General features: G+C 72.7%; 54 protein-coding genes and 2 pseudogenes (1 of these 56 cut by a window edge). 19 read left to right on the top strand and 37 right to left on the bottom strand.

All coding sequences use genetic code 11. The annotated features are described in order from the left end of the window. Positions 1-101 precede the first annotated feature (101 nt). The 12 genes from serS to BS80_RS05160 all read right to left on the bottom strand — a co-directional run bounded on the left by serS (position 102) and on the right by BS80_RS05160 (position 12,534). Complete coding sequence (serS, locus tag BS80_RS05215) at positions 102-1,394, bottom strand: serine--tRNA ligase (protein WP_035793704.1); 1,293 nt, start codon at positions 1,392-1,394, stop codon at positions 102-104. Positions 1,395-1,520: 126 nt separating this feature from the next. Then, entirely contained in the window at positions 1,521-3,020 is a 1,500-nt protein-coding gene (locus BS80_RS05210; protein ID WP_051966066.1) for an APC family permease, read from the bottom strand. Between the two features lie 78 nt (positions 3,021-3,098). Then, positions 3,099-4,319, bottom strand: a complete 1,221-nt coding sequence (locus tag BS80_RS05205) for a beta-ketoacyl-[acyl-carrier-protein] synthase family protein (RefSeq protein ID WP_035793701.1) — start codon at positions 4,317-4,319, stop codon at positions 3,099-3,101. Then, complete coding sequence (locus BS80_RS05200; protein ID WP_035793699.1) at positions 4,319-4,549, bottom strand: acyl carrier protein; 231 nt, start codon at positions 4,547-4,549, stop codon at positions 4,319-4,321. Before BS80_RS05200 ends, BS80_RS05205 begins: the two co-directional genes overlap by 1 nt. Positions 4,550-4,596: 47 nt before the next feature. Further along, complete coding sequence (locus BS80_RS05195) at positions 4,597-5,640, bottom strand: beta-ketoacyl-ACP synthase III (protein WP_051966062.1); 1,044 nt, start codon at positions 5,638-5,640, stop codon at positions 4,597-4,599. Continuing rightward, positions 5,637-6,623, bottom strand: a complete 987-nt coding sequence (locus BS80_RS05190; RefSeq protein WP_035793697.1) for a ferritin family protein — start codon at positions 6,621-6,623, stop codon at positions 5,637-5,639. Before BS80_RS05190 ends, BS80_RS05195 begins: the two co-directional genes overlap by 4 nt. Then, on the bottom strand, positions 6,620-7,210 hold the full coding sequence (locus BS80_RS05185) for a flavin reductase family protein (RefSeq protein ID WP_051966114.1): 591 nt from the start codon (positions 7,208-7,210) through the stop codon (positions 6,620-6,622). Before BS80_RS05185 ends, BS80_RS05190 begins: the two co-directional genes overlap by 4 nt. Beyond that, positions 7,207-7,773: a hypothetical protein gene (locus tag BS80_RS41630; protein WP_232246367.1), complete on the bottom strand. Its 567-nt coding sequence runs from the start codon at positions 7,771-7,773 to the stop codon at positions 7,207-7,209. Before BS80_RS41630 ends, BS80_RS05185 begins: the two co-directional genes overlap by 4 nt. Before the next feature lie 77 nt (positions 7,774-7,850). Further along, positions 7,851-8,342, bottom strand: a complete 492-nt coding sequence (locus tag BS80_RS05175) for a type II toxin-antitoxin system RatA family toxin (RefSeq protein ID WP_035793695.1) — start codon at positions 8,340-8,342, stop codon at positions 7,851-7,853. Between the two features lie 2 nt (positions 8,343-8,344). Then, complete coding sequence (locus BS80_RS05170) at positions 8,345-9,655, bottom strand: aspartate aminotransferase family protein (protein WP_198045443.1); 1,311 nt, start codon at positions 9,653-9,655, stop codon at positions 8,345-8,347. 29 nt (positions 9,656-9,684) lie between these two features. Next, positions 9,685-10,824, bottom strand: a complete 1,140-nt coding sequence (locus BS80_RS05165) for an acyl-CoA dehydrogenase family protein (RefSeq protein WP_035793691.1) — start codon at positions 10,822-10,824, stop codon at positions 9,685-9,687. A gap of 27 nt (positions 10,825-10,851) precedes the next feature. Then, positions 10,852-12,534, bottom strand: a complete 1,683-nt coding sequence (locus BS80_RS05160; protein ID WP_408607342.1) for an aldehyde dehydrogenase family protein — start codon at positions 12,532-12,534, stop codon at positions 10,852-10,854. Positions 12,535-12,869: 335 nt separating this feature from the next. Between BS80_RS05160 and BS80_RS05155 the strand changes: the two genes are divergently transcribed. The 3 genes and pseudogenes from BS80_RS05155 to BS80_RS42470 form a co-directional block, all read left to right on the top strand. Next, complete coding sequence (locus BS80_RS05155; protein ID WP_035793688.1) at positions 12,870-13,874, top strand: DUF2156 domain-containing protein; 1,005 nt, start codon at positions 12,870-12,872, stop codon at positions 13,872-13,874. A 33-nt stretch (positions 13,875-13,907) separates the two neighbouring features. Further along, positions 13,908-14,081, top strand: coding sequence for a hypothetical protein (locus BS80_RS41625; protein ID WP_198045442.1), 174 nt, complete (start codon positions 13,908-13,910; stop codon positions 14,079-14,081). Between the two features lie 74 nt (positions 14,082-14,155). After that, positions 14,156-14,284: pseudogene (locus tag BS80_RS42470) on the top strand (glycosyltransferase family 2 protein); the annotation flags it as partial. Between the two features lie 81 nt (positions 14,285-14,365). On the opposite strand, the gene BS80_RS05150 reads toward BS80_RS42470, so the two are convergent. From BS80_RS05150 to BS80_RS05135, 4 genes are all read right to left on the bottom strand, one after another. After that, positions 14,366-14,650 (bottom strand): acyl carrier protein, encoded by a 285-nt coding sequence (locus tag BS80_RS05150; protein WP_035793685.1) that lies wholly within the window; start codon positions 14,648-14,650, stop codon positions 14,366-14,368. A gap of 123 nt (positions 14,651-14,773) precedes the next feature. After that, a complete protein-coding gene (locus tag BS80_RS05145) occupies positions 14,774-14,962 on the bottom strand; it encodes an acyl-CoA carboxylase subunit epsilon (protein ID WP_035793682.1) in 189 nt (62 codons plus the stop codon). Between the two features lie 33 nt (positions 14,963-14,995). After that, the gene (locus BS80_RS05140; protein WP_035793680.1) at positions 14,996-16,588 is read right to left on the bottom strand and encodes an acyl-CoA carboxylase subunit beta; all 1,593 of its coding nucleotides are present in this window, start codon (positions 16,586-16,588) and stop codon (positions 14,996-14,998) included. Positions 16,589-16,746: 158 nt separating this feature from the next. Continuing rightward, positions 16,747-17,565 carry an AfsR/SARP family transcriptional regulator gene (locus BS80_RS05135; RefSeq protein WP_035793677.1) on the bottom strand — a complete coding sequence of 273 codons (819 nt, stop codon included), beginning with the start codon at positions 17,563-17,565 and terminating at the stop codon, positions 16,747-16,749. A gap of 270 nt (positions 17,566-17,835) precedes the next feature. Here BS80_RS05135 and BS80_RS05130 point away from each other — a divergent pair, with 270 nt between their 5' ends. The 4 genes from BS80_RS05130 (at position 17,836) to BS80_RS05115 (ending at position 23,292) form a co-directional block, all read left to right on the top strand. Further along, positions 17,836-18,117, top strand: coding sequence for a hypothetical protein (locus BS80_RS05130; protein ID WP_035793675.1), 282 nt, complete (start codon positions 17,836-17,838; stop codon positions 18,115-18,117). 11 nt (positions 18,118-18,128) lie between these two features. Next, positions 18,129-20,387 carry a TOMM precursor leader peptide-binding protein gene (locus BS80_RS05125; protein WP_051966058.1) on the top strand — a complete coding sequence of 753 codons (2,259 nt, stop codon included), beginning with the start codon at positions 18,129-18,131 and terminating at the stop codon, positions 20,385-20,387. Between the two features lie 101 nt (positions 20,388-20,488). Continuing rightward, positions 20,489-21,958: a SagB family peptide dehydrogenase gene (locus tag BS80_RS05120; protein ID WP_051966056.1), complete on the top strand. Its 1,470-nt coding sequence runs from the start codon at positions 20,489-20,491 to the stop codon at positions 21,956-21,958. Positions 21,959-22,008: 50 nt separating this feature from the next. Next, entirely contained in the window at positions 22,009-23,292 is a 1,284-nt protein-coding gene (locus BS80_RS05115; RefSeq protein WP_051966054.1) for a sensor histidine kinase, read from the top strand. 47 nt (positions 23,293-23,339) lie between these two features. Here BS80_RS05115 and BS80_RS05110 read toward each other — a convergent pair whose 3' ends face one another. The 5 genes and pseudogenes from BS80_RS05110 to BS80_RS05090 form a co-directional block, all read right to left on the bottom strand. After that, a complete protein-coding gene (locus BS80_RS05110) occupies positions 23,340-23,948 on the bottom strand; it encodes a response regulator transcription factor (protein WP_035793667.1) in 609 nt (202 codons plus the stop codon). Between the two features lie 130 nt (positions 23,949-24,078). Beyond that, a complete protein-coding gene (locus tag BS80_RS05105; RefSeq protein ID WP_232246366.1) occupies positions 24,079-25,122 on the bottom strand; it encodes a 4'-phosphopantetheinyl transferase family protein in 1,044 nt (347 codons plus the stop codon). After that, the gene (locus tag BS80_RS40370; protein ID WP_035793665.1) at positions 25,119-25,433 is read right to left on the bottom strand and encodes an acyl carrier protein; all 315 of its coding nucleotides are present in this window, start codon (positions 25,431-25,433) and stop codon (positions 25,119-25,121) included. Before BS80_RS40370 ends, BS80_RS05105 begins: the two co-directional genes overlap by 4 nt. Before the next feature lie 719 nt (positions 25,434-26,152). Continuing rightward, positions 26,153-26,482, bottom strand: a pseudogene (locus BS80_RS44020) (acyl-CoA dehydrogenase); the annotation flags it as partial. Between the two features lie 836 nt (positions 26,483-27,318). After that, positions 27,319-29,169, bottom strand: a complete 1,851-nt coding sequence (locus BS80_RS05090) for a fatty acyl-AMP ligase (protein ID WP_232246365.1) — start codon at positions 29,167-29,169, stop codon at positions 27,319-27,321. 279 nt (positions 29,170-29,448) lie between these two features. Here BS80_RS05090 and BS80_RS05085 point away from each other — a divergent pair, with 279 nt between their 5' ends. Next, positions 29,449-29,889 carry a hypothetical protein gene (locus tag BS80_RS05085; RefSeq protein ID WP_051966053.1) on the top strand — a complete coding sequence of 147 codons (441 nt, stop codon included), beginning with the start codon at positions 29,449-29,451 and terminating at the stop codon, positions 29,887-29,889. A gap of 42 nt (positions 29,890-29,931) precedes the next feature. Here the strand turns inward: BS80_RS05085 and aspS are convergent, their stop codons facing one another. Next, positions 29,932-31,239 carry an aspartate--tRNA(Asn) ligase gene (aspS, locus tag BS80_RS05080; protein WP_035793918.1) on the bottom strand — a complete coding sequence of 436 codons (1,308 nt, stop codon included), beginning with the start codon at positions 31,237-31,239 and terminating at the stop codon, positions 29,932-29,934. A 157-nt stretch (positions 31,240-31,396) separates the two neighbouring features. Here aspS and BS80_RS05075 point away from each other — a divergent pair, with 157 nt between their 5' ends. Continuing rightward, positions 31,397-34,636, top strand: coding sequence for a S41 family peptidase (locus BS80_RS05075; protein WP_035793661.1), 3,240 nt, complete (start codon positions 31,397-31,399; stop codon positions 34,634-34,636). A gap of 123 nt (positions 34,637-34,759) precedes the next feature. Next, positions 34,760-35,632 carry a serine/threonine-protein kinase gene (locus BS80_RS05070; protein WP_083974258.1) on the top strand — a complete coding sequence of 291 codons (873 nt, stop codon included), beginning with the start codon at positions 34,760-34,762 and terminating at the stop codon, positions 35,630-35,632. A 67-nt stretch (positions 35,633-35,699) separates the two neighbouring features. On the opposite strand, the gene BS80_RS05065 is transcribed toward BS80_RS05070, so the two are convergent. From BS80_RS05065 to BS80_RS05055, 4 genes are all read right to left on the bottom strand, one after another. Beyond that, entirely contained in the window at positions 35,700-35,897 is a 198-nt protein-coding gene (locus tag BS80_RS05065; RefSeq protein ID WP_035793658.1) for a hypothetical protein, read from the bottom strand. 86 nt (positions 35,898-35,983) lie between these two features. After that, complete coding sequence (locus BS80_RS05060) at positions 35,984-38,035, bottom strand: phosphocholine-specific phospholipase C (protein WP_035793913.1); 2,052 nt, start codon at positions 38,033-38,035, stop codon at positions 35,984-35,986. A 208-nt stretch (positions 38,036-38,243) separates the two neighbouring features. Next, on the bottom strand, positions 38,244-38,375 hold the full coding sequence (locus BS80_RS42465) for a DUF397 domain-containing protein (protein WP_232246364.1): 132 nt from the start codon (positions 38,373-38,375) through the stop codon (positions 38,244-38,246). Further along, positions 38,338-39,249 carry a helix-turn-helix domain-containing protein gene (locus tag BS80_RS05055; protein WP_035793911.1) on the bottom strand — a complete coding sequence of 304 codons (912 nt, stop codon included), beginning with the start codon at positions 39,247-39,249 and terminating at the stop codon, positions 38,338-38,340. The genes BS80_RS42465 and BS80_RS05055 overlap by 38 nt, the downstream gene beginning before the upstream one ends. A gap of 153 nt (positions 39,250-39,402) precedes the next feature. Between BS80_RS05055 and BS80_RS05050 the strand changes: the two genes are divergently transcribed. After that, positions 39,403-39,636 (top strand): hypothetical protein, encoded by a 234-nt coding sequence (locus tag BS80_RS05050; RefSeq protein WP_035793656.1) that lies wholly within the window; start codon positions 39,403-39,405, stop codon positions 39,634-39,636. Between the two features lie 345 nt (positions 39,637-39,981). Further along, complete coding sequence (locus tag BS80_RS05045) at positions 39,982-40,794, top strand: hypothetical protein (RefSeq protein WP_232246363.1); 813 nt, start codon at positions 39,982-39,984, stop codon at positions 40,792-40,794. 16 nt (positions 40,795-40,810) lie between these two features. Here the strand turns inward: BS80_RS05045 and BS80_RS05040 are convergent, their stop codons facing one another. Both BS80_RS05040 and BS80_RS05035 read right to left on the bottom strand, forming a co-directional pair. Continuing rightward, positions 40,811-41,455: a response regulator gene (locus BS80_RS05040; RefSeq protein ID WP_035793905.1), complete on the bottom strand. Its 645-nt coding sequence runs from the start codon at positions 41,453-41,455 to the stop codon at positions 40,811-40,813. Positions 41,456-41,484: 29 nt separating this feature from the next. Beyond that, positions 41,485-42,648 carry a sensor histidine kinase gene (locus tag BS80_RS05035; RefSeq protein ID WP_051966049.1) on the bottom strand — a complete coding sequence of 388 codons (1,164 nt, stop codon included), beginning with the start codon at positions 42,646-42,648 and terminating at the stop codon, positions 41,485-41,487. 100 nt (positions 42,649-42,748) lie between these two features. On the opposite strand from BS80_RS05035, the gene BS80_RS05030 reads away from it, so the two are divergent. After that, positions 42,749-43,573 (top strand): MerR family transcriptional regulator, encoded by an 825-nt coding sequence (locus BS80_RS05030; RefSeq protein ID WP_035793653.1) that lies wholly within the window; start codon positions 42,749-42,751, stop codon positions 43,571-43,573. Between the two features lie 58 nt (positions 43,574-43,631). On the opposite strand, the gene BS80_RS05025 is transcribed toward BS80_RS05030, so the two are convergent. From BS80_RS05025 to BS80_RS05010, 4 genes are all read right to left on the bottom strand, one after another. Beyond that, a complete protein-coding gene (locus tag BS80_RS05025; protein WP_035793652.1) occupies positions 43,632-44,096 on the bottom strand; it encodes a GNAT family N-acetyltransferase in 465 nt (154 codons plus the stop codon). A 173-nt stretch (positions 44,097-44,269) separates the two neighbouring features. Then, positions 44,270-45,073, bottom strand: a complete 804-nt coding sequence (locus BS80_RS05020; RefSeq protein WP_035793651.1) for an aminoglycoside 3'-phosphotransferase — start codon at positions 45,071-45,073, stop codon at positions 44,270-44,272. An 83-nt stretch (positions 45,074-45,156) separates the two neighbouring features. Beyond that, positions 45,157-46,206, bottom strand: coding sequence for an aldo/keto reductase (locus BS80_RS05015; RefSeq protein WP_035793649.1), 1,050 nt, complete (start codon positions 46,204-46,206; stop codon positions 45,157-45,159). Between the two features lie 118 nt (positions 46,207-46,324). Continuing rightward, positions 46,325-47,335, bottom strand: coding sequence for a Mu transposase domain-containing protein (locus BS80_RS05010; RefSeq protein WP_051966047.1), 1,011 nt, complete (start codon positions 47,333-47,335; stop codon positions 46,325-46,327). Positions 47,336-47,383: 48 nt separating this feature from the next. On the opposite strand from BS80_RS05010, the gene BS80_RS40365 reads away from it, so the two are divergent. The 3 genes from BS80_RS40365 (at position 47,384) to BS80_RS41620 (ending at position 48,956) form a co-directional block, all read left to right on the top strand. Continuing rightward, complete coding sequence (locus BS80_RS40365) at positions 47,384-47,755, top strand: hypothetical protein (protein ID WP_157535919.1); 372 nt, start codon at positions 47,384-47,386, stop codon at positions 47,753-47,755. A 254-nt stretch (positions 47,756-48,009) separates the two neighbouring features. After that, a complete protein-coding gene (locus tag BS80_RS05005; protein ID WP_035793647.1) occupies positions 48,010-48,267 on the top strand; it encodes a hypothetical protein in 258 nt (85 codons plus the stop codon). Between the two features lie 266 nt (positions 48,268-48,533). Continuing rightward, positions 48,534-48,956 (top strand): DUF2637 domain-containing protein, encoded by a 423-nt coding sequence (locus tag BS80_RS41620; RefSeq protein WP_198045439.1) that lies wholly within the window; start codon positions 48,534-48,536, stop codon positions 48,954-48,956. Positions 48,957-49,355: 399 nt separating this feature from the next. Here BS80_RS41620 and BS80_RS04995 read toward each other — a convergent pair whose 3' ends face one another. Both BS80_RS04995 and BS80_RS04990 read right to left on the bottom strand, forming a co-directional pair. Beyond that, the gene (locus tag BS80_RS04995) at positions 49,356-50,285 is read right to left on the bottom strand and encodes an aminoglycoside phosphotransferase family protein (RefSeq protein ID WP_035793646.1); all 930 of its coding nucleotides are present in this window, start codon (positions 50,283-50,285) and stop codon (positions 49,356-49,358) included. A 58-nt stretch (positions 50,286-50,343) separates the two neighbouring features. Then, the gene (locus tag BS80_RS04990) at positions 50,344-51,246 is read right to left on the bottom strand and encodes a DMT family transporter (protein WP_035793644.1); all 903 of its coding nucleotides are present in this window, start codon (positions 51,244-51,246) and stop codon (positions 50,344-50,346) included. Between the two features lie 131 nt (positions 51,247-51,377). Here BS80_RS04990 and BS80_RS04985 point away from each other — a divergent pair, with 131 nt between their 5' ends. Beyond that, positions 51,378-52,292, top strand: a complete 915-nt coding sequence (locus tag BS80_RS04985; RefSeq protein WP_035793642.1) for a LysR family transcriptional regulator — start codon at positions 51,378-51,380, stop codon at positions 52,290-52,292. Positions 52,293-52,328: 36 nt separating this feature from the next. Here the strand turns inward: BS80_RS04985 and BS80_RS04980 are convergent, their stop codons facing one another. After that, the gene (locus tag BS80_RS04980) at positions 52,329-53,855 is read right to left on the bottom strand and encodes an AMP-binding protein (protein ID WP_198045438.1); all 1,527 of its coding nucleotides are present in this window, start codon (positions 53,853-53,855) and stop codon (positions 52,329-52,331) included. Positions 53,856-53,911: 56 nt separating this feature from the next. Here BS80_RS04980 and BS80_RS04975 point away from each other — a divergent pair, with 56 nt between their 5' ends. After that, the gene (locus BS80_RS04975; RefSeq protein WP_035793640.1) at positions 53,912-54,886 is read left to right on the top strand and encodes an NAD-dependent epimerase/dehydratase family protein; all 975 of its coding nucleotides are present in this window, start codon (positions 53,912-53,914) and stop codon (positions 54,884-54,886) included. Here BS80_RS04975 and BS80_RS04970 read toward each other — a convergent pair. Beyond that, positions 54,878-55,528 (bottom strand): TetR/AcrR family transcriptional regulator, encoded by a 651-nt coding sequence (locus BS80_RS04970; RefSeq protein ID WP_051966043.1) that lies wholly within the window; start codon positions 55,526-55,528, stop codon positions 54,878-54,880. The genes BS80_RS04975 and BS80_RS04970 overlap by 9 nt on opposite strands. 82 nt (positions 55,529-55,610) lie before the next feature. Here BS80_RS04970 and BS80_RS04965 point away from each other — a divergent pair, with 82 nt between their 5' ends. Next, positions 55,611-56,300 carry an NAD(P)-dependent oxidoreductase gene (locus tag BS80_RS04965; RefSeq protein WP_035793639.1) on the top strand — a complete coding sequence of 230 codons (690 nt, stop codon included), beginning with the start codon at positions 55,611-55,613 and terminating at the stop codon, positions 56,298-56,300. A gap of 35 nt (positions 56,301-56,335) precedes the next feature. Here BS80_RS04965 and BS80_RS04960 read toward each other — a convergent pair whose 3' ends face one another. Further along, a protein-coding gene (locus BS80_RS04960) for an acyltransferase (protein WP_035793630.1) crosses the window boundary here: on the bottom strand, positions 56,336-56,366 show its end. It continues 1,322 nt past the right edge of the window; only the last 31 of its 1,353 coding nucleotides appear in the window; its start codon lies beyond the right edge, outside the window — the gene reads right to left on this strand; it ends in the stop codon at positions 56,336-56,338.

The following is a 56,366-nucleotide window of genomic DNA, read 5'->3' as shown; positions in this document are numbered from 1 at the left end:
GCCCACCGGCTTCCCGGGCCGCGCTGTGTCCGGGCCGAACGCCCGGTCCGAAGGCCGAACGCCCGGTCCGGCCTGCCTGGCCGGACCGGGCCCGCGCGACCTCAGCGCGCCGTGCCGCCACCGGGCAGGATCCGGCGGAAGCCCGCGTACGGGACCAGCGCGTCGGGCAGCAGCACCGATCCGTCCGGCTGATGCCCCTGCTCCAGCAGCGCCGCGACGGTACGGCCGACCGGCAGCGCGGAGCCGTTGAGGGTGGCGGCCGGCTGCTTGCGCCCGTCCGGGCCGCGGTAGCGGATGCCGGCCCGACGGCCCTGGAAGGTGCCGCAGTCCGAGACCGAGGAGATCTCCCGGTAGGAGTCGCTGCCCGGCAGCCAGACCTCGATGTCGTACGTCATCCGGGCCGAGAAGCCCATGTCGCCGGCGGGCAACAGCACGACCCGGTAGGACAGTTCGAGCCGACGCAGGCACTCCTCCACCTGGCCGACCATCAGCATCAGCTGCTGCTGTGCCTCTTCGAGCGCGCAGATCCGGACCAGCTCGACCTTCTCGAACTGGTGCAGCCGCAGGATCCCCCGGGTGTCCCGGCCGTACGAACCGGCCTCGGCCCGGTAGCAGGGGGTGCGCGCGGTCATCGCGAGCGGCAGCGAACCGCCGTCCAGCAGCTCGCGGGCCACCAGGTTGGTGAGCGGGACCTCGGCCGTCGGGATCAGGAAGAGCTCCCGGCCGCCCACCGAGGTGGCGAACAAGTCCTCTTCGAACTTGGGGAGTTGGCCGGTGCCGGTCATGGTCTCGCGGTTCACCAGGTGCGGCACCGCGTACTCGGTGTAGCCGTGCTCCGAGGTGTGCAGGTCCAGCAGGAAGGAGGTCAGCGCCCGCTCCAGCCGGGCGCCGGCGCCGCGGCTGACGGCGAACCGGGCGCCGGAGAGCTTGGCCGCCCGGCCGCTGTCCAGGATGCCGAGCGTCTCGCCGATGTCGGCGTGGTGGCGGGCCTGCCCGGCGGCCGGGCGCAGCGCGGGGCCGCCGCGGCGGATCTCGACCGCCTGCTTCTCGCTGTCGCCGTCCGGCACCGCGTCCAGCGGGAGGTTCGGGACGGCGAGCAGGATCTCGTCCAACTCCTGCTCGGCCGAGCGCAGTTCCGCTTCGGCCTGCTGGGCCTCCTCGCGCAGCACGCGGGCCTCCTCGCGGCCCTGCCCGGCCGGCCCGGTGCCCTCGGCGGGGCGCGGTCCGCGCGAGGCCCGCTTGATCTCGGAGCGCAGCTGCGCCACCGCGTCCAGCGCCGTGGCCCGCCGCCGGTGCGCGGCCCACAGAACCGGGAGGTCCAGCTGGTACCTGCGCCGGGCCAGCCGACGAACGGCCTCCGGGCCCAGCTCGATCAGCTCACGTACGTCGTGCACGGCGTTCTCCTTCGAACGAGGTCGGGCGGTCGGGGTGGCCGTGGGCCCGGCTCGGGGGGAACGAGCCGGGCCCACGGGGAGGCGTGTGCGGCGGTTCCGGTCGGGAGCCGCCGGCCACGCCCCGGGTCAGGCGACCGGGGCCGGGGTCGTCTGACGGGGAGACGCCGGGCCGGGGACGGCGGCCGGCTGTTCGGTCTTGTGGCTCTGCGCGAGGTTCCGGTAGCGCTCGGGTGCGGCGCTGCGCAGCCACCAGGCGTAGAGCATCCCCAGCAGCGCGACCGCCGGGATCGCCCACGGCATCGCCGCCACCAGGCCGTTCTTGGTGCCGGTCAGCAGGTCGAAGTTGCCGACCACCAGGCAGACGGTGGCCACCAGGCCGGCGAAGCCGAGCAGCGGCGCCACCGTGCCCTGCCACCAGCCCAGCCGCAGCCCCTTGCGGCGCAGGCCGAGCACCGACAGCGCGGCGAGCGCCTGGAGCACCACGATGCCCAGCGTGCCCAGGCCCAGCATGCTGGTGGTGAGGTCCGCGTACGGGTCCAGGCCCGCGACGGCGAAGGCGCCGACCACCACGGCGCTGAGCACGCTCTGCACCACGCTGGCCCGGTGCGGGGAGGCGTGCCGCGGGTGCAGGGCGGCCAGCGACCTGGGCAGCAGGCTGTCGTCGGCGAGCACCTGGGCGTACCGGTTGGCGGCGCTGTGCAGCGCCAGCGTGGCGGCGAACAGGCTGGTGCAGAGCATCACCTGGAGCAGCGTGCCGCCGGCCGAGCCGAGGTAGTCGTCGCCCAGCTGGAAGAAGAGGTTGCCCATCTGGTCGGTGGCGGTCTGCCGGACGTGGCCGGCGCCGATCGCCCCGACGGCCGTCCAGCTGCTCAGCGCGTAGAAGCCGGCGATCAGCAGCACCGCGATGTAGGTGGCGCGCGGCACGCTGCGCTGCGGGTCCTTGGCCTCCTTGCCGTACAGCGCCGCGGACTCGAAACCGATGAAGGAGACGAAGGCGAACATCAGCGACACCCCGGTCCCCGACCCGGCGGCGATGTGCGGCGTGAAGGAGGCGGCGGGCAGCGCGTGGACGCCGTGCCGGCCGATCTCGGCCAGGTCCAGCGCGGCCAGCACGCCGATCTCGCCGGTCATCAGGACGGCCAGCACCCGGGCGCTCACCGCGATGTCGCGGTAGCCGAGTACGGCGACCGCCGCGAGACCGACCGCGGCGCACAGCTCCCAGGACAGGTGCACGCCGTGGTCGGCCAGCACCAGCTGGGTGAAGTAGCCGAGCGCGCCGACCAGTCCGATGGTGGCGGTGTTGTAGGCGACCAGCGCGATGAAGCCGCCGCCGACCGCCGGGGGCCGGCCCAGACCGTCGGCGATCGAGGCGTAGAAGCCGCCGGAGCCGCCGGTGCGCCGGGCGCTGACCGCGTACCCGACCGAGAAGCAGAGCAGCGTGACCCCGGCGAAGGCGAACGCGGCGGGGACCCCGGCGCCGTTGCCGATCGCGAAGGCCAGCGGGACGGTGCCGACCATCGCGGAGAGGGGGGCCGCGGCGGCCACGATCAGAAAGACGATGTGTCTGGTGGTCAGATGTCTGGAGGACGGGGCGCCGGCCTCGGCCGACGTGCTGCTGACGGACATCGATGGCTCCAAGTCAGGTGCGGGTAAAGGGAGTCGATGCAAGAGCGACGGGCCCGCAGGCGGACTGCGGGCCCGTCCTCAGACCGCGGCGATCGCGAGGACCGCGTTCTGCCCGCCGAAGCCCAGCGAGTTGCTCAGGGCCAGGTCGATCCGGGCTTCCGTCGCCGAGCCGGCGACCTTGATCTCCAGCTCGGGGTCGAGGGTGTGCAGGTTGGCGGTGGGCGGGACCAGTCCCTGTTCCACCGCCAGCACGCTGAACACCGCCTCCACCGCACCGGCGGCGCCCAGCAGGTGGCCGGTGACGCCCTTGGTCGAGGTGACCAGCGGGTCACCGGTGAGCACCCGGCGGAGCATCCGCGCCTCGGCGAGGTCGTTCAGCGGGGTGGCCGTGCCGTGCGCGTTGACGTGCTGGACGTCCCCGGGGCCGGCGCCCGCGTCGGCGAGCGCGGTGCGCACGGCGGTCTCGATGCCGCGGCCCTCGGGGTGCGGGGTGGTCATGTGGTGGGCGTCGGCGGAGGCGCCGTATCCGGCGATCCTGGCCCGGATCCGGACGCCGCGGGCCCGCGCGTCGGCGGCCCGTTCCAGCACCACCACGCCGGCCCCCTCACCCGCGACGAAGCCGTCCCGGTCGAGGTCGAACGGCCGGGAGGCGCCCAGCGGGTCGTCCTCGCGCCGGGAGAGCGCGCCCATCTTGGCGAAGCCGGCCATCACCAGCGGGGTGATCATCGCCTCGCTGCCGCCGGCCAGCACCAGGTCGCAGCGGTCCAGCAGCAGCAGGTCGCGGGCGGTGCCGATGGCGGTGGCACCGGAGGCGCAGGCGGTGGCCACCACAAGGTTGGGGCCGGTGGCCGCGAACTCGATCGCGGTCTGCCCGGCGAGCATGTTGGGCAGCTGCATCGGCAGCAGCAGCGGGGAGACCCGGGCGGGCGACTGCTCGACCAGGATCCGGTGCTGCTCCTCGACCGTGCCCGGCCCGCCGTCGGCGCAGCCGAGCACCACCCCGACCCGCGCGCCGTCCCAGGTCGTCGGGTCGAGGCCGGCATCGGCGATCGCCTCCCGGGCCGCGACCAGGGCGAACTGGGTGAAACGGTCCAGCCGGTGGGCCCGGCGCTCCCCCAGCAGCGCGCCGGGATCCCAGTGCGGCACCCGGCAGGAGATCCGCACCGGGTTCCGGTCCAGGACCGGGTCCAGGGCGGCGGTCGGCCGGCCTGCGCAGACCCCCGCCCAGCTCGGACCGACCCCGATCCCGGCCGGGGTGACCAGGCCGAGCCCGGTCACGACGACGTCGATGCCGCTCATCAGACCCGTGCGCTCCGTTCCTCGATCAGGCGCGCCATGTCGCCGATGGTCTCGGCGTCCAGCAGCTCGTCGTCGGTGATGCTGACGCCGAGCTCGGTCTCCAGGACCAGCGAGAGCTCGACGACGGCCAGCGAGTCCAGCTCGACGTCCTCCTTGGTGGACTCGGGGGTGACCTGGTCCGGGTTCACCTTGAGCTTGCTGACCAGGATTTCCTTGAGGGTCTCGAACATCGGGCAGTCCTTCCGAAAGGTTGAGTGCGGGGCAGGGAGGGAGGGCGTCAGCCGACCAGGTCGGGCCAGGTCAGGGTGGCGGCGCCCCAGGCGAGTCCGCCGCCGAAGGCGGTCAGCAGCACCCGCTGACCGGCGGTGAGTTCGCCGCGCTGGGAGGCCTGCGAGAGCAGCAGCGGGATGGAGGCGGCGCCGGTGTTGCCGACCCGCTCGATGTTGGAGAGCCGGCGTTCGGGCTCGATGCCGATCCGCTCGGCGACCGCCTCCAGGATCCGTCCGTTGGCCTGATGCGCGGCGAACCGGTCGATCTGGCCCGGGAACCAGCCGGCCGCGCCGACCGCCTGGAGCGAGGCCTCGGTCATCCGCTCCACCGCGTGCCGGTAGGTGGCCCGGCCGGCCATCTGGAAGTACTGGTCGCCGGGCTTCGGCGCCTCCGGGGAGGAGCGCTGGCGCGAGCCGCCGGCCGGGACGGCGATCAGCTCGCTGAGGTCGCCGTCGCTGCCGAGCACGATCGGGCCCACCGCGCCGGGCTCGTGCGCGTGGCCGGCCCGCAGCACGACGGCTCCGGCGCCGTCCGCGAAGATCACGGCGGTGCCGCGGTCCTCCGGGTCGATGATGGTGGTGAAGGCGTCGGCCGCGATCAGCAGGACCCGCTGGGCGACGCCGGAGGCGATCAGGCCGGACGCGGTGGCCAGGCCGTAGAGGAAGCCGGTGCAGACCGCCGAGACGTCGAAGGCGGCGACCCCGCCCAGGCCCAGGCGCGCCGCCACGGCGGGCGCGGTGGCCGGGCAGGGGTGGTCGGGCGTGGTGGTGGCCAGCACCACCGCGTCCACCTGCGAGTCGTCGGCGGACTTCAGGGCCCGTCTGCCGGCCTCCACCGCCAGGTCGGAGGTGGCTGTGCCGGGGGCCACCACGTGGCGGGTGGAGATCCCGGTGCGGCTGCGGATCCACTCGTCCGAGGTGTCCAGGCGGGCCACCAGGTCGGCGTTGGTGACCATGTCCGGCGGCACGTACGCGCCGAGGCCGGCGAGGACGGCGGAGCGTCCGGGCGGTGGGCCGGGGCGGCCCAGCGGGTCCGGCAGGCCGACGGTCATACCGTGTCACCCCCCGTACTGCTGAGGACCTCGGTCGGCAGGCCCATGTAGGCCATCCGGCTCTCGGCCATCTCGTCGGTCCACTGCTCGGCCATGTCGTAGCGCTGGTCCGGGGTGGTGTCCAGGAGCCGGACGCCGGGCCAGACCTCGTAGTCACCGATCTTGTCGGCGTGCTCGGCCATGCCCTGCTGGAAGAGCTCCTCGCGGTGGATGACGAACTCCCGGTCGGGGATCTCGTCCCAGAGCTTCACGCCGGCCCGCAGGATCTCCAGCAGGTGCGGCCGGTAGTCGGGGTGCGCCACCAGGTGGTCGCGCAGGATGGTGCTGGCCACCGTGAGGTGGCGGATCTCGTCGATCGCGGTGCCCCGGGAGATCTCGCCGGTGGCCGGCGAGAGCGGCGTCCACTTGCGCTCGCTGAGCTCGGCGGCCGGGGCGAGGACGCCCTCGATGACGATGGCGAACACCGCCACGCCGCCCATGAAGTCGCCCTGGTCGCGGACGATCTCCAGGGTGAAGTCCTCCACCGGCTGGAGCACCTTGCGCCGGTACTCGGCGGCCATCTCGTCGATGTCTGCCAGCAACGTGGCGGCGGGCAGGCCGAGTTCGACCAGGTGGTTGCGGAAGACCCGGGCGTGCCGGGCCTCGTCGACCAGCTGGGTGGTGTAGAACTCCAGCTCGGGGATCCCGGGCGCGATGGCGACGTAGTGCGCCAGCAGCCGGGTGGCGATCTCCTCGGAGAGCCCGCGGAAGCCGAACTCCAGGACCAGTGCGTCGCGCAGCGGGCCGGGCCGTTTGAGGAAGTCGGGCACCGCGGCGTCGACGTGATGGCCGGTGACACCGCGCTCGCGCAGGGTGCCCTGGGCGACCTCGGTGATCCAGTAGGCGAGGTCGCACTGCTCCGGACCGAGGGTGAGCTGCTTGGCGCCGTCCAGCAGGCCCGGAGCGGTGTCCCAGCCTGCCTCGTGTGCAACGGATTCGGTCATAGCGCCGCGTTCTCCTTCCTGGTACGCGTGCTGTCGGTCCCCGCCGCGGCGGCCGGGGGGAGCGGGCCCGCGAAGAGCCCGCCGGCGAAGCTGAGCAGCGGGGCGCCGTCGACGGCGGTGGCGTGCACCACGGCGCCGAGCAGCACCTCGTGGTCGCCGACCCGGTAGCAGGCGACGACCCGGCAGTCGTAGTGCGCGAGCGCGCCGTCCAGCAGCGGGGCCGCGGCGTAGTCGGCGGCCCGCCAGCCGATCCCGTCGAACTGCTCGATACCGTCCGGGCGCGAGCTGTCGGCGAACCAGCGGGCCGTCTGGCCCTGCTCCCCGCCCAGCACGTTGACGGCGAACCGGCCCTCGGCGACCGCGAGTTCGGCCAGGATCGAGCCGCCCTTCAGGCAGGCGCCGAGGATCAGCGGGCTCTGCGAGACGGTGGTGACCGTGCTCACCGTGGTGCCGTGCAGGCGGTCGCCGTGGCGGACCGTCAGAATCGAGACCGGGGAGGCGAGTTGCTTCAGCGCCCGGCGGTGCTCGGAGCGGTCGCTGACGAAGCGGCCGGCCGGTCCGGTGCGCGGTTCGGCGGCGGTGCTCACCGGACCGCTCCCTGCGCCGCGGGCTCCCGGTCGGGGTGGTCGGCGACCGCCGTCAGGTGCCGGGCCGCGGGGATGTGCCCGACCGGGGTCGGGTCGCCGCCGTGGCCGACCGGCTTGGGGTGGTCGAGGCCGAGGTCGTCCAGCAACCGCAGGTAGCCGGTCTGCCGCACCGGCTCGAAGGGCAGCGCGAAGGACTTCATGAAGTTGCCGAACAGGCCGCGGTCGCCGAAGAGATGGAACGGCAGCACGAGCAGCGCCCACTCCGGCTTGACCAGCCAGCACCAGAGGGCGGCCACCGCGCCCTGGGTGATCAGGCTGTGCATCACGTTGTAGAGCACGTAGTACGTCTTGGGGATCGGCCGGCCGCCCGCCTTCTTGAAGGCGATCGCTCCCGGGATGTAGCCGATCAGGTCGATGTAGAGGAACAGTCCGATCGCCGGCAGCCAGCGGATGTCGCCGGCGTGCGCGACGATGAACCCGGTGGTCACCGCGAGGCCGACCAGGTACTCGGCGCGGTGCAGGGAGTAGGTTCTCGGGGTCTCGAAGGGATTGGCCTGGTCCACGGTTCAACTCCTGAAACGGCAGGGCAGGTTGCTGGAACTGGACGGTCGGGGGCCCGGGCCGGCCGGGCCCCCCGGGGTCAGTGCGCGGCGGGCGCGGCGGCGGCCTTGTCGCCGAGCTCGATGTCGCCGACGATCATCGTGTCGGCGAACAGGCCGGTGACGGCCCAGGCGACGGTCTCCCGGATCACCCGCTCGGCGATCGGGTCGAGGATGCCCTCCAGGCTCGGGATGCCGAAGTCGAAGTCGGCCTCGAAGTGCACCTGGACGTCGTCGCCCTCCTGGCGGACCTCCCAGCGGCCGACGAAGCTGTCGAAGTCGCCGTCGGTCTGCTCGAAGCGGATCTCCAGCCGCTCGGTGAAGAAGTGGTCCGCCTCCGTCCAGCGCAGCAGGCCACTGCGGAAGTGCAGCTCCCAGCTCGAACTGCCCACCGGCTCGGGCAGCGTGGCGTGCACGGTGGTGGCCCGCACGTGCGGGGCCAGCTCCGGGTAGCGCTCCCAGCGCAGGACCGCCGCGAAGACGTCCTCCGCCCGGTCGGAGCGGACCACGGCGTCCAGTTCAACGTGTCGCACGGTCAGTTACCGCCTTTCGGCATGGTGGCCGAGCCGCGGACCAGGTCCAGGGTGGCCTTGTCGAAGGAGTCGAGGAGGAACTCCACGTCGCTGTCGGTCAGGATCGCCGGCGGGGTGAACCGCACCACCGAGCTGCCGTTCATCGAGTGGTTGGCCACGACCCCGTGATTGAAGAGCTCGATCAGCAACTCGCCTGCCAGGCCCGCCTCGACCAGCTCGAGGCCGATCAGCAGGCCCTGACCGCGGACGTCGACGACCAGGTCGGGAATGTTGCGGTGGGCGATCTCGGTGATCCGCGGCAGCAGGGCCGCGCCCAGCTCCATCGAGCGCGAGACCAGCCGCTCCTCCTGGATCGCCTGGACGGCGCCCTGGACGGCCGCCATCAGCAGCGGCTGCCCGGAGAAGGTCGCGGTGTGCACGTACGGGTCCTTGTCGAACGGCTTGAACGCCTGCCGGGTGGCGATCGCGGCCGAGACCGGCACCACGCCGCCGCCGAGCGCCTTGCCGGCCAGCAGCACGTCGGGCAGCACGCCCTCGGCGTCGATGCCCCACCACTCGCCGAGCCGGCCGAAGCCGGTCTGCACCTCGTCCAGGATCAGGAAGCCGTCGAACTCCCGGACCATCTCCTCGACCTGCTTGAGGTAGCCCTTGGGCGGGATGATCACGCCGCCCTCGCCCTGGACCGGCTCCAGGATCACACAGACCTCGCCCGGGTGCGCCTTCAACTCGTCGCGCAGCGCGTCCGGGTCGCCGAAGGGCAGGTGGGTGACGTCCGGCAGCAGCGGGCGGAACGGCGCCTGGTAGACCTCCTTGGCGGTGGCCGACAGGGCGCCCATGGTCTTGCCGTGGTAGCCGCCGCGCATCGAGACGGTGCGCTTGCGGCCGTTGGCGCGGGCCAGCTTGAGGCCGGTCTCCACCGCCTCGGCGCCGGAGAGCGCGAAGTGCACCCGGTCGAGGCCGGCCGGGGTGACCGAGGTCAGCGCCTCGGCCGCGCGGGCCACCGTGGGCTCCAGCAGGATCCGGGTGGCCGTCGGGTGGGTGTTCAGCTGGCGGAGGACCGCCTCCATGACGATCGGGTGGCGGGCGCCCATGATGAACACGCCGTAGCCGCCGGCGTTCAGGAAGCGCTCGCCGTCGCTGGTGGTCAGCCAGGCACCGGAGGACTCGACCTCCATGTGGCTGCCGAACAGCTCGGCCAGGGTCGCCCGGCCCTTGCTGAGGTGGGCCCGGTAGAGGCCGAGGATCTCCTCCTCGGTGTCCACCCGGCCGACCCCGATGGGAGCGGTCTGGATCACGGTCACGGATGACTCCATTTCAGGTTTGACGGGAGAGAGCCGACGGCTCAGGAGAGCTCCAGCGGGGCCCCGCCGAAGTACGCCAGCAGCGGCTCGGCGGCGCTGGAGCGGGACGGCGGGTGGAAGGCCAGCGGGCGGACCGCGGTGGCCAGCCGGGCGTGGTCGCCGGAGCGGATGAAGTCCAGCCCGCCGAGCAGTTCCAGGGCGAGGTCGGTGCTGCGCGACAGCGCCTCCTGGGCGGCGAACCGGGCCACCAGCACCTGGGCGACCGCCTCGTCGCCGGTCACCCCGTCCTGCACCGCCCGGGCCGCGCCCTCCAGCAGCGCGAAGGCCGACTCGACACGGACCGCGACCTCGGCGCGCTCGGTGGCGGCGCCGCGCCCGCGCTCCAGGACGTGCTCGACCAGCGCGGCGGCGGCACCCGCGTAGCCGGACGAGATGAGCATCTCGAACCAGACGAAGCCGGCCGTCTGGAGGTCCTCGATCCGGGTCGGGTCGTCCTGCGAGGTGCGCACCACCAGGTCCTCGGGCACGAAGACGTCCGCGAGCTGGACCTCGTCGCTCTCCGCCGCGGCCAGCACGTCGTTGCCCCAGAACGGGTGCACGCTCAAGCCCGGCGAGTCGGCGCCGACCAGCGCGAGCGCCATCTCGTACGCGCCGTCCTCGCCCGGCAGCGCGATGCTGGCGGTCAGCAGGTCCATCGAACGGGCCAGGCTGCAGGGCTTCTTGGAGCCGTTCAGCCGGTAGCCGCCGGCCACCGGGGCCGCGGTGACGGCCGGCGTCAGGATGTTCTGCTGGGTGCGGCCCTCGGCCCAGCCCGAGGCCATCAGCCGCTGCTCGGGGACGATGCCGTGCAGCAGCTCCAGCTGGGCCGCGGTCAGCCGGCCGGGGCCGTCGGCCAGCGCGTAGAGCATCGCGGCGGTGAAGTGGTGCATGGTGACCGCGGCGGCCAGCGAGGGCGACGCGGCGCCGAGCGCGCGCTGCACCCGGATCGCGTCGAGCGGGTCGGCGCCGTGGCCGCCGTACTCGGCGGGCACCAGCAGGGCGACCCCGCCGTGCTCCCGGAAGAGGTCGACCACCTGGCTGCCGGGGGCCTCCCGCTCGGCGAACGGGATGTCTGCCAGGGCCTTGATCAGCCCCGGGTGGTACCGCTCGCAGGTCTCGCGAGCGGATTCGAGGGAGCGCACGGGAACACCTCCAGTGAGAGAGGACGGTCAGGAACTGGGCGTCGAGGGCGTCGGGTTGGACGAACCGAAGACCGCCTCGCGCGGGCTGACGTCGCGGGCGATGCTGACGCCCTGGATGTGCGAGGTCTTGAGCATCGGGTAGTTCGCCTCGCCGTAGACGCCGCCGGTCAGGCCGGTGCCGCCGTGGCTGGGCAGGTACGGCAGGAACCCGATGTGCGAGTCGTTGATCTTCAACAGGCCGCCGTTGGTGACCCGTTGGACGAAGGCGTTGATCACCTTGGCGGACCTGGCCCACAGCGAGTTGCGCAGCCCGTACTCGTTGCTGTTCACGAACTCGATGAAGCTGTCCAGCAGTTCGTCGTTGTCACCCGGCTCGGGCACCACGATCGGCAGCAGCGGGAAGAAGGTCTCGTGCCGCACCACGTCGTGCTTGCGCGCGCCGGCCAGGCCGTTCACCCGCAGCACGGTGGGCTGCAGGAAGACGCCGGTCTCCGACGGCGTGCCGTCCAGCTCGGTCCGCTGCCCACCGCTGATCAGCTCGGAGCCGTTCTCCAGCGACTGGTTGAGCAGCGTGAAGAACTTCTCGCTGCGCCGCACCGGGGAGAGCAGCACGTCCTCGTCCTCCGGGTAGCCCGGGCGGACGTCCCGCAGCTGCTTCTTGACCTCCTCGATCAGCTCGTCGGCGATCGCGGGGTGCGCCAGCACGTAGTTGGGCACCATGCAGATCTGGCCCGACCCGTAGAACGACTCGGTGATCGCCTCGGCCGCGTACTTCAGGTTCGCGCCCTCCCAGATGATGATGCCGTCGTTGCCGGCCAGCTCCAGGATCGGCTTGGTGCCGGAGGCCACGCACTGCTCCTGGAAGCGCAGGCCCTCCTGGCTGCCGCCGATGTAGAAGATGTCGTTGATCAGCGGGCTTTCCACCCAACGGTCGAGCGTCTGCTTGGGGTTGCTGCAGACGGCGTTGAGCACCCCGGGCGGGGCGCCGACCTCGTCGAGCAGCGGGGCCACCACGTCGCGCAGGATCCACATGGTGCTCAGCGCGATGCTGCGCGGGGCGCGCACCACGACCGCGTTGCCGGCCATCAGGGCGAGTACCGCCAGGGCGGCGCTGGGCGCCGGGGCGTTCTGCGGCGGGTTGAAGCCGACCACGCCGTCCGGCTGGCGGCGGACGATCAGGCGCCGGCCCGCGTGGTCGAACTCGGTGTGCATCCGCTGGCGGTACCACTGGATGCTTTCCTCGCTGTAGACCTGGAGCAGGCAGCTGAGCTCCCAGCGCGCCAGCTTCACCGGGTGCGCCTCGGAGACCAGCATGTCGATGAACTCGTCCTGGCGGCGGATCAGTTCCTCGCGGAACAGCGAGCCCAGGCGCATCCGGCGCTCCAGCGGGACGGCCGCCCAGCCGGGGGCTGCGGCGGCCGCGGCCTCGGAGGCCAGGTCGATGGCGGCGTCGCCGGCGATGGCGCAGCGACCGACCACGTACGGGTGCTGGGCCGCCTCGGAGTCGGGGTCCTGCTCCAGGGCGCGCTTCAGGCTGATGCTGGTGAAGATGTCCTCCAGCAGCGAGCGGGCACTGACCGTGTAGACCCAGCCGTCACCGTCGACGTCCTTGCCGGCGATGTACAGCTTGTAGCTGCGCAGCGGCTTGTCCCGGCCCCCTTCCGCCGCGGGTCCGGGAGCGCCGGAATTCCCGGAGCGAATTCCCTCCACCGGTTCACCAAGTAACATCGTCAGGCCTTTCCGAAGAATCCTGTGCGGGCACCTAGTCCCCCGCCCATGACAGCTGACACGATATTTCCGTCCGAATCGGGTCGATGGTGCCAGCGGGTTCTGACCAGCTCCTGACACGGTGCTGATGCTGAATTCCGCAGGTTTCCCTGGTGATCGACGCACCGGTGGACGGGCGGAGACTGACAGCCGTTCCTGACGTCGCGCTGACGCCCTCCTGACACTCCCTGATCGATTCCGAAATCCCTTTCCCGGCGCCATTTTCGGATGTTCTACTCTCCTTACCGCTCATTCACCCCCGAAGGGAATGGCAGCCGATGTCAGCGATCAACTCCACGGCGACCGAGAATCCGATCATGCGGGCCGTGCGCTCGCACACCGAGGCCGAGAACCCCAGTTCGTTCCTCGCCCTCAACAGCGGCAACAGCGTCTTCACCACGCCGGACACCGACGGCGTGGTCGTCTACCGGCGCACCGGCCGGCACCTGGTCCAGTTCGGCGGCCCGTTCGCCGCGCCGGAGTCCTACGACGCGCTGCTCGACCGCTTCGTCGCCTACGCGCGCGAGCAGGAACTCCAGCTGGTCGGCGTCCAGTTGCAGCGCAGCGACGCCGACCGGTACGCCGCCCACGGGTTCACCATCAACCAGATCGGCGCCTCCTGGGCCGTCCACCTGCCCGAGTTCACGCTGCGCGGCAGCCGGTTCATGCAGCTGCGGAACAAGATCTCCCGGGCGTTCCGCAACGGCCTCAAGGTCGAGGAGGTCGAGGCCGGCCAGTGGGAGCAGGCGATCGGCGAGATCGACAGCGCCTGGCTGGGCTCCAAGGGCGAGCACGCGCACCAACTGGAGTTCCTGGTGGGCCAGATCGGCGGCGACCCGCAGGAGCACCGCCGGCTCTTCCTGGGCACCATCGAGGGCGCGCCGGTCGGTTACATCTCCTACTCCCCCGTCTACGGCTCCCGGGCCGGCTGGATGCACGACCTGAGCCGGCGGATCCCCGGCGGGTCGCCCGGCCTGATGGAGGCGATCAACTCCACCGCGATCGAGGTGTTCCGCGGCGAGGGCGTGGACTGGCTGCACTTCGGCTTCACGCCGTTCACCGGCCTCTCCGCCGACGTCGAACTCCCCGGCTACAGCCCGGCGTTCCAGTGGCTGATGCACTTCCTGTGGGCCGAGGGAGAGGCCGTCTACCCGGCCCAGACCCAGCTCGCCTACAAGGAGAAGTGGGCTCCCGACCTGCTGCTGCCCGAGTACGTGGCCTTCGACGGCGACGCCTCACTCGCCTCGTTCGCCCACATCTTCCGCGCCTGCAAGGCCTTCTGACCCACCCGTCGACCGAAACGAAAGGGGACCGCGATGACCGCGTCAACCGAGCAGGAGCCGTCCACGGACGCGCTCAAGGAGTCCCTCGTGGGTTCCTTCATGGCCATCATCGGCGCACCGGACGACCTGGAGACCGCCCGCAACGCCGACCAGGTGGTTCGCGACCTGGACGCCCGCCTGACCGCCGAGGCCACCTCAGCAGCCTGAGTCCACCGACCCGCCCCGGCCCCCACGCCGGGGCGGTCGTGCGTCCGGACCCGGATCGGCGGCGGGCACACGGACTGTCCGCTCTCGCCGTGTGGTGGTCCGGGTTCTTCGAGGGAGTCCGCACCTCGTGCCCGCCCCGCCGGCCCATGCGGTGGCGGACGGTGTGGCGGATGACCCGCCTGGGCCGGCCGCCGGTGATCTGACGGCGCCCGACGGTCCGGCGGAACATGACGAAGCGGCGGCCGACCCCGGTGTCAGGGGGTCGGCCGCCTTCGTCAGCGCTGTCAGCCGGCGCTGCCCGAGGAGGATGCGGCCTGCTCCTGGGCGAGAAAGGCGGCCATCGCCGTCACCGTCGGGTGCTCCCAGGCCACCGCGGGCTCCAGGTAGAGCACGAACTTCTCCTCGATGTCGCCGAACAGGCTGAGCGCGGCGACGGAGTCCAGGCCGTACTCGACCAGCGGCACCTCCGTGTTGATCTCCGACTGCGGCCGGGAGAGGTGGGCGCTGAGCCGCTCGGTCAGCCAGCTCTTGATCTCCTGCTCAAGGTCGACCGATCCTGGAACTGTCATCAGATGCTCCTTCACAGTGGCGGGCGTCTCTCCGCAGGGTGCACGGCTCCACTCAAAGGCCGCTCGAACCGGTCTGGACGGCTGGGAGCCGTCGGGCTCGCGGATCACTTGAACGGCGGCGGCTCAGGCCGCCTCCTGCCAGCTCAGCGGCGAGGTGTAGTCGACGCCGACCCGGCGCCGCAGCCGGACGATGCCGACCTCGCCGGCGGCGGCCGCCGCGGCCTGCTGTGCGGCCGCGCGGGCCAGCAGGACGACGGTCAGCGCGGCGAGTTCCTCGTCGGTGAGGGTGCCGCGGGTGACGGTGATGGTCATGGTGGGTCCTCTCTGTCGGCCTTTCGCGTGGTGCTACATGGGCGGGTTGCCGTGCTTGCGGGAGGGCAGGTCGGCGTGCTTGGTGCGGAGCATGGCGAGGGCGGCGGCCAGGACGGTGCGGGTCTCGGCGGGGTCGATGACGTCGTCGACGAGGCCGCGTTCGGCCGCGTAGTACGGGTGCATGAGTTCGTTCTTGTATTCCTTGATCTTCTGGGCGCGCATCGCCTCGGGGTCCTCGGCGGCGTTGATGTCGCGGCGGAAGATCACGTTGGCGGCGCCCTCGGCACCCATCACGGCGATCTCGTTGGTCGGCCACGCGTAGGACAGGTCCGCGCCGATCGAGCGCGAGTCCATCACGATGTACGCGCCGCCGTAGGCCTTGCGCAGGATCAGCTGGATCCGCGGGACGGTGGCGTTGCAGTAGGCGTAGAGGAGCTTGGCGCCGTGGCGGATGATGCCCTCGTGCTCCTGGTCGACGCCGGGCAGGAAGCCGGGCACGTCCAGCAGGGTGACCAGCGGGATATTGAAGGCGTCGCACATCTGCACGAAGCGGGCGGCCTTTTCCGACGCATTGATGTCCAGGACGCCGGCCAGGGACTGCGGCTGGTTGGCGATCAGACCGACCACGTGGCCGTCGATGCGGGCCAGCGCGACGATGACGTTGGTGGCCCAGCGCTCGTGGACCTCCAGGTACTCGCCGTGGTCGACGATCTCCTCCAACACCTTGCGCATGTCGTAGGGCCGGTTGCCGTCGGCGGGCACCAGGTCCAGCAGCGCCTCGCAGCGCCGCTCCACCGGGTCCTCGGCGGGCGTGGCCGGCGGCATCTCGCGGTTGTTCTGCGGCAGCATCGACAGCAGGAACCGCACCTCCTCGATGCACGACTGCTCGTCGTCGTACGCGAAGTGCGAGACCCCCGACACCGCCGAGTGCACGTCCGCGCCGCCCAGACCGTTCTGGCTGATCTTCTCCCCGGTGACGGCCTGCACCACGTCCGGGCCGGTGATGAACATCTGCGACGTCTCACGGACCATGAACACGAAGTCCGTCAACGCCGGACTGTAGGCCGCGCCGCCCGCGCACGGGCCCAGCATCACCGAGATCTGCGGGATCACCCCCGACGCTCGGGTGTTGCGCTGGAAGATACCGCCGTAACCGGCCAGCGCCGTGACGCCCTCCTGGATCCGGGCCCCGGCACCGTCGTTCAGCGACACCAGCGGCGCACCCGCCGCGATCGCCATGTCCATGATCTTGTGGATCTTCTGCGCATGCGCCTCACCCAGCGCCCCACCGAAAATCCGGAAATCATGCGCGTAGGTGAACACCGTCCGGCCGTTCACCGTGCCCCAACCCACGATCACACCATCGGTATGCGGCTTCTTCCCCTCCAACCCGAAACCCGACGCCCGGTGCCGACGCAACGGCTCCACCTCGTGGAACGACCCCGCGTCCAACAGCAGGTCGATCCGCTCACGCGCCGTCAACTTCCCCTTGGCGTGCTGCGCCTCGGTGGCCTTGTCGCTCGGGCCGCGCCGCACCTGCTCACGCAGCTCGTGCAACTCGGCCACCCGACCACGCGCGGCAACGGGAGCCGGGCCGGATGCTGTCGTCTCTTCGAGGGTGGTCATGCTGCGGACCGTAGAAACGCGGTCTCGACTCCCGCTGGGGGCGCGATGGACTGCCGCTGGAGCCTCGCCGCGAACGCGGACAGCGGCGATCCCCGCGGTCCGGCGGCGGCGGGTCGCGCCATCGGACCACGGGGTGAGGACGAGGGCCGGTACCGCGCCTAGCCGGCGGCCCGGACGGGCTCCAGGACCAGTTCCTCGCCGACCAGGTCGAGCCGGGGGTCGGCCGCGAGCACCGCGCCGTGCAGCCGCCGCAGGCGGGCGGACGGCTCGATGCCGAGCTCCGCGACGAGCGTGCCGCGCAGCCGCTGGTACGTCTCCAGCGCCTGCCAGGCCCGGCCCGAGCGGTACTGCGCCAGCATGAACTGGGCGTGCAGCCCCTCGTGCATCGGGTGCCGGGCCGCCAGCACGGTCAGCTCGCTGAGCATCGCGGCGTGCCGGCCGAGCCGCAGGTCGGCGGCGATCCGGCCCTCCAGCGCGCCGAGCCGGGCCTCCTCCAGGCGCAGGACCTCGATCTCCAGGACCCGGCCGGTCTGCACGTCCACCAGCGCCGGCCCGCGCCACAGCGCGAGGGCCTGGCCCAGCATCAGCGAGGCGGTCGGGTCGTCCCCGGCGGCCAGCGCGGCCTGGCCGAGCGCGAGCGTCCGGTCGAACTCGGTGGTGTCCACCTCGCCGGGCTGGACGTCCAGCAGGTAGCCGCCGTGGCGGGTGACCAGGACCTCCTTGGCGGAGGAGCTGCGTTCGGCGCCGAACGCCGTGGCGAGCCGCCGGCGCAGCTGGAGGATGTAGGTCTGCAGAGTGGTGGCGGCGCTGCGGGGCGGACGTTCCCCCCAGATCTCCTCCATCAGCGTCGGAACGGTCACCACCTGGTTCGCCTGCAGGGCCAGCAGGGCCAGGATCTGCCGTGGCTTGGCCGCGCTCGGGACGATGGACGTCTGCTGCTCATGAGCGACGAAGGGGCCCAGAAGATTGATCTGCACGGATCCGCCTCCTTTCGAGAGCTGTGTGGCACCCCGGGCGGAGGGGCGGCATCGAGTGCGCTTGAGAAAGCTTGGCACGCGTCCGGCCCCGTCCGACAGTGAGATCTTCACGGCTTTGGCCTCGAACGCAACCGGTCGCCGGGCATGAGAAGTTCACCCTCAAGGCATGACCGTTCCACTGTCCTGGCGCGACCTGCTTCACACAGACTTCCGTGACGTACCAACGTTCCTCTGAACCGTTCGAGCAGCCCTCAGCCACTGGAGAATTCCGTGATCGCCACAGCTGTTCCCGAAGCACCGTCCACCACCGCCCTTGAGCGCGACTGGCGTTTCGCCGAACTCGTCGTGTGGGCCCACCTGGACCCCGCGCTGCGCACCCGGTACGCCGCCGAACCGGCGGCCGTGCTGGCCGAGTTCGGCCTCGTCCTGACCCCCGGCGCCGGCATCCCGCCGCTGGACGCGCCGGGTGGTGACCGCCTGGTCATCACCGATGTCGACGATCCGGCCGCGGGCAACGCCGGATTCTGCCAGATCACCGGCCGGAGCGAATAGGAGTGACTCGGATGTCTGAGCGCCGCGGCCCGCTGGTCGGGCTCAAGAGGCATCTCCAGATCCACGTGGTCTCCCGGGACAGCGCCTACCTGGTCTCGGACCGCGGGGTGACGCACCTTCAGGGGACGCACCTGGAGACGCTCGCACCGCTGCTCGACGGCACCCGGGACCTGCCCGCACTCGTCCGCGAAACCCGCTCGGCGATGAGCACCCAGCAGCTCGGCCACCTGCTCGGCACGCTCTCCGAAGCCGGTCTGGTGACCTACCGCGCGGCCGACGGCACCACGTCGGCCGCCGACCTCCCGACCGAGGCGTTCTGGGAGCTGGCCGGACTGGACGGCCCGCTCTCCACCGTCAGGGCCGGCGCGGACCCGGTGCGGATCCTCACGCTCTGCGCCCTTCCCCCGGCCCTGGTCCGCGACGGCTTCCAGCAGGCCGGGCTCAGCTGCGCCCCGGCGGGGGCCGGCGTGGAGGAGGGTGCGCTCACCGTGGTCCTCTGCGACGACTACCTGGACCCCGGGCTGCGGCGGATCGACGCCGAACAGCGCGCCGCCGGCCGGCCCTGGCTGCTCGCGAAGCCCGGCGGGTCGACGCTCTGGGTCGGGCCGGTGTTCCAGCCGGGCGACGGCGCCTGCTGGTCCTGCCTGGCGCACCCGCTGCGGGCCAACCGGCCCGACCGGGCGGCCGGGGCCTGCCCCGAGGCCTCCCTCCCGCTGACCCGGCTGATCGGGCTCCAGCTGGTGGCACTGGAGGCCGTCAAATGGCTGGCCGGCTACCGCCATCAGGGCCAGCAGTCGGTGCTCACGCTGGACCCGCTCGACGTGCGGGGCCGCCACCACACCCTGGTGCGCAGGCCGCAGTGCCCGGCCTGCGGAGACCCGGCCGTCGGCGCGGCGCCGACCACCCGGCCGGTCGTCCTGCGCTCACGCCCCAAGGTCCACCAGAGCGGCCAGGGCCACCGCGCCCTGACCCCCCAGCAGGTAATGGAGCAGTACGGGCACCTGATCAGCCCGGTGACCGGACCGGTGCGCGACATCCGCCGCCATCCGCACGGGCCGGACTTCCTCAACTCCTTCGTCGCGGGCCACAATCCCGCCGCGAAGGCCACCGGATCCGGCGCGACGCCGGTCCTGCGACTGTTCAGCGGCGGCAAGGGAACCACCGAACTCGACGCCCGGGTCGGCGCGTTGTGCGAGGCGCTGGAACGCCACTCGGGCACCTACCAGGGTGACGAGCCGCGGATCCGGGACACCGTGCGCGGGCTCGGGGACGCGGCGATCCACCCCAACACCTGCCAGCTGTACGACGAGCGGCAGTACCGGGACCGCGCGCGCTGGAACGCCCGGCACACCGGGTTCCAGCACGTCTGCGACCCGCTGGGCGAGGACACCCCGGTCGACTGGACGCCGGTCTGGTCGCTCACCACCGGCGACCGGCGCTACCTGCCCACCTCGATGCTCTACTACAGCGCGCCGCACGCGGGAGCGGGCCACCGGTACGCCGTCGCCGACTCCAACGGCTGTGCGGCCGGCAGCAGCCTGGAGGACGCCATTCTCCAGGGCTTCCTGGAGCTGGTGGAACGCGACGCGGTCGCCCAGTGGTGGTACAACCGCACCCGGCAGCCGGGCGTGGACATCGGCGCCTTCGGTGACGCCTGGAACGACGAACTGCACGAGGTACACCGGGGGTTGAAGCGCTCGGTGTGGGCCCTGGACCTGACCAACGACCTGGGCATCCCGGTGGTGGCCGCGCTCTCCCGGCGGACCGACAAGCCGGCGCAGGACGTCATCTTCGGCTTCGGCGCGCACTTCGACCCGGCGGTGGCGCTGCGCCGGGCCCTGACCGAGATGAACCAGCTGCTGCCGGCCGTGCTCGGGGCCGGGCCCGGCGGGAGCGGCTACGCCGTCGGCGATCCGGACGCGCTGTCCTGGTGGCGGACCGCGACCATCGCCAACCAGCCCTACCTGGTGGCTGATCCGGGCCAGTCGCCGACCCGGCCCGACCGCCACCCGTGGACCGCCCGTCCCGATCTGCGCGACGACGTGCAGGCGGCCTGCGACCTGGTGCGCCGGCACGACATGAACCTGCTGGTGCTGGACCAGACCCGGCCCGACATCGGACTCCCGGTGGCCCGGGTGATGGTGCCCGGACTGCGGCACTTCTGGGCCCGGTTCGGGCCGGGCCGGCTGTTCGACGTCCCCGTGCGCACCGGCGTACTCGGGTCGCGTACGCGCTTCGAGGACCTCAACCCGATCCCGCTGTTCGTCTGAGACTCCACCAGAATTCGAGCGCGGTCACGGAACAATGATTGGATCGTCAACGTAGTAATGACCTACAGGGAACCGATATGCGGCCTTTGTCCGGGGACGACATGCCAGCACTCCTGCTCCTGTCGTCGCTCAGAGAGGACGTCCACGTCGAGTTCCCCGAGGTCGGCGGGGACGTCCTGTTGCACAACCGCTGGAACACCCTGCGGGTGAACTGCCCCGACCGGGCCACCCGCGAGGCGCTGCGGCGGATGAGTTTCGGCCCGATCTCCCTGCGCAACGTCCTGGACGGCCGGGACCGGGCGACCCAGGAGCGGCTGGCCGGGGTCCTGACGGACATCCAGCACCTGGTGGTCCGCTCGATCGGCCTGACGGACGCGGAGATCCCGCTGCTCTCGGTCACCCCGATGACGCCGCAGGCCCGGCTCGGCCCGCACGGGGTCACCCCCACCCAGCCGATCCGGTTGTCGCGGTTCGCCACCCTGCGCAGCGAGGGCGGCGGCTTCCTCCTGGAGTCGCCGCTCTCGCTCTTCCGCGTCACGGCCCACCGGGCCGGCGCCGCCGACCTGCTGAGCGCGCTCGGCTGGACGACCACGCTGCAGGACCTGCTGAAGACCGTCCCGCTGCACGCCTCCGCCGTCACCGAGATCGTCGCCCAGCTGCTGGCCACCGGGATGGTCATCGCGGCGCCGATCCCGCCGTGCGGCGAGGATCCGCAGTTCGCCGAGGACGGCGATCCGGTCCTCGCCGGCTGGTCCCCGTTCGAACTGCTCTTCCACACCCGCAGCACCACCGGCCGGCACGACGACGACTTCGGCGCGACCTTCGCCCTGCTCGGGCACTTCGAGCCGCCACCGGCCGTCAAACCGGTGCCCGAGGGGCCGCGCTTCCCGCTGCCGCGCCCGGACGGCGCCCACCCGCTCGCCTCGGACGCCTCGCTGATCGCGCTGCTGGAGGAGCCGAGGCCGGCCTTCAGCGCCGACCCGGAGCAGGACGAGGTGACCCTCTCCCAGATCGGCGAGCTGCTCTACCGCTCGATGCGGGTCCGCTCGGTCTCCACCGACACGGCCGGCCCGATCAGTTACGAGGTCAGCGACCGGCCGGCCACCAGCGTGAGCGGGACCCACCCGCTGGAGGTGTACGTGTCGGCCAACCGCTGCGCCGGACTGCCGAACGGCACGTTCCACTACGACCCGGTCCAGCACTCGCTGACGCTGCTCAACGGCGGAGAGCGCGAGCGCAGCGAGATCTCGCTCTGCTCGCAGGTCGCGGCCGGCCTGAGCGCCTCGCCCGCGGTGGTGCTCACGCTGACCGCGCGGTTCTCCCGGGTCACCTGGAAGTACAGCGGCCAGGGCTACGCGATGGCCCTGCGCGACGCCGGGACGGCCATCCAGACGCTCGGCCTGGTGGCCGCCACGCTGGGCCTGGCGGTCACCGCCGGCGGGTCCGGCGACATCGAGGTCGGCCCGCGGATCGCCGGGACGGACTGGCGGGTGGAATCGACGGTGGGTCAACTCGTTCTGGGAGCAGCGGCGGTGGCACCGACTCCTTGCAGAAACGCCATGTCCGCGTAAGTCCCAGGCCGTAGGCTCAAACCCCTCAGTCGCCTGGTGGAGGGGTTCTTGTGACGTTCGCACCGGACCAGACAACGAGCAGCACGCGTTCCGCCCACGATCGATGGGAGGGCCTGCGCACCCGGGTGGCGACGCTGCGCCTGCCGTCGGCGGGGCCTGAGCAGCCGGCCCCGAGGTTCGCGGTGATCATCCTGTTGATCATTCTGGCGGCCTACTCGACGCAGATCGGCGTCAACCTGGTGGTGGCGAGACCCGGCGACCCGGTCTCCCTGCTCGGGGTGACCTGCCTGCTGGCCGTCGACGCCCTGCAACTGGCCCACTCGCTGCCGCGCGCGGAGTCGTTCCGCCGCCGGCACGGCCGGTGGACGCTGGCCGCGCAGGCGCTGCTCACCTACCTGCCGATCCTGCTCTACGGCCGGGTCTGGGGGTCGGTCGGCGGGTTCCTCGCCGGGTCGGTGCTGCTGGTCCTGCCGCCGCTGACCGGCTGGGTGATGTTCGGCCTGGTGTCGGCCTCGGTCTCGCTCATCGGCGCGCTCAACGGCAGCACGTTCGACGAGTGGCTCTACATCACGCTCTCCACCGTGGCGACCGGACTGATGGTCTACGCCCTGAGCAAGCTGGTCACCCTGGTGATCGAACTGCACCGGGCCCGTGGCCAGCTGGCCCGGATGGCGGTGGCCCAGGAACGGCTGCGGTTCGCCCGGGACCTGCACGACCTGCTCGGCTACAGCCTCTCCGCGATCACCCTCAAGAGCGAGGTGGCGATTCGCCTGGTGCCGCACCACCAGGGCCGCGCGGTCAGCGAGTTGACGTCCATCCTGGAGATCTCCCGGCAGGCGCTGGCCGATGTGCGCGCGGTGGCCAGCAGCTACCGCGACATGTCACTGACCACCGAGATCGAGGCGGCCACCGCGATGCTCGCCACCGCCGAGATCGAGGTCGAGACCCGGGTCTCCGGGCCGCCGATCACCGGGCGGGCCGACACCGTGCTGGCCACCGTGCTGCGTGAGGCCGTCACCAACATGCTCCGGCACAGCAAGGTCCAGCACTGCCTGATCGAGGTGTCCGAGCTTCACCGCGCCATCAGCCTGCGGATCGTCAACGACGGCGTCGCCGAGGACCCCGCCAACGAGCCCGACCAGCAGCACTCCCGCGACGGCAGCGGCCTCGCCAACCTGGACAACCGGCTGACCGCGCTGGGCGGGCGCCTCACCGCCGGGATCCGGCCCGACGGCCGCTTCGAACTGCTCGCCCAGGTGCCGACCGCGGCCGCCCGGCAGGGCGTCGTGGCCGCGTCGGCCGTCGAGCCGGACGACAGCGCCGAGGCCGCCTGAGCGCCGGGCATCAGACCCGGCGTCGACTCCGGGCGTCAGCTCCGGCGTCAGGACAGCCAGCCGGCCTCCTCCGCGATCCGGATGGCGTCCACCCGGTTGCGGCCGTTGAGCTTGGTGACGACGGTCGTCAGGTAGTTGCGCACGGTGCCCGCCGACAGGAAGAGCGCGGCGGCGATCTCCACCACCTCCGCGCCGCCCGCGGCCATCCGCAGCACCTCCACCTCCCGCTTGGTGAGCGGGCTCTCCAGGGAGTCCCAGGCGGCCAGCGCGAGCTTCGGGTCGACCACCCGCTCGCCGGCCGCCACCTTGCGGATCGCGCGGGCCAGCTGGTCCGGCGGGGCGTCCTTGAGGATGAAGCCGGAGACCTGCGCGCTCAGGGCCCGGCGCAGCGTCCCCGGCCGGCCCAGGCTGGTGAGGATCAACGACCGGCAGGACGGCAGCTGCTCGCGCAGCTGGGTCGCCGCGGTCAGGCCGTCCACGCCGGGCAGGTCGATGTCCAGGACGGCGATGTCCGGCCGGTAGGCCAGTGCCTGAGGGAGGATCAGGTCGCCGTGCTCGACCTCGACGACCACCTCGATGTCCTCTTCCATGCCGAGCAGCGCGACCAGCGCGCCCCGGACCATGTTCATGTCCTCGGCGAGCAGTATCCGAATCACTGGGCCCCCGTCCGGTCGAGGCCACGCTCCGCGGTCCCCCCACGAGACGCCGGCAGCGACCAGGTCAAGCTGGCGCGGCATCGCCAGTGCCGAGATTTTATCCGGCGGGCCCGGGAAGGCAACCCGAAAGTCACCCTGTGAAACTGTTCGCCTTCGGATCGCCACCGCCGTCCATGCGTTCGAACGACTCCGGCTGCTCGCGCGCGCCGGGCCGCTCGGACACGTCGCCCTGCTCGGAGGCGTCGGGCTGCTCGAACTGCTCGGAGGCGATCAGCGCGTCCACCAGACCGTCGTCCAGCATGGTGCGCGCCGCGATGTCGGCCGTGTCGCCGAAGCCGGCGTCGAAGAGCGCGACGCTCACGGTGTACTGACGGTCGATCGACCAGGTGCCGAAGCTCCACTCCTCACCCGTCCCGGGCGATCCGTCGGGCCGCAGCACCTGCACCCGCCGGGCCCCGGGCGCGAAGCCGAACTCGGTGAAGCGGAACCGCAGCCCCTGTCCGATCGCCTTGCTGTAGGCCTCCTTGAGCGTCCACAGCCGCACCAGCGCGGGGTTGCGGCGGTATTCCGGCATCGCGGCCAGCAGGGCGATCTCGTGCGGCGTGCAGATCTGCTTCTCGGCGCCGGTGCCCAGCAGCCGGCGCTCCGACAGCTCGGCGTCCACCCCGATCCAGCCCCGCCGGGTCAGCCCGACCACCAGCAGGTCCTCGGTGTGGCTGAGGCTGATGTCCACCTGGTCGCAGCCGCGCAGGTACGGGCGGCCGCCCAGCTTGTAGGCCAGGTCGACGGTCTCCGGGGCGGCCTGCAGCACCTCGCCGGCCGCGTACTTGAGCAGCAGCCGGGAGGCCAGGAAGCGGGACCGGACGTCCTCGTGCGACATCGCCTGGTAGCGCGCCCAGTCCCGGCCGAGCACCGTACGGTCCGGCACCCGGGCCGGGCCGCCGTCCGCGCCCAGCACCACCCGGCAGAGCTCGCAGCCCAGGCAGGCGGCGCCCTGCGCGCAGTCCGCGTCCGGCGGCGGGCCGCCGGCCGGCAGCCAGTCGCCCAGCCGGGAGACCAGCACCGCGCTGCCGAGCTCGGTCAGCGTCTCGCGCACCTCGTCCCAGGGGCCGGCCGGCCCGTACACCCGCAGCGGCTCGCCGACCAGCTCGCTGGGGCCCGCGTAGACCGTCACGACGGCTGCCCCTCGGCGAGGTCGGCCAGGTACTCCACCAGCGTGCCGACGCTCAGCAGGCTGCCCACCATGTCGGCCAGCGAGAGCTCACCGAGCTCGGGAAACCTGGTCTCCAGGCGGTACTTGAGCTGCATGAGCATCACCGAGTCGAAGCCCAGGTCGTCGTAGAACCGGGCGTCGGCGCCGGGCAGACCCGCCCGGGACGGATCCTGGGCGGCCACCACCGCCGCGACCTCCAGGGTCACCGGCTCCCGCCAGACGTCCTGCGGCCGGGCCAGCACCGCGCCGGGGCCGTCCACCGCCGGTGTCATGGCCGCACCCGGGCGGGGGCCAACTGTGGCAGCGTCATCACGCGTACTCTCCCTCAGGGTTGACGGTTTCATGGTCAGGCCACCGGCCGTGCCGAGGTCTGGCTGTCGTACAGGTCGAAGCTGCCGCCCTGGTGGTAGCGGCGCAGCAGCTCCTCCACCATCTGGTCGTCGGCGCCCGCCGCGCGGTCCGGCAGGCCGACGCCCAGCCGTCGGCAGATCCGCAGCAACGCGGTGACCAGCCAGGCCGGGCGGGCCAGGAAGGCGTCCTGGACGCTGTCCTGCTGGTGCCACCAGACCCCCAGGCAGGAGGCCGCGGCGAGCAGCAGGGTGTAGCGGTCGGCCAGTGCGTAACTGCGCGGGTTGGCCAGGCCGTAGCGGTCCTGCGCCGACATGCCCCGGCAGACCTCCCGCAGTTCGCGCAGTTCGCCGACCAGCGTGCGGGTCAGCACCCGCAGCAGGTCGCGGTACTCGCCGCCGGCTTCGGCCTGCTCCAACCGCTCGGCCGCGGCCGCGAGTTCGGCGGCCAGTGGGTCGCCGCTGCCGGCCGTGCCGAGCCGCTGCGGGTCCAGCCGGGGCAGGTCGTCGCGCAGCCGGAAGAGCGCCGGTTCGGCCGGCGGCTGGGCCGGCCAGGCCCGGGCCGCCAGCACCGGCAGCCGGGGGATGATGGTCGACTGGCAGGCCGCCGTGCCGGAGTGGCCCAGGCTGGTGATCGGCAGGTCGCGGACGTGCTTCTGGAAGATCCCGAACTCGCCCTCGCGGACGTACAGGCTGGAGCCGAGCAGCACCGAGAGGTCGTAGACGGTGTCGCTGAGCAGGATCGGCAGCAGGTACTTGGTGGCCGCCGCGTAGACGCCGGTGGCCTCCGGGTAGAGGTGCACGGCCCGGGTGGCGGCCAGCGCGAGGGCGTCGCAGACCAGCAGATCGGCGAAGGCTCCCGAAAGGCTGGCCCTGGCCTGCGGGTTGCGCATCACCGGACGGCCGTGCACGCCGCGCTCCAGCGCGAACCGCAGGGCGGTGCGCAGCGCGGTGTCGCAACCGGCCAGCACCATCGAGGGCAGCACGCTGCGGGTGAGCTGGAAGGAGCTCAGCGCGAGCCCGACGCCGTCGCCCAACTCCCCGAGCAGCGCCTCGGGCGGTACCGGGCAGTCGTCGAAGGCGATCCCGCTCATCCAGCAGCCGCGCAGGCCGACGGTCGGATAGCGGGGCAGGTCGCGGACCCGGGAGGGCGGCAGTTCGGCGCGCTCCAGCAGGACCGCCGAGTGGCTGCGGCTGCCGGCCCGGGTGTCGGTGCGGCAGAACACCACCAGGGCGTCGGCGTGCGCGCCGTTGACGATCACCCGCTTGTCGCCGGCCAGCAGCATCGCGCCGCCGGGCGGGCCCGGCGTGAGGTTGAACTCGTCGCGCAGGAAGGCGTTTCCGTGTGCCAGGTCGCGATACGCGACGGCCAGCCGGCCGCCGCCGAGCAGCAGGTCGGCGGCCTGCCGTTGCTGCTGCTCGGTGCCGCCGGCCCAGACCGAGATGGCCGCCAGGAAGGAGCCCGCGCCGAAGCCGACGCCGAGCGAGGGGTCCCGGCGGAAGACCGGCCGCAGCATCCGGGCCAGCACGTCCACCCGGTCGAAGCGACCGCCCAGCCGCTCCGGGACGAACTCCGCGTTCAGCCCGAGCCGGTGCAGCAACCGGACGGACTCGCCCGGCAGTTCGGCGCGGTCGTCGGCGGCGAGCACAGCTCGGTGGCCGTGCGGGTTGGCCGGGTCCCACGGGTCGCCGAGCGCCGCCTCCAGTTCGGCGGCGCGCCGCTCGACGGCGGACTCGGACCGGCTCGGGCCGATCACGGTGACCGTCGCGGGCTGGCCGAGGGTGGCCGAAGCGGCCGTCCGACGGTTCATCAGGGCACCTCCAGGTAGGGCGGGGCGGCCGCCAGCAGGCTGGCCACCGCGGGCTCGACCACCTGGTGCAGCGCCTGCAACCGTCCGGTCAGGAAGAGCTTGCGCATCGCCGAGCGCTCCAGCTTGCCGCTGGTGGTGCGCCGCACGGTGCCCGGCCGCACCAGCAGCACGCTCCCCGCCATCAGCTCGAACTCCTTGGCCACGCACCGCCGGACGGCCAGGTTGAGGGCGGGCAGGTCCAGGTCGTAGCGGCTGCCGGTGCGCACCTCCTGGACCACCACGACGTGGCTGCGGTCGGGTTCCACCGCGAAGACCACGGCGGACGCGAAGAGGTTGCTGACCTGCTGGACGGTGTGCTCGATGTCCTGCGGGTAGAGGTTGCGCCCGGCGACCACCAGCAGGTCCTTGATCCGGCCGGTGATGAACAGCTCGCCCTCGCTCAGCACGCCGAGGTCGCCGGTGCGCAGGAAGCCGGTGTCACCCTCGGCGGTGCTGACGCCGAAGCTCCGGTTGGTCTCCAGCAGGCGCTTCCAGTAGCCCCCGGCGACGCTCGCCCCGCGCAGCCAGATCTCGCCGATCCGGCCCTCCCCCAGCGTCCGGAAGCTCTTCGGGTCCACGATCCGCAGGTCGGGCCCGGGCGATCCGGGCCGGCCGCAGCTCACCAGGGTGCGGGTGGGCTCACCCGGATGCGGGTCGGTCAGCTGGTGGCGCTGCAACGAGGCGGCGTCCACCTCGCGTTCGCGCGGTCCGCGCACCGCGCCCGGCGCGCCGGGAACGGACCGCGAGCGGTGCCCGACGGCCAGCAGGGTGGCCTCGGCCAGCCCGTACGCCGGGACGAAGGCCTCCGGGCGGAACCCGACCGGCCCGAAGCGCTCGGCGAACGCCCGCAGGGTGTCCGCGCGCACCGGCTCGGCCCCGTTCACCGCGACCCGCCAGCCGGACAGGTCGAGCCCCTCCAGCTGCCGGTCGGTGACCCGCCGCACACACAGGTCGTAGCCGAGGTCGGGGCCGCCGCTGACCGCGATGTCGTAGTCCGTGACGGCCTGCAGCCAGTGCACCGGATGCCGGACGAAGAGGTCCGGCGGCAGCAGCACCCCGGTCGCCCCCTGCCACAGCGGGTGCAACAACTGCCCGACCAGGCCCATGTCGTGGTGGAACGGCAGCCAGCCGCCGATCCGCACGTCCGGGCCGGTGCCGAGCAGTCCGGCGATCTCGCGCTGGTTGGCCAGCAGGTTGCCGTGGCTGACCATGACGCCGCGCGGCTCGCTGGTCGAGCCGGAGGTGTACTGCAGGACGGCCAGGTCGCGGCTGCCCACGTCGGGCATCCGCCAGTCGTGGGCGTCCGGCAGCTCGGCGCCGTCCAGGGCCAGGCACGGCAGCTCGCCCTTGCCCGCGGCGGCCAGCAGCTGCGAGACGTCCGGGGCGGCCCGGCGGTCGGTCAGCACCAGCCGGATCCCGGCGTCCTTGACCACACCGAGCACCCGGTCGTGGTGGCTGCGCCGCCCGACCGGCGGCGGCGCCGGTACCGCCACGGCCCCCGCGTAGAGGCAGCCGAGGAAGCTCACCGCGAAGCGCTCCGGGTCGGACTGGAGGATCAGCACGTGCTCCCGGAACATCCCCCGGTCCACCAGCCAACCGGCCAACCGGCGTGCAGCCAGGTCGAGTTCGGCATAGCTCAGGTGCTCGGCGTGCAGCGCGCCGGCCCGCCCGGACGGCACGCTCCGGCCGAGCCCGGCCCCGGGGCGGCGCGCGGCGGCGTCCGAGAGGAAGAGCAGCGCGTCCTGCCCCGGTCTGTCGGCCGCGTGGGCCGCCAGCACTTCGACGAACGTCGCAGGTCCGGTCATCGTCATCCCCCGCTTCTGGGTGTGGTGCGGCCCGTGCGGTGGCCACGGCTCCTGGCGGCACGGGCCGGTCCGGCGGGCGGGCCGGGGCCGGCGGCCGGGACGCAGCCGGTCGTGCGTCCAGGAGCCGCGGCCGCGTTGCGCGGCGTCCGCGGACGGCGGGTTCGGCTCACCCCGCCGCTATCAGAGTTGGCGCCCCCGCTCGATTCCATCTGGACCCGCACTCGGCGGCCGGGGAGCGGCCGGTCCTACACTGACCGCGGCACGGCCTGGAGCGAGAGGTGCTGGATGCGAGTCGGAATCACGGGGTACCACGGGCTGTCGGAGATCACCGAGATGCTGGTGCGCGGCGAGCTGTGGCGGCTGGTGACCACCTACGGGCCGTACGAACTGGTCGGCGTCACCTGCCTGCGGCCGGGGCCGGAGACCTGGTTCGCCGAGGCGGTGCGTGAGCACGGCGGCAAGGTCGAGATCATCCTCCCGGCGGGCGGCGCGCCGCTGCCGCGCAACGAGATCACCCGCGAGGCCACCGCCGTGCACCGGCTGGCCCCGGTGGCGGCGGGCGGGCTGGGCGACGACGTCGGGCGGGCGCTGGTGGGGATGGTGGACGAGGTGATCGCGATCTGGGACGGCGAACCGGGCTGCGAGGCCGCCGACACCGCCGCGCTCACCCGCAAGGCCGGGCTCTGGGTGCACGAGATCTGGCCGGACGGCTGCGAGCGTCCCTGACCTGAGGCTGAGACCCGGCACCCCCCGGTGCCGGGCCTCAGGTCAGGGCGTCAGCCGGTGCGGGCCGCGGAACAGGAAGGTCGCCTCGCGCAGCGAGGGCAGCCCGAGCAGCAGCATCAGCACCCGGCCCAGCCCCAGCCCGAACCCGCCGTGCGGCGGGGTGCCGTAGCGGAAGCAGTCCAGGTACTGCGCCAGCGGCGCGAGTTCCATCCCCTTCTCCCGCGCCTGGGCGCACAGCACGTCGTAGCGGTGCTCGCGCTGGGCGCCGGTGGTGATCTCCACGCCCTTCCAGAGCAGGTCGAAGCTGGCCGTCACCCCCGGGGCGGCGGCCCGCCGGTGGTGGTAGAACGGGCGCACCGCGGCCGGGTAGTCGGTGACGTAGACGAAGGCGTGCCCGTGCTCCTCGGCGACCAGCGCGGCCAGCCGCCGCTCACCCTCGGGGTCGAGGTCGTCCTTCGCCCCCTCGGCGTCCCAGCCGGTGGCCCGCAGCCGGGCGAGTGCGTCGGCCATCGTGATCCGCGGGAACGGCAGCGCGGGGACGGCCACCTCGACGCCGAAGTGCTCGCGGACCGCCTCGCCGTGCCGCTCGGCGACCCGGCTCAGCACCCGGTGCAGCATCCGCTCCTCGAAGGCCATCACCTCCTCGACGTCCTCGATCCAGGCGATCTCGACGTCGACCCCGGTGAACTCGGTCGCGTGCCGCGAGGTGAAGGAGGGCTCGGCGCGGAAGACCGGGCCGATCTCGAAGACCCGGTCGATGCCGCCGGCGATCGCCATCTGCTTGTAGAACTGCGGGGACTGCGCAAGGTAGGCGGTGCGGTCGAAGTAGCCGACCTTGAAGACCTCCGCACCGGACTCCGAGGCGGTGCCCATGAGTTTGGGCGTGTGCAGCTCGGTGAAGCCCTCCTCGGCGGCCACCTCGCGCATCGCCTGCTCGACGGTGGTCTGCACGGCCATCACCAGCTGTGCGGCGGGGCGGCGCAGGTCCAGGAAGCGCCAGTCGAGGCGGTGGTCGGGGCCGGAGTGCTCGTCGATCGGCAGCCCGGCCTCGGCCGGCGCGACGATCTCCACCCGCTCGGGGACGATCTCCAGCCCGCCGAGCCTGACCTGCGGGGCGTCCACCACCCGGCCGGTGATCTTCACGGCGGACTCGACGGTGACGCCCTCGAAGGCCGCCTCGATCGGGTCGCCGTCCCCACCACGCGGATGGGTGACCTGCACGGTGCCGGTGTGGTCACGGACCAGGACGAACTGCATGCGGCGCTGAAGGCGCAGGGTGTGGACCCACCCGAAGACGGTGACGCTCTCGCCGACCTGCGCGCGGAGGTCGGCGGTGAGGGTACGGGGCATGACGTGCTCCAGGATGCTGGCGCGTTGCTCGCGCACTCGGCGGGTGGTAGACGGCCACCCGAGGGCTCGCTCACCGTAGCCGGATCGTCTTCGGCGCCGCATCCGGATTTTCCGCCCCCGGTTGCCGGGCCGTCCGCGCCGCCGAACGATGGACGGGATGAGCACTCAGCCGGGTTACCTACGATTCCCGCACCTGCGCGACGGCCTGCTCGCGTTCACCGCCGAGGACGACGTCTGGCTCGCGCCGCTGGACGACGGCGGCGGGTCCGGACGCGCCTGGCGGGTCAGCTGCGACCGGACCCGGGTCAGCCACCCGCGCCTGTCGCCGAACGGGCGCACGGTCGCCTGGACCAGCTGGGCCGCGCTGACCCCCGAGGTCTGGACGGCCCCGGCCGACGGCGGCGAGGCCGCCCGGCTGACGTACTGGGGCAGCCAGGACACCCGGGTGCGCGGCTGGCTGCCGGACGGCGAGGTGCTGGCCGTCACCTCGTTCCACGAGCCGTTCGCCCACTACACCTGGGCGCACGCACTGCCGCTGGACGGCGCGCCGGGCCGCCGCCAGCCCTGGGGGCCGGTCCGCGACGCGCAGGTGGACGCCCACCACACGCTGCTGCTGACCGCCGCCGCCCCGCACGAGCCCGCCGCCTGGAAGCGCTACCGGGGCGGCGCGACCGGCCGGCTCTGGCTGGACGGCGAACGGCTGCTGCCGGACCTCGCCGGCCACCTCTCCGCGCCGATGCTGGTCGGCGGCCGGGTGGCCTTCCTCTCCGACCACGAGGGCGTCGGCAACCTCTACTCCTGCCGCCCGGACGGCACCGGCCTGCGCCGGCACACCGACCACGCCTCCTGCTACGCCCGCGAGGCCGCCACCGACGGCCGGCGGATCGTCTACCAGCACGCCGGTGACATCTGGCTGCTGGACGAACTGGACGCCCCCGCGCCGCGCCGCCTGGAGGTGCCGCTCGGCGGCGCGCGGGCGGGCCGGCGCCCGTACCAGGTGACCGCCGCCCGGCACGTCAACGACCTGGTCTGCGACGCCACCGGCCGGGCCGCCGTGATCGGGGTGCGCGGCAGCCTGTACTGGCTGACCCACCGCGACGGCCCGGCCCGGGCGCTGGCCGACACGCCCGGCGTGCGGACCCGGCTGCCGGTGCTGCTGGGCCACACCGCGCGGGTCGCCTGGGTCACCGACGCCGAGGGCGAGGACGCCATCGAGCACGTCGCGCTCCCGGGCGAGGCGCCGCCGGAGCCGCAGGCCAAGACACGGCGGCAGGCCGATCCGCCGGTGCGGATCGCGGCCGGACGGCTGGGCCGGGTGCTGGAGCTGGCCGCCGCCCCGGACGGCCACACCCTGGCGGCCACCGCCTCGGACGGGCGGCTGCTCCTGGTCGGCGTCGAGGACGGCTCGGTCCGCGAGCTGGCCCGCTCGGCGTACGGCCCGGTGCGCAGCCCGGCCTTCTCCCCCGACTCACGCTGGCTGGCCTGGTCGCAGCCGATCGCCGGCCGCTCGCTGCGCCGGATCCGGCTGGTCCGCACGGACACGCCCGAACAGATCCTGGACGTCACCAACGGCCGCTTCGAGGACGAGCAGCCGGTCTTCACCCGGGACGGCCGGTACCTGGTCTTCCTCTCCTGGCGCGGCTTCGACCCGGTGCACGACGTGCACAGCGGCGACCTGTCGTTCCCGCTCGGCTGCCGCCCGTACCTGGTGCCGCTGGCGGCGGACACCCCGTCCCCGTTCGCCGCGCCGGTGGACGGCGGCCGCCCGTCGAGCGGGTCGGATCCGGTGGGCGGCGACGGCACGGTGCGGGTGGATCCGGAGGGTCTTGCCACCCGGCTGGTGCCGTTCCCGGTGATCGCCTCCAAGTACTCCTCCCCCGCGCCGGTGCGCGGCGGCCTGATCTGGCTGCGCTGGCCGATCTCGGGCACCCTCGGCCAGACCTTCGCCCATCCCACCGACACCTCCGGGCGCCCGGCGCTGGAGTACTTCGACCTGGCCACCGCCACCCGCAGCACCCTCCAGGAGCAGGTCGAGGGCTACGCGGTGGCCGGCGACGGCAGCGCGCTGACCACCTTCCTGGCCGGCACCCTCAAGCTGCTGCCGGTCTCCGCGCCGCACAGCGGGACCACCGTCGACCTGAGCCGGATCACGCACACCGTGCACCCCGCCGCCGAGTGGCGCCAGTCGTACCGGGAGGCGGCCCGGATCGTCCGCGACCAGTTCTGGGACGCCGAGCTGGGCGGCCTGGACTGGCCCGCGCTGACCGAGCAGTACGCCCCGCTGCTGGAACGGATCGCCACCCCCGACGACTTCGCCGACCTGCTGCGCGAACTCCTCGGCGAGCTGGGCACCTCGCACGCGTACGTCACGCCGTCCCGGCGCGGCGAGGGACCGGCGCCGGTCCAGCAGCCGCTCGGGCTGCTCGGCGCCTCGGCCCGGCGAACCCCGGACGGGCGCTGGCTGCTGCACCGGATCCTGCCCGGCGAGTCCTCCGACCCGCGCGCCCGCGCGCCGCTGGCCACCCACGGGGTGGGCGACGGCGACGAGTTGCTCGCGATCGCCGGCCGGCCACTGGACCCGGTGCGCGGCCCGGCCCCGCTGTTGGCCGGCACCGGCGGCACCACCGTGGAGCTCACCGTGCGCAGCGGCTCCGACGGACCGGTGCGCCGGCTCGCGGTCACCCCGCTGACCGACGAGCGGCCGATCCGCTACCAGGACTGGGTGGTCCGACGGCGGGCGCTGGTGCGGGAGTTCAGCGACGGGCTCTGCGGCTACCTGCACATCCCGGATCTCGGCGGCTCCGGCTGGGCCCAGTTCAACCGCGATCTGCGCACCGAACTCGACCGCCCGGCCGTGGTGTTGGACGTGCGTGGGAACGCCGGCGGGAACGTCTCGGAACTCGTCCTGGAGAAACTCAGCCGCCGGGTGCTCGGTTGGGACTTCAACCGCGGCCGCCGCCCGGTGCGCTACCCCCGCGACGCCCCGCGCGGCCCGGTGGTCGCGCTGGCCGACGAGGCGACCAGCTCGGACGGCGACGTCATCATCAGCGCGGTCAAACTCCTGGGCCTGGGACCGGTGGTGGGCCAGCGCACCTGGGGCGGCGTGGTCGGCACCCTCGGGCGGTACCCGCTCGGCGACGGGACGGCGATCTCGGTCCCGGCCAACGCGTCCTGGTTCACCGGCGGTTACGGCTTCAGCGTGGAGAACCACGGGGTGGAGCCGGACATCGCGGTGCTGCGCACACCCGCCGACTGGGCCGCCGGGCGCAACACCGAACTGGCCGAGGCGGTCCGGGTGGCCCTGGACCTGCTGCGCCGCACCCCGGCCGCCGCTCCCCCGCCGCCGACCGAACCCCGCCCCGACCTGCGCCGCCCGCCGCTGCCGCCGCGCAGCTGAGGGCCGCGCGGCGATGCGTTTCGGCGGCAAGTGGATGTTTATCGCCGCTCGTTAGCGTGCCTCTCCGGGGGTACGCGGGTCGGCCGGGGTGGGCCGGCTGAACGGACTTGGGGGGAGGGCAGGATGCGCGAAACCATGCAGGGCACACGGCTGGCCGGCCGCTACCGGCTGGTGGAGCGGCTGGCCGGTGGCCCGCTGGGCGACGTCTGGTCGGCGCAGGACGACCTGCTGGGACGCGACGTCGCCGTCAAGATCCTCGCATCGGGGCTGCTGGCCGACCCGGAGTTCACCGCCCGCTTCCACGCCGAGGCCCGGGTGCTGGCCAGGCTCAAGCACCCCGGCGTCGTCCAGGTCCACGACTTCGGCCACAGCTCGGCGGACGACGGCACACCGGTCACGTACCTGGTGATGGACCTGGTCCGGGGCGAACCGCTCAGCGAGCGTCTGGAGCGCCGGGGCCCGATGGCGCCCTCGGCGGCGCTGCGCCTGACCGGTCAGGTCCTGACGGTGCTGCGGGCCGCGCACGACGCGGGCGTGGTGCACCGGGACCTCAAGCCGTCGAACCTGCTGCTCTGCGAGGGCGGTGTGGTGCTCACCGGCTTCGGGATCGCCCCGCGCGAGGACGACGGCGCGGTGGCCGGGGCGGCCGACCTGTACGCGCTGGGCCTGGTGCTCCACGAGTGCCTGACCGGACGGCTGCCGATCCTCTCCACCCTCTCCCCCCGGCTCCCGCTACCGGTGCGCGCGCTGGTGGCGACCGCGCTGGCCGAGGACCCCGACCGGCGCTGGCCGGACGCCGCGACGATGGCCGCCGCCTGCGAACTCGCGCTGGCCGCCGCCTCGGCCCAGGAGGCGGCCCAGACCCCGCCCGACCCCCGCTCGCCCGCACCGGTGGTGGCGCCCACCACCGGCCGCCACCGCCGCGTGCCCCGCCTGCTGCGCGGCCGGGGCCGCCTGCTGCTGGTGGCGGGCCTGGCCCTGCGGGCCCTCGTCTGACCGGCCGCACACACGAACGGACGGGGCGTGCCCGCTGGGCAGCACCCCGTCCGTAGTTCCCGGCGGCCTACATCGGCTCGTGGCCGCCCTCACTGTCCATGTCGTGCGCGGCGGCCTGGTCTGCCGGATCCGGAGCGCCCTGCCGGGACTTCCCGGTCATCTCGCCCATCCCGTCCGAGGCCTTGTCCTTGTGACCGCCGAGCGCCGACTTGGCCTGCTCCACGGCGTCGTCGGCCTTCTCCTTGAACCTGTCGAAGATGCCCATGTCTCCTCCTGCGGGGTTCGTCGGGCAATGGGCTGTGACCAACATGTCACCGCTCGCGCCCACCCGCATGTCGGAGGATCCGGTGCTCAGCCGGTGACGCTGGCGGCGCCCGTCTCCAGGTGGCCGGAGAAGCGCTGCGACCAGGTGGTGTCCGCGTCGACGGTGACCGTGAAGTCGTACCAACCGTTGTTGTAGGCGACCGCGTTGAAGTAGTCGCTGACGTTGCCGCCGGCCGGGACCGTGTACGTCCAGGGGCCGTCGGTGCGGTAGTTGTTGGCGGCGATGGTGAAGGTGAGCGTGCTGCTGCCGCTGTTGGTCAGCTTGAAGTAGATCGCGAGCTTTCCGCTGCCGGGCTCGATCGCGTAGCCGGCGGCGACGGCGGCGCTCTTGCCGGCCTTGGTGGTGTTGCCGGTGAAGCGGCGCAGGAAACGGTTCGGGCCGGTCACGCTCAGGTCGTACGCGCCGTTGCCGTAGCCGGTTCCCACATTGAAGAAGTCGCTGGTGGCCGCCTGCGGGCTCACCGTGTACTGCCACGGACCGCCGCTGCGGTAGGCGTTGGCGTACGCGGCGAAGTGCGCCGACTTGGTGGCCGCCGAGCCCTGGTTGGCGAAGGAGAGCCAGACCAGGGTCTTGCCGTTGGCGTCGAACTCCAGGTGGTCCAGGTTGGCGTTCGGCTGGTACGGCAGCGCGCGGGCCGGACGGGTGCCGGACTCCTGGACGGGCAGCGCGTTGTTCGCCGGCGCCGGGTTGGGCAGCGGGCCGCAGGCGGACAGGCCGATGGTGGCCGAGGTGTCCGGCAGCGCGGGCAGGTTGTAGACCGGGTTGGCGAAGTCGAAGACCGAGGTCAGGTCGCCGCAGACGCTGCGGCGCCAGGCGCTGATGTTCGGGCAGGTGGCCGGCTTGCCGATCGCCGCCGTCCAGGTCTCCAGGAAGCGCAGCACCGAAGTGTGGTCGAAGGTCTCCGAGTTGACCCAGCCGCCCCGGCTCCACGGCGAGACGGCGATCATCGGGACCCGGAAGCCGAGACCGATCGGGGTGCCGTTGTAGGTCTCGCCCGCCGTGCCCGACGGCGCGACCGGCGGCGGGACGTGGTCGAAGAAGCCGTCGTTCTCGTCGTAGTTGAGGAACAGGATCGAGGAGTTGTACACGTTCGGGTCGGCGTTCAGCGCGTCGATCACCATGTGCACGAAGTGCGCGCCGTCCTCGGGCGTGGCGTACGGGTGCTCGGACGAGCCCTGGTCGGCGACCACCCAGGAGACCTGCGGGAGGGTGCCGTTCAGGACGTCCGCCTTGATCGCGGCGGCGATGTCGACCGGGGTGTTGCCGGTGCTGGGCACCGAGCCCATGCCGTTCTTCGCCAGGGCGCTGCCCGCCGGGGCGTTCGCGAACTGGGAGAAGTACGCGAGGGCGTTGTCGCCGAAGTTGTCGCTGGCGTTCTGGTAGACCTTCCAGCTCACGCCCGCGTTCTGCAGCGCCTCGGCGTAGGTCTGCCAGCGCAGGCCGGACTCGTCGCCGCCGTCGTACGCCGGGCCGCCCGCCGTGCCCGCCGGGTCGATCCAGCCGCTCCAGTGATAGGTGCGGTTCGGGCCGGTCGCGCTGAGGATCGAGCAGTGGTACGCGTCGCAGACGGTGTAGTTGTCGGCCAGCGCGTAGTGGAACGGGATGTCGGCGCGGCCCAGGTGACCGAGCGCGCGGACGTTGCCCTTGGCCGAGACCCAGGAGTCCATCTTCCCGTTGTTCCAGGCGGCGTGCTGGTCGCTCCACGCGTGCGAGAGGTCACCGTTACACTGCGCGAGCCGCTCGGGATCGGCGCCGCCCGCCGGGCTGGTGGCGCTGAACGCCCACGGGTACTGGCGGCCCGAGCCGTTCGGCTGGTTGAAGACGCTGTAGCCGCCCGCGATCTGGATCGCACTGCGGTCCGCGAAGCCCCGGACACCCTGCAGCATGCCGAAGTAGTGGTCGAAGCTGCGGTTCTCCTGCATCAGGATCACCACGTGCTGGGCATCGGTGATCGTCCCCGTGTGGGTCACCGTCGCCGTCGCGGGCGCAGCCGTGGCCCCGACCGTCCCGGCCACCGCCGCACCGGCCGCCGCGCTCGCCGACAACGCCATGAACTTCCTACGGCTCAGCTCTGACATCAGGCCCGCCAACCCTTCGGTCTCACCGCCCCCGGGCGGCACAGCGGCACGCGGCACCCACAGGTTGTGTGTACAACACGAGCCGCGCGCCATCCTGACCGAGTACATGCGCACGCGGAAGGTCCCGGAGGGGAGGTTGGCGGAGTGTTTGCCCAACCGTCAGCGGACGGCGCCAGGGTGGACGGCAGCTGTCCGAGATGGGGAGAACTCAGCCGCCGAAGTCCCCTGCCTTCACACCCGCGACGAAGACGGCGAAGGCGGCAGGAGAGAAGAGAAGCGCGGGCCCATGGGGGTCCTTGGAGTCACGCACGGGGACGAGGGAGGGGACGCCGTCCGCCACCTCGACGCAGTCCCCGCCCGCCGCGTTGCTGTAGCTGGACTTGCGCCACGCGACGGCGCTCAGATCTGGACGGGATGTGTGAGGCACGGTAGTCGCCCTCCATCACGGATCGGATCAGGTCGAGGGACATGATCGGCGGCAAGGCTTGCGCACTCAGCCGATCGTAGTTCACCACATAGGGCTTGACCTCAACCGGGTCTTCGATCAGCCGTCCGTAGTCGGCCCCTTCGGTGTACACGACCTCCGAACCGTCGGGAAGGTTGAGCAACGTCAGCGAACCACCCATGGATTGGTGTTCGCCCTCACTGAACGGCAATACCCGAAGAACGATGCGTGGATCGTTCTCGGTATCCAGCAGTCGCGCCAGCTGAGTACGCATGACATCCGGCCCGCCCACCGGCCGCAGGAGCACCGACTCGTCCAGAACAACCCGCAGTTCAGGACTGTCCGCCCTGCTCAGGATTTCCTGGCGCGCCATGCGGGCAGCAATGCGCTCCGCCAACTGCTCCTCGCTGAGTGATCCGTCAGTCCGCAGGATCGCCCGGGCGTAGTCCTCGGTCTGCAGCAGGCCCGGCACCGTGTGCGCCATGTACTTCCGCATGAGCACCGCCTGCGCCTCACGCTCCATGAACGCGCGCGACCAGTTCGGAAAGCTCTCCCGGTGCACGTACGGCCACAGGTCCACCAGAAGCTCGTCCGCACCGAGCGCCCGGTCGAGCAGCTCCGCCAACTCCCGCGTGGGCTTGTGTCCCGTCGTGCGCTCGACCTGGTTGATGCGCGTGCTGTGGATGTGGGTCCGCTGCCCCAGCTCGGCCTGGGTGAGACCGGCGGCCGTGCGGAGCCGCTTCACCCTCCTCCCGAAGAGGGCCGCCATCGATGACGTCGGGTCAACATCTTTACCCACAAGATCACTTCTCCTTACGACCACAGGCGTAAGCCGCTCCCCCCTGTGCATCGTAGATCCGCAGCGCAACGATAGGGACACAGAACGTGAGATTCGCCTCCCTGCTCTCGAAACGGATCCCCCATGCCCTCCCTCCTCACCAAGCACATGGCCGCCCGCCGCAAGGAAGCCGCCGACGCCCTCGCCGAACTCCTCGAAGCCCTCGCCGCCGCCGGCATCGTGCTCCCCTCCGTCTCCATCGACTGGCGCTCGCCGTGCACGGGCTTCGTGCTCATCGAACTCGGTTCCGCCCGGGCCGATGTGATCAGGCATCTGGCCGCCGTCATCCGGTCGGGGAACACCCATGCCCACTGCTGAACTCCTCCGCAGACTCACCGCCCTCCCCAGGAGATCACCTCGCTCGTGCCCGCTCAACTGGCCCGACTGCCCCATCTGCCAAGTGAATTGACCCGACCCATGAGCCGCATGACGATCCGCACCTATCGGATCACCCCCACCGGGGACCGCCTCGACCTCGCCCCGCCCGCCGAGGTCGAGGAGCAGTACCGCCCCACCGCCTCCCCCCTCACCTGGCCGCCCTGCGCCTGCCCCCGCTGCCCGCTTCCGCCCCCCGTCCCCCTCCCCGGGGTATGGCCTGCCACACCCCCAGTCGGCGGTCCGCCGCAGTGACCGTACGGCACCTGCCCGGGGATCGTGATCCGCATGATGCATCCCTCCCCCTCGGCCCGCGTCTCCGCGTTGCTCATCGCTCTCGCCCTCGCCTTCGGCGCCGCCTTCGTCCTGGCCCCCGGTCCGCTGGCGGGCGGCGGGTTCGCCGATCAGCGGGCCCTCACCGACGCCCTGGATCCGGCCTTCGTCGACTACTGGAACTCCGGTGGGCGAGCGCTCCCGCCGGACCTGGCCGGGATCGTCGACTACTGGAGTCGCTATCACCTGGTCAAAGCCGTGTGCGCCGCCCTCCTGCTGACCGTGCTGGCCCTCCTCGCCGTTCGCCTCTGGCACGCGCTGCCGACCACCGGCCGGCTTCCTCGACTCGCCGCTGCCTGGGCGCTGGTCACGCTGCTCACCACGGGCGCAGCCGCGCTGTTGATGGCCAACGTCCAAGGCACGATCGCACCGTTCTCCTCCGTCCTGTCGCTTCTTCCCTTCCGCACTCCCGACAGCCGTCTGACGATCGCGCTCGGCCAGGTCAGGCAGCAACTGACCAACTTCTCGAGCGCGGACCACCGCACCCCGCAAACCGCCATGATGGTCGCCGACTTCGGCAGGTACCACGCTGTGATCGCCGTGCTGACCGCGATCCTCACGCTCGTCCTGCTCGGCATGGGTGTGGCGACCTGGCGGAGGCTCGTGCGCACGGCAGCGGCCGATCGGCGCACGCGGCGGCTGCTGGGCACCTTCGGCGCACTGCTGGCCACTCTCACGATCGCCGCGGCCCTCGTCCTCGTGGCGAACACCTGCACCGCCGCGAACCCGGCGCCCGCGCTGCTGGCCTTCTTCAACGGCGGTTGGTGATCTGCCCCGGCCGTCGTCAGGCGCCGAGATACGCGAGGACGGCGAGCACCCGGCGATGCTGGGCGTCGTCGGGTGGCAGGCCGAGCTTCGCGAACACGTTCCCGATGTGCTTCTCCACGGCGCTGCCGGAGAGCGTCAGGCGCCGGGCGACAGCCGCGTTGGAATGCCCCTCGGCCATCAGCCCCAGCAACTCCCGCTCCCGGGCCGTGAGCGCCGCGAGCGGGTCCCGACGGTGCCGCGCGGACAGCAGCTCCGCGACGACCTGCGGGTCCAGCACGGTCGCGCCGCCCGCGACGCGGTCGAGCGCGTCGAGGAACTCCCCGACCTTGGCGACCCGGTCCTTGAGCAGGTAGCCGACCGCGCCGACGCCGTCCGCGAGCAGGTCGGCGGCGTAGGACACCTCGACGTACTGGCTGAGGACCAGGATCGCGGCGCCGGGCAGCCGCTCACGGACGGCGATCGCGGCGCGCAGGCCCTCGTCCTTGTGCGTCGGCGGCATCCGCACGTCGACGATCGCGATGTCCGGGCGGTGCGCGAGCACCGCCTCGACCAGCGCCGGGCCGTCGCCGACCGCCGCGGCCACCTCGTGCCCGTCCTCGACCAGCAGCCGGACCAGGCCCTCACGCAGCAGCACCGCGTCGTCGGCGAGCACGATCCGCAGCGCACGCCGGGCCGAACCGTCCTGGCTCGTCATCGACATGGCAGCTCCGCGGCGATCACCGTCGGGCCGCCGACCGGGCTGCTGACCTCCAGGCGGCCGCCGATCGCGCCGACCCGGTCGCCGAGGCCGCGCAGCCCGTGGCCCTTGGCGAGCGCTGCGCCGCCCACGCCGTCGTCCGTGACCCACACCCGTAGGCTCCCGTCCTCGTACCGCAGCCCGACGGCGCAGCGCTCGGCGCGGCTGTGTTTGGCCACGTTCGTCAGCGCCTCCGCGACCACGAAGTACGCGGCCGTCTCAACAGCGGCATCGAGCCGATCGACCGACGCGCCCGGCCCGCCCGGCCCCGCGTCGAACTCGGCGGGCACCGGACACCGCACGGCCAGCGCCGCCAGCGCCTCGCGCAGTCCCCGGTCGGCGAGGATCGGAGGGGCGATGCCGCGGGACAGCGCCCGTAGTTCGTCGAGGGTCTCCTGCGCCTGGACGAGCGCGTCGTCCAGGGCCTGCCGGGCGAGTTCCGGGCGACGCTCCAAGTGGTGCTGGGCGCGGCCGAGTTCCATCGCCAGCCGGACAAGCCGCTGCTGCGGGCCGTCGTGGATGTCGCGTTCGAGCCGGCGCAGGGCCTCCGCCTCCGCCGTCACGACCGCGACGGCCTGCGCCCGGGCCGTGTCGCGCTCCCGCTCCAGCCCGTGGATCCGCCGGTGCAGCGCGGACGTGTCGGAGAGCAGTGCGGTACCGAGCCCGGCCTGGACCGCAACGCATGCCCGCGTGAGCAGCGGCAGTGTTGCCAGCGACAGCGCACCCAGGCTGAGGGCGAAGGCCAACCGCCCGTCCGGCGACGTCAGGCCCAGGCTCAGCGAGATGTGCGACTGGGCGTTGCCCGCGTACAGCGTCATCGGGCGCAGCGAGCCGGGCGCGGCCTGGGTGCGCAGCGGAAACGTGCCGGCGGCCAGGCCGACGAACCACCACAGGCCGGTGATCGCCGCCATGACGAGCGCGACGGGCAGTGCCACGACGGCGTGCGCCAACACGAGCCAGAGCGCCGGCCCGCTCCGCCCCCTCCGCCGCAGCGCCGCGAGCACTCCGAACACGATGCTCAGCGGCGCGGTGAGAAGGTGGATCGACTCCACGACCGTGCGCCGCCCCCACCGCCGACCGGCGATCGCAGCGGACGAGGTCAGCGCCTGGGCAGCCATGCGCTCAGCATAGGTGCGCGCCGGGCCCGCCCCAGCTTCCCCTGCTGTGACCAGGCCTCTTGACCATGACACCGTGTGAGGGCATGCACTGGGAGGCATCATGTTCACCATCGGAGACTTCGCCAAGCACGGCCGCGTGTCGGTCCGGATGTTGCGCCACTACGACGCGATCGGACTGCTCCGCCCCGCCCACGTCGACCTGTCCACCAGCTACCGCTTCTACGAAGCCGGCCAGCTGGCCCGGCTCAACCGCGTCATCGCCCTGAAGGACCTCGGCTTCACCCTCCAGCAGGTGCAGAGCATCCTGGACGAGCAGGTGAGCGCCGCGGAGTTGCGCGGGATGCTGCGGCTGCGTCAGGCGGAACTCGCTTCGGCGATGGCGGCGGACGCACTGCGGCTGGCCCAGGTCGAGGCGAGGCTCCGGACGATCGAGAGCGAGGGGCAGATGCCCTCCAACGACGTTGTGGTCAAGCGCATTCCCGCTGTGCGCCTGGCCGAGCTGACCGGCACCGCCACGACCCACGAGCCCGACGGGATCGGACCGGTGATCGGTCCGCTCTACGACGAGCTGTGCCGCCGGCTCGCGGCTGCGGGCGTGTCCATCACCGGACCTGCCGTCGCCTACTACGAGGTCTCACCGGACGGCGACGACACGGTGGTCGTCCACGCGGGCATGCCGGTGGCGACGGCGCCTCACGACAGCCACGACTTCGCCGTCGTCGACCTGCCCGCCATCGAGAGCGCCGCCACCCTGGTGCACCGCGGCTCGATGGACGACGTCATGCCCAGTGTCCAAGCCCTCGCTCGCTGGATCGACGCCAACGGCCACCGCTCCGCCGGCTACGCGCGCGAGCTCTACCTCGAATGCCCGGACGACCGCACCCAGTGGGTGACCGAACTCCAGGAGCCGATCACCTCGGCCTGACCCTGCCCCGCCACCACCCTGCGTGGGAAGTCGGCCCGGCCGACTTCCCACGCAACACCTACACCGAGGCGCGGGACGGCGTCCGCTGCAGGAGCTGGCGGGACGACTCGAAGCCCAGCCGCTCATACACCGGCACCGCCCTGCGACCGGAGTGAACCGTCACCCGAGCGGCCCCGAGCTGTGCCGCGTGGTCCGATGCGGCCGCCACGAGCGCCGAGCCGATCCCCTGACCTCGCTGCTCCGGCAGAACGAAAACGGTCTGGATGTCCGCGGACAGCCGACTCGTCGCTCCAGGCCTCGGCACGCGGGGGACGAGCGCGACCCAGGCCATGCCGATGATCTCCGGTTCGCCGAGCCGAGCCACGAACGCCAGGTGCGAGCCCCGCTGCGCGGCCCACCACTGCGCGAGCTCCGCTGCGAACGCGTCGACGGCCCGCTGTTCCGGCTCCTCATGACGGGTGTCCAGCCACACGAGCCGGGCCAAGCCTGCGACGTCGTCCGCCTGCGCCTGACTGATCTTCACGACGCGAGTCTACGCACGACGTGCGGCCGACAGCCCCGAACACCCGGACAGTGCCCAGGTCCTGGAGACCGCCCACACCCACCGCTCCGAATGGCTGCGCGTCTACCGGGACACCTGGGGCTTCGTGACCCTGGTCCTGCGCCGCGCCGCCTGAACACCGGCCGGGCTCGCCGTCAGTCCGACAGGTCCCACAGCAGCCGGTAGTACGCCGTCCGCTCCGGGTCCGGGTCGACCCCGTAAGCGTCGAGCAGTGCGTCCTCCCACCCGGGGCCGTAGTTCCACCCCGTGCTCCAGGTGGCGATGGCGAGGTCGGCCCAGCGGTCGGCGACGCCGAGCGAGCCGAGGTCGACGTGGCCGCTGCACGTGCCGTCGTCGGCGATCAGGGTGTTGGGGGCGCAGGCGTCGCCGTGGCAGACGACGAGCCGGTCGACCGGCGGGAGGTCGGCGAGCAGACCGAGCGCGCGCTCGACGGTGCCGACGGGCCGGATGTCCTCGTGCCACTCCCCGGGGTCGATCCGGCCCGCCGCCGCTCGGGACCGGACGGCGGCCAGCCGTTGCCCGGCCGACCAGTCGAACGGGCAGTCCGCGACCGGCAGTTCCTCGTGCAGTGCGCGCAACCCGGCACCGATCGCGCGGACGGCGGTGGCGGGGTCGCGCTTCCAGTGGTCGTCCACCGCCATGCGTCCGGGCAGTCCGGCCGTCACGATCCAGGACCCGGTCTCGTCCGCGCCCTCGTCGAGCACGCGCGGCACCACGGTGAATCCCGCCGCCCAGCGCAGGCGCACCACCTCGGCCGAGAGGTCGATGCCGCTGCCGACCGGTGTCCACTTCAGGAACTGCCGTGCCTCCCCCAGCCCGATCTGGAAGGTCAGGCCGCCGACGCCGTTCTCCCACACCGCCCGCACCGGCCGCCCGGCTGCCAACTCGGCGACGACGTTCGGCACTTCGGTCGGCCCTTCAGGCGCGTAAGCGGTCATCCGGTCATCCTCGCCGCGCCGGCCGGTGGCCGGCCAGCCCTTTTCCGCCCGTTCAGCATCAGACGTCGGCGCCTGCGTCGGGTCTATGCCGCGGAGCGGTCGGCCGGGGCTCGGCGGCGGCCTGCGGTGTCGTCGAGCGCGGGGGCCCGCCAGGCGCCGTCCGGCTGGTAAAGGTTGACTCCGGGCGGGACGATCTCGTCGATCCGGTCGAGAGTCGTGTCGTCCAGTTCCAGTGAGGCGCCCTTGAGGAGCAGTTCCAGCTGCTCCCCGGTGCGCGGGCCGATGATCACCGAGGTGACGGCCGGGTGCGCGAGCGGGAAGGCGGTCGCGAGCTCGGGCAGGGTGCAGCCGATGTCGGTGGCCAGCTCGGTGAACCGCTCGACGGCGGCGAGTTTGACCTCGTTCCCGGGAACGGCGGGGTCGAACCGGGCCGGGGTGAGCTTGGCCCGTCCGCTGGTGAGGTCGATCGGACGGCCCTGCCGGTACTTTCCGGTCAGGAAGCCGGAGGCCAGCGGGCTCCAGGTCAGCACACCCATGCCGTAGCGGCGGCAGACCGGCAGTACCGAGGACTCGATGCCGCGGACGATCAGCGAGTAGGGCGGCTGCTCGGTGCGGAACCGCGGCAGCGCGCGCCGTTCGGCGACATGGTGGGCCTCGACGATCTCCTCGGCCGGGAAGGTCGAGCAGCCGAAGGCACGGATCTTGCCCTCACGCACCAGGTCGCCCAGGACCGAGAGGGTCTCCTCGACGTCGGTGCTGTGGTCGGGCCGGTGGACCTGGTAGAGGTCGATCCAGTCGGTCTGCAGCCGCCGCAGGCTGTCCTCGACCGCCCTGACGATCCATCGCCGTGAGTTGCCGCTGCGGTTGCGTCCCTCCCCCATCTGGAAGTGGACCTTGCTGGCGAGTACCACATCGTCGCGTCGACCCCGGAGCGCCTTGCCGACGATCTCCTCGGACTCGCCGCCGGAGTACATGTCCGCGGTGTCCACGAAGTTGATCCCCGCGTCGAGGGCGGTGTGGATGATGCGGACGGAGTCCTCGTGGTCGGTGTTCCCGACCGCCCCGAACATCATCGTGCCCAGGCAGTACGCGCTGACCTCGATGCCGGTTCCGCCGAGGTTGCGATAACGCATGAACGCACTCCCTTGCTGTGACTCCCCTGTCCGCCGCACTCTAGGAGTTGGAGTGCACACAAGGTCAAGGGCGGTGTGCGGCGGACCCGCTGCAGCACCGGGCCGGGGTTGTTCGGGGTCAGGTGGTCCGGCCGGGCTGCGCATCAGCTCCCCGGCTCGTCGGTCGGCTCTCCCGCTGGGGTGGTACCCGCATCGCCGGGAGGGCCGGGCCGTCCCCCGCTCGGCAGGTGGGCACGGCACCGTTTCGCCCACGCAGCGCAGCGGCCTCGGCCAGTGCCTTCTCGGACGGCGGACGCGGCGTCATCCTTCGGCAGGCCGGGGCGTCGACGCGCGCCGTCGTCGTCTGGCACCGCTCCAGGACGACGACGCCGCTGGGCTCGACGACCGTCAGCCCGGCCCCCGGCTGGGCGAGCGGATACCGGGCGATGACGGCTCCGGCGAAGGTGGCGATGGAGAGGTGGGACTGGTCGAGGCGCCGCCGGACCTCCAGCACCGCGCCGGCCAGGTGCTTCGGCACGGCGTAGAGGTTGCCGCGGAAGGGCACCAGGCCCTGGGCCGTGACCGTACGGCGGTCGCAGACCCAGATCGGGAACGGCGTGGCGGGCAGCTCCCGAAGCGGTTCGGCGCCCGAAGTCCAGCTACCTGCAAGCGCGTTGTCGACCACGCGGGCCCCGGAATCCAGACCTGCCGCGAGCCGCTCCAGGCTGTCCCGTGCCTCGTCCAGCCCGGCGTCGTCCGCCACCGCGCTCCACCAGGACCGGGCGGCCCGTTCGCAGGTCGGGGGGCGTCGGCCGTCGCCCGGGAGGAGCTCGGCTCTCACGCCGTAGTACCTCGCCACTTGCCGGAACGCCGGCGTCACACGCTCACTGGTGGGGCAGTAGACGGCCGGCGTCCGGTCGACCCACCAGCATTCGGCGGTGCCGCCCAGCCGCCTCATGACGTGCTCCATGGCCTCGACGAGGTGCGGCAGGTCGTCGTTCTCCGCCAGAGCTCCGCGCCAGCGGCCGGAGCGGGTGAGCGATCCCAGCAACAGGTGCGCATGGCTGCCGCAGCCCCACCCCGCCGGTGGCTCCGGAAGTTCCAGCCAGTCGAATCGGACCGCCTCTTCGCTCCGCCGAGCGGTGTTCACTCTCCTCCCGGTCCTGCCACCCTCGCACTCCTCGCAGGACGGCCGGACGTGGTGTTTGCGCAGAGCACGCGTGAAGGTCGAGTAACCGCTCGGATAGCCCAGGTCGACGATCTCGCCGAGGAGAACGGTGGCCAGAAGGTGCGGGTCATCCGCCAGGCGTTGTCGGCAGTACGGAAGAAACCGGAGAAAGCTGTCCAGCGGGAGAATTCGGATGCCTGGGGTCCGCTGTCCCAGCAGATAGGCTCGCACCGTTTTCCGATCACGCCCGAGATGCCCGGCAATCCCGGAGACGGACCATCCCTCGCGATGGAGCCTGAGTACCTCCATGTATTCCTCCCAGCTGATCAAGAAAACCCCACGGCGGTCGATTCCAGCACTTCGCAAGCTCGGACATATGCCGATGGCAAGCCGGAAATATAGCACGGGGGATCGATGATCAATAAGCAGAAACGATACTGCTGATTTACGGCGGCTGGGTATTTTCGATGAGCACCGGCCGTGATTACTATGGAATGTCCAGCCCCTGCGGGTATGTGGACACCATGAGGGTTCAACTAAAAAAGTACCACCCCCCGCGCCACCCCAGGTAATTTCGATGAGCGCCACCGGGACCGAATATGAAACGACGCCCGAATGAAGTACGAACCCGCGTGCCGCGCCCTCGTTGATGAACCATGACCTCAACATCCCAGCCTTTCGCCTTCGCGCCCTCCGATCGAGACCCGGTCGCCAAGGTCGGGAAGTGGCTCTTCGTTCCCGACAGACGGAACGCCGCGGGTGACGTGCGCACCGGCTACCTCTCGTGCAACGGCGAACGGGTGCCGCTGCCGCACACCTCCTGCCTGCTGGCCACCTTCCTGCGGAAGATCCGCCGGCTGGAGAGCGACCTCGCGATGAGGATCAGCCCCGCTCCGTTCTCGGTCGAAACATGACGCCGCTCTTCGGATACCTCGAGCCCGACGACGATCCCCGGGTGGGGTCCCGCGACCGCGACCGGTCCAGGGCTCACATCGGTGTCGCATACGGCGAATCGCCCGCCTTCCAGGCCGTTGCCGAGTCGGCGGTCGGGTGGGAGGGCGAGGCGGCGTTCGTTCCGCATCCTCGTCTGTCGGTGGACCAACCCGTGCCGGTCATGGCCGGCACGCCGGTCTCTCGGCGCCGGCGACGGAGACAGCCGCCCAGGTCGGCGTGGCCGGAGGTGATCGGCTCCCTGTTCGGCGCGTTGACGGCGGTCACGGTCGCCGCGGTCTGCGTGCTGGGGTGGGCGTTCTCCTACGACCCGTTGTGGGCGTTGGCGTACTCGCGGGTGCCGCGCGCGCTGTCACAGCTGTGGCCGGTCATCGTCTACGGGCCGTGGCTCGCGGGGTGCCTGTCAGTCCTGCGTGCCGCCCTGCACGGACGTCAGCCCCTGCACTCCTGGGTCGTGGTCGTGCTGTTCTCCACTCTCGCGACCGGACTGTGCGTCGCCGATGTCTCGCGAACACTTCCCGACCTCGTCGTGGCCGGACTGCCTCCGCTCACGGCCGTCATCTCACTCCATCAACTTGTCCGCCAGCTCACCGCCGTCCGGGGAACGGGCCGACGGCCGGGCCGCCAGGCCGCGCACAAATTCCCGCACTGAACGGCGCCGACCCCGCCATGGAACGGCCATTCTGCCGACCGTCCCGCTGCCCGACCATTCCACACACCGGCTTCGGTGTCCCGAGGCCGGTGTGGTCCGCTTTTCCAAGGCCCGCTTCCCGATCGTGGGGAATTCGTGGAAGCGGAAACCACACTGACCGCCCCGATGACCGGCTGCACCACACAGCGGGACGCCCTCGCCGTTTCGCGCCGGACCAGCGGGGCGGCCGCCCACCGGCCCGCCCATTTCCAGAGCAGCTGCCTGCCTCACCAGCCCTGTGCGTTCAGCGGGCTGCTCCCCACGCTCGCCGCAGCGTGCAAGCAGCCGGCGCCCGTGTCCGGCTCAGCTGAGCAGAGCTGAGCAGCAGAAGTCGACCCCGTCGACGTCCCGTCGCCTCTGTCAGCCCGCCGTCGCGACCAGGCGGCGCAGCGACGCGTGCGCGGGCGGGCCCCAGGTGGGCTTGCCGCCGGGGCGGCCGCGGAGGCCGGCCTCGCCGATGAGGATGCCGGAGAGGGCGCGCAGCACGGCGTTGCCGCGGGCGCGGCGCAGGGTCGCGGCGTCCTGGGCCGGCTGGTAGGCCGCGTGGAAGCGGGTGGTGGCGGCGTCGTCCGGCAGCAGGATCCAGGGGGCGGCGAGGTCGCAGGCCGGATCGCCCGCGCAGAGGTCGCCGAAGTCGATCACGCCGCAGAAGGTGCCGTCCGCCGTGAGGACGTTGGCCGGATGCAGGTCGCCGTGCAGCCACAGGGCCGGACCGTCCCATGCGGGCGCGGCGACGGCGTCGGCCCAGACGGCGCGGACGGCGTCCGGGTCGGGGATCAGCCCCATCTCCACGGCCGAGTCGAGTTGCCGGGCGAACTGCTCGGCGTAGTCGGCCAGCGGCCCCCCGCGCCACCGGCCGGCGGGCGCCCCTGCGGGAGCGGGCCGGTGCAGCGCCGTCAGGAAGGCGGCCAAGCTGTCGGCCGCCTGCGCACCGCGCGTGACGGGGGCGCGGTCGGCGGGCTCGCCCGACACCCAGGTGGTGACGATCCAGGGCCTCGGGAACCGCTCGGAGGGCTCACCGAGGCGCTGCGGGACGGTCACCGGCAGCGGCAGGTCCGGGGCGAGGGCGGGCAGCCAGGTGTGCTCCTTGAGCAGCAGCTCGTCCGCCGACTGCGTCGCCCAGGGCAGCCGGACGGCGAGGTCGTCGCCGAGCCGCCACAGCTGGTTGTCCCAGCCCCGCGCGCCGAGGCTCAGCGGGCGATCGGCCAGATCGGGGTGCTGCTCGCGCAGCAGCTCCCGGATCAACTCCGCGGTGACCTCGGCCTTGCTGTGCGTCTCGGGGTTCGTCATGCGGCATCACGGTAGTCGATCGCCTGCACCGCTCGGCCTTGAGCACCTTGAGCCCGCATCAGGACCGGACGCCCTCGGCGCGGGCGGCCTCGCGGGCCGGGCCCGCGGTGGCAGCGGCCGACCGTGGGCGGGTCAGGCCGACGCCCACCAGGACGACCGCCATGCCCGCGATGACGCGCAGGCCGATCCGTTCGTCCAGGACGACGGCTCCCAGGGTCACCGAGACCACCGGCAGCAGGTAGCCGACGGTGGCGGCGGCGGTCGGGCCCTCGTCCGCGATGAGGCGGGAGTTGAGGTGGAAGGTGATGCCCGTGCAGAAGACGCCCAGGACGACGACGGCGATCAACGCCGTCCCGCTCGGCCCGGCCGACGACGCGTGGCCGACGGGCAGGGCTGCCGTGGTCAGGCCCGTCGCGGCGAGGAGCTGGGCCGCGGAGAGGGCGAGGGGGGCGGTGCCCCGGCCGATCAGGTGGCGGGCCATGTAGGCGAAGGCGACGGCGTAGCTGAGGGACGCGCCCAGCAGGGCAAGCGCTCCCCAGCCGGTCAGGCCGGAGTGCTGCCAGGGGGCGAAGATCAGCAGCGTGCCGGCGAAGCCGAGCAGCAGTCCGGCCAGCCGACGCGGGCGAAGTCCGCGCTCGGTGCGCAGGGCGAGGCCGATGGCCAGCGACCACAGCGGTGTGGTGGCGTTCAGGACGCCGGCCACCCCGGAGTCGACGCTCTGCTCGCCGATGCCGGCCAGCAGGAACGGCAGGACGTTGCAGAAGAGCGCGGCCACCGCGAGGTGCCCCCAGGTCCGGCGGTCGAGCGGCAGGCGTTGGCGCCCGAGGCGGGCCAGCGCCAGCAGGACGGCCGCGCCGAGGGCGCAGCGGATGACGGTGATGTGCAGCGGCGACAGGCCGCCGCTCAGCGCGATCTTGATCCACAGGAAGCCGGACCCCCACAGCAGGGCGAGGACGCCCATCCGCAGAAGTGTTCCGGCCTGGCCGTTCGGCACTGTTCGTCTCCCGTCGCGTGGTCCCCCGGATCCACACTGCGTCGGGAGGAGACGTAAGACAAGCGAAAAGATCTGCACTCAGCGTTAAGCTGGTCTACATGCTTGATGTGCGACGTATGCAGCTGCTGCGGGCAGTGGTCACCAGTGGGTCGGTCACCGCGGCGGCACGGAATCTGGGGTACACGCCCTCCGCGGTCAGCCAGCAGATGGCGGCACTGGAGAAGGAGGCCGGAATCGCCCTGCTGGAGCGCAACGGGCGCGGGGTCCGGCCGACGGACGCCGGGACCCTGCTCACCGAGTACGCTGCCGTCATCGGCAGGCACCTCGCCGAAGCCGAGACCGCCCTCGCCGACCTGCGCTCCGGGCGGACCGGACGGCTGGCGGTCCACTACTTCGCCACCGCCGGCGCCACCCTGGTGGCCCCGGCACTGGCCGAGCTGCGCCGCGAACATCCTGGCGTCCAGGTCGAGTTGAAGCTCGCCGATGCCGACGACCCACTGCCCGAGGTGCGGCGCGGGCGGGCCGACCTGGCCCTCGTGGTGCGCACCCGGGACAGGCTGCCGGTGGACGGCATCCGGTTCGTCCACCTGCTCGACGACGGCTACCGCGCCGTCCTGCCGCAGGGACACCGGCTGGCCGCGAAGCGGGTGATCGACCTGAGCGAGCTCGCCGACGAGCCGTGGGTCGGCAGCGAGCGGTCGGGGCCCTGCCTGGACGCGATAGTGGACGCCTGCGCCGCGGCCGGCTTCAGCCCCGACTTCGCGGTGGAGGGCGAGGACTACGCCACCGCCCAGGGCTTCGTCGCCGCCGGGCTCGGCGTCAGCCTCGTGCCGGGGCTGGGCCTGGGCAGCCGGCACCCGGGCGTGGCCGTCCGCAGGCTCCGCAACCCCGAGCCGGTCCGGGCGATCTACGCGGCGGTCCGGTCCTCCGCCGCCGCCCAGCCGGCGCTGGACTCGCTGCTCGCCGCGCTGCGCACCGCCGCCGCCCTCGGCGCGGGCCGGACGGCCGACTGACCCCGGGCGCCGTGGCCCGGGCCGCCCGTACGGCGCTCAGCCCACCAGCGTGCGCAGCGCGCCGAGGTCGGGCTTGCCCGCCTCGGTGACCGGTATCCGCGGCAGCACCAGCACCGAACGCGGCACGCAGAGCGGGCCGTTGAGCTCTCGCACCCAGCGGCGCAGTTGCTCGGCGCTCACCGCGGTGCCCGGCGCGGTGGTGACCGCCGCGTGCAAGCATCGCTGCCGGTCCCGGTCGACGGTGGAGAACATCACGGCGTCGCGCACCGCCGGGTGGGCCAGCAGCGGACCCTCCACGTCGCGCGGGAACACGTTGCGGGCCTCGACGACGACCATCGCGTCCCGGCGCCCCTCGACGCTGAGGAAGCCCGCCCGGTCGAGGTGGCCGAGGTCACCGGTGGACAGCCAACCACCTTGCAGCACCTGCGCGGTGAGCTCCGGGTTCTGCCAGTAGCCCGCCATCATGGTGGGACTGCGCACGCAGATCTCGCCCGTCCGTCCGGCGTCCAGCAGGCGCCCGCGATCGTCCAGGACCCGGACCTCGACGTCGGGGAACGGCCGCCCGGCCGTGGTCAGCAGGCGCGGGTCGAGGTGCTCCCGCGGGAGCAGACGGGTGACCGGTCCGCACTCGGTCAGGCTGTACGTCTGGTGCAGGACCGCCCCCAGGCGGCGGGTGGCCTCGGCGAGGCGCTCGGGCGAGGGCAGGCAGCCGGTGTAACTGACGCGTCGCAGGCTGCTGGTGTCGGTGCGGTCGAGGTCCGGGTGGTCGAGCACCCGGTGCAGCAGGTGCGGCGGCAGGTAGACCCGGGTGACCCGGTGCCGTTCGACGGCCTCCAGGACCGCCGCCGCGTCGAAGCTCGCATGGAGCACGACGCTGCCGCCCGCCGCCAGCGCCAGGTCGGCCGTCGTCCCGCCGCCGTGGCAGAGCGCCGTGCAGAGCAGGAATCGGCCCGCGTCCTGCGGCAGCGGGCGGGGCGGGCGCGCGAAGTAGCGCTGGACGCCCTTGGGTTGACCCGTCGAGCCGCCGGTGAACCGGATGGCCATCACGTCGTCGGGGCGAAAGCGCGGCGCCACCGGGCGCGGGGATTGCGGCGCCGCGAGCCGCAGCAGGTCCTCCCCCAGCGGGGCCGGGCCGAGCGCGAGCAGCCGGGCGGCCGGCAGCGCGGCCGCGATCCGCGCCGCCGTCGCACCGAAGCACTCCGGGTCGAAGACGAACGCGGTGGTCCGCGCGTCCAGGGCCATCGCCACCTGGTCGGCCACCGGCCGGTCGGTGTACGGCATCGCGACCCGGCAACCGATCAGGTTGGCGGCGAGCCGGACCACCATCACCTCCGGCCGGTTCCCTGCCAGCACGGTGACGCAGTCGCCCCGGCCGAGCCCACTCTCCAGCAGCGCCCGCGCACAGCGGTGCACGTCGTCCAGCATCTGGCCGGCCGTCAGAACATCGCCCTCGCAGCGGATCGCGACCCGGTCCGGATCCCGGGCCAGCCCCGCGAGCACGAGCCCGGTGAGGGTCGCCGACGTGTTCCGCCCCTCGCGCCGCCTGTCCAGAGCCTCTGTCACGCCCGGATCCCTTCCCCGCCCCCGGACGCCCACACGCCCGGGTAGAGTCGGCGACCATGCGGATTCTTGTGCTCGGCGGCACATCCTTCGTCGGCCGCGCCATCGTCGACGACGCCCTGCGGACCGGCCTGCAGGTGACGCTGTTCGGCCGGGGGAAGACCGGGACCGAGCTGTTCCCCGCCCTGACCCGGCTGATCGGCGACCGCGACACCGGCGACTACGCGGCACTGCGGCACGGGAGTTGGGACGCCGTCGTCGACGTCAGCGGCTACCTCCCGCGCCATGTCGGCCAGGCCATGGACGCGTTGGACGACCGGGTCGGGCGCTACCTGTTCATCTCCAGCCATGCGGTGTACATCCGCCCGCCGGACCTGGCGCCGGGCTCGGACGAGGACACCCCGCGCCGCGCGCCCGTCCGGCACACCGAGGAGCTCGACGAGGACACCTACGGACCGGCCAAGGTCGCCTGCGAGGACGACGTGACCACCCGGTACGGCACGCGGGCGACGATCGTGCGTCCGGGCAAGGTGGTCGGGCCGCACGACCCGTCGGACACCCTCACCTACTGGGTCCGCCGCGCCGCCCGCGGCGGACGGGTCGCGGTGCCCGGCGATCTCGCGCAGCCCGTCCAGGTCGTCGACGCGCGCGATCTGGCGCGCCTGGTGGTGCAGTTGCTCGTCGACGACCGTCCCGGCGCGTTCCACGCGGTGGGCCCGGCCGAGCCGGTCACCCTCGGCGAGGTGATCGAGACCTGCGCCCGGGTGGCCGGCAGCCGGGTCGAGCCGGTGCCGGTGCCACCCGACGCGGTGGGCCGGTTCTTCCCGCTGGTGCGGGACAACTGGCCCACCCAGCAACGCAGTACGGCGCGCGCCCGGGCGGCCGGCCTGCCCGCGACGCCACTGGAGGTGACGGCGGCCGACATCCTGGCCTGGGACCGCGAGCGCGGCGAACCGCCACTGTCGCGCGGGCTCTCCCCCGAGGACGAGGCCGCCCTCCTGGCCCGGCACGACGGCCGGGCGCCCTCAGCCTGAAGCTCCGGCCTCGACGAGCGGACGCACCAGGCGCGTGCCCGGCCGGGGGCGGGCCGACGGGGCGCGGCGGGTGCGGCCGTGCAGCGCCGCGCGCAGGGCGGGGGCGAGGATCCGGCGGACGTCGGCGGAACTCAACCCGGCCGACGAGGGCAGCGGGTTGAGGTACCGGGTGAAGATCAGCCCGCCGATCACGGTGACCGCGGCGGTGGCGCGTTCGGTGGCGTCCGGGCCGCCGAGATATTCAGCAAGCCGGCCGAGCACCTCGATCTCCAGATACTCCCGCAGCGCCCGCAGCGCGGCCAGCGCGTCCTCGTCCCGCCCGCCCGGCCCACCGGCGTCGGCCTGGTCCCACAGGTCGAGGACGGCCTGGAGCAGCCGGTCGGGCAGCTGCGCCGGGTCGCCCTGGAGAGCGCCGGCGATGTCCAGCGTCCGGGCGCAGCCGACCTGCGTGGCCTCCCCGAACAGGCCTCTCTTGGAGCCGAAGTGGTAGCTGATCAGCGCCGAGTCGACGTCCGCCCCGGCGGCGATCGCCCGCAGCGTGGTTCCCCGGTAGCCGTGCTCCAGGAAGAGGCCGCGGGCGACCTCGACGATGCGTTCCTTGGTGGCGGGGTTACCGCGCGGACGGCCTCGGTTCTTATTCATCGTCGTTGAACCTCGCCGAGCGCACGGGCCACTGTCAAGGCCTCAGGCCCGGGACGCCCCGGGCCGGGAGAGGAGCAGGCAGATGCACATCGTCGTCTTCGGCGCGAGCGGTCCGACCGGGCGGCAGCTGACCGATCAGGCGCTGGCCGCCGGCCACCGGGTCACCGCGGTGGCCCGGCGCCCGCAGGCCGTACCGCCCCGGGCGGGGCTGACCGTCCAGGCCGCCGACGCCACCGATCCGGACGCGGTCGACGCGGCCGTCGCGGGCGCCGACGCCGTCCTGTCCGCCCTGGGCGCCACCCCCGGCCGCAAGCCGGTCACCGTCTACTCGGCCGGCGCGACGAACATCCTGGCCGCCATGCGGCGCCAGGGCGTGCGGCGCCTGGTGGCGGTCAGTTCCAGCGCCGTCGACCCCGCCTGGCGCCCGAGCGGCGAGTTCCTCTTCAACCACCTGCTGGACCCGTACGTCAACCGGGTGATCGCCCGCACCGCGCACCAGGACATGCGACGGATGGAGGCCGTGCTGCGGGCAAGCGACCTGGACTGGACGATCGCCCGGCCGTCCGCGCTCTTCGACCACCCGGTGGTGACCGGCTACCGGCACGCCGAGGAGAGCGCCGACGGCCTGTACACCGCGCGCGCCGACCTCGCCGCGAGCATGCTGAGCCAGCTGACCGACGACCGCTATCTCCGCCGGGCGATGGGCGTGATCACCACCGACGTCCGGCCCACGCTGCGCCAACTGCTGCGCGGCAACTCGGGGAAGGGCTGAACCCGCCGCCCGCACGGGTGCGTTCGGCCGGCCGCTCAGAGCAGTTTGCGGACCTCACCGGCCACC

Origin of the sequence: Kitasatospora mediocidica KCTC 9733 (assembly GCF_000744225.1) — a bacterium.
GTDB classification, from domain to species: Bacteria; Actinomycetota; Actinomycetes; order Streptomycetales; family Streptomycetaceae; genus Kitasatospora; species Kitasatospora mediocidica.
The sequence above is the reverse complement of the archived record's forward strand: the minus strand, read 5'-3'. Positions and strand labels throughout refer to the sequence as shown.

Coding starts and splice junctions, on each gene's coding strand:
- BS80_RS05210 (WP_051966066.1), bottom strand. CDS start 3,020: ATGTCCGTCAGCAGCACGTCGGCCGAGGCCGGCGCCCCGTCCTCCAGA.
- BS80_RS05205 (WP_035793701.1), bottom strand. CDS start 4,319: ATGAGCGGCATCGACGTCGTCGTGACCGGGCTCGGCCTGGTCACCCCG.
- BS80_RS05200 (WP_035793699.1), bottom strand. CDS start 4,549: ATGTTCGAGACCCTCAAGGAAATCCTGGTCAGCAAGCTCAAGGTGAAC.
- BS80_RS05195 (WP_051966062.1), bottom strand. CDS start 5,640: ATGACCGTCGGCCTGCCGGACCCGCTGGGCCGCCCCGGCCCACCGCCC.
- BS80_RS05190 (WP_035793697.1), bottom strand. CDS start 6,623: ATGACCGAATCCGTTGCACACGAGGCAGGCTGGGACACCGCTCCGGGC.
- BS80_RS05170 (WP_198045443.1), bottom strand. CDS start 9,655: ATGGAGTCATCCGTGACCGTGATCCAGACCGCTCCCATCGGGGTCGGC.
- BS80_RS05155 (WP_035793688.1), top strand. CDS start 12,870: ATGTCAGCGATCAACTCCACGGCGACCGAGAATCCGATCATGCGGGCC.
- BS80_RS41625 (WP_198045442.1), top strand. CDS start 13,908: ATGACCGCGTCAACCGAGCAGGAGCCGTCCACGGACGCGCTCAAGGAG.
- BS80_RS05150 (WP_035793685.1), bottom strand. CDS start 14,650: ATGACAGTTCCAGGATCGGTCGACCTTGAGCAGGAGATCAAGAGCTGG.
- BS80_RS05145 (WP_035793682.1), bottom strand. CDS start 14,962: ATGACCATCACCGTCACCCGCGGCACCCTCACCGACGAGGAACTCGCC.
- BS80_RS05140 (WP_035793680.1), bottom strand. CDS start 16,588: ATGACCACCCTCGAAGAGACGACAGCATCCGGCCCGGCTCCCGTTGCC.
- BS80_RS05125 (WP_051966058.1), top strand. CDS start 18,129: ATGTCTGAGCGCCGCGGCCCGCTGGTCGGGCTCAAGAGGCATCTCCAG.
- BS80_RS05120 (WP_051966056.1), top strand. CDS start 20,489: ATGCCAGCACTCCTGCTCCTGTCGTCGCTCAGAGAGGACGTCCACGTC.
- BS80_RS40370 (WP_035793665.1), bottom strand. CDS start 25,433: ATGACACCGGCGGTGGACGGCCCCGGCGCGGTGCTGGCCCGGCCGCAG.
- BS80_RS05090 (WP_232246365.1), bottom strand. CDS start 29,169: ATGACGATGACCGGACCTGCGACGTTCGTCGAAGTGCTGGCGGCCCAC.
- BS80_RS05085 (WP_051966053.1), top strand. CDS start 29,449: ATGCGAGTCGGAATCACGGGGTACCACGGGCTGTCGGAGATCACCGAG.
- aspS (WP_035793918.1), bottom strand. CDS start 31,239: ATGCCCCGTACCCTCACCGCCGACCTCCGCGCGCAGGTCGGCGAGAGC.
- BS80_RS05075 (WP_035793661.1), top strand. CDS start 31,397: ATGAGCACTCAGCCGGGTTACCTACGATTCCCGCACCTGCGCGACGGC.
- BS80_RS05070 (WP_083974258.1), top strand. CDS start 34,760: ATGCGCGAAACCATGCAGGGCACACGGCTGGCCGGCCGCTACCGGCTG.
- BS80_RS05065 (WP_035793658.1), bottom strand. CDS start 35,897: ATGGGCATCTTCGACAGGTTCAAGGAGAAGGCCGACGACGCCGTGGAG.
- BS80_RS05060 (WP_035793913.1), bottom strand. CDS start 38,035: ATGTCAGAGCTGAGCCGTAGGAAGTTCATGGCGTTGTCGGCGAGCGCG.
- BS80_RS05055 (WP_035793911.1), bottom strand. CDS start 39,249: ATGGCGGCCCTCTTCGGGAGGAGGGTGAAGCGGCTCCGCACGGCCGCC.
- BS80_RS05050 (WP_035793656.1), top strand. CDS start 39,403: ATGCCCTCCCTCCTCACCAAGCACATGGCCGCCCGCCGCAAGGAAGCC.
- BS80_RS05045 (WP_232246363.1), top strand. CDS start 39,982: ATGATGCATCCCTCCCCCTCGGCCCGCGTCTCCGCGTTGCTCATCGCT.
- BS80_RS05035 (WP_051966049.1), bottom strand. CDS start 42,648: ATGGCTGCCCAGGCGCTGACCTCGTCCGCTGCGATCGCCGGTCGGCGG.
- BS80_RS05030 (WP_035793653.1), top strand. CDS start 42,749: ATGTTCACCATCGGAGACTTCGCCAAGCACGGCCGCGTGTCGGTCCGG.
- BS80_RS05020 (WP_035793651.1), bottom strand. CDS start 45,073: ATGACCGCTTACGCGCCTGAAGGGCCGACCGAAGTGCCGAACGTCGTC.
- BS80_RS05015 (WP_035793649.1), bottom strand. CDS start 46,206: ATGCGTTATCGCAACCTCGGCGGAACCGGCATCGAGGTCAGCGCGTAC.
- BS80_RS05005 (WP_035793647.1), top strand. CDS start 48,010: ATGACCTCAACATCCCAGCCTTTCGCCTTCGCGCCCTCCGATCGAGAC.
- BS80_RS04995 (WP_035793646.1), bottom strand. CDS start 50,285: ATGACGAACCCCGAGACGCACAGCAAGGCCGAGGTCACCGCGGAGTTG.
- BS80_RS04990 (WP_035793644.1), bottom strand. CDS start 51,246: ATGGGCGTCCTCGCCCTGCTGTGGGGGTCCGGCTTCCTGTGGATCAAG.
- BS80_RS04985 (WP_035793642.1), top strand. CDS start 51,378: ATGCTTGATGTGCGACGTATGCAGCTGCTGCGGGCAGTGGTCACCAGT.
- BS80_RS04975 (WP_035793640.1), top strand. CDS start 53,912: ATGCGGATTCTTGTGCTCGGCGGCACATCCTTCGTCGGCCGCGCCATC.
- BS80_RS04970 (WP_051966043.1), bottom strand. CDS start 55,528: ATGAATAAGAACCGAGGCCGTCCGCGCGGTAACCCCGCCACCAAGGAA.
- BS80_RS04965 (WP_035793639.1), top strand. CDS start 55,611: ATGCACATCGTCGTCTTCGGCGCGAGCGGTCCGACCGGGCGGCAGCTG.